This window comes from Mycobacterium sp. GA-1841 (genome assembly GCF_001954135.1).
In the GTDB taxonomy this organism is placed as follows: Bacteria; Actinomycetota; Actinomycetes; order Mycobacteriales; family Mycobacteriaceae; genus Mycobacterium.
This window is the reverse complement of record NZ_MBEQ01000009.1, coordinates 57,672-114,483: the sequence shown is the minus strand read 5'-3', so window position 1 is coordinate 114,483 and position 56,812 is coordinate 57,672. Positions and strand designations below refer to the sequence as shown.

The following is a 56,812-nucleotide window of genomic DNA, read 5'->3' as shown; positions in this document are numbered from 1 at the left end:
TGATGCTCCAGCGGCTGCCCGCGCAAATGTGCACCGAACACGGCGAGCTCGGTCAGTGGCGCACCGCCGGACTCGGGCCAGGTCTCGGTTGACGGAACGTCGAGGAACCGTGCCGCCAGATCGGCGATCACACCGTCGTGGAATGCCGGCGCCAGCAAGGTGATTCCGAACTGCGCACCGTCGGACACGGCACCCGCAGGGATGGCAATGGCGCACATGTCAAAGAGATTGCAGAAGTTGGTGTATCGGCCCATCCGGGAGTTCACCGTCACCGGATCGGCCATGACCTCGTCGATGCGCGGGTGCTCGGGAGCGGTCGGGACCATGAGACCGTGGCATTCGTCGAGGAGGGCCAGCGCCCGACTCCGCAGCTGCTCGACACCCCGCCGGTCACGCAGAATGTCGACGGCTGAATACTCCCCCGCAGCGGTGATGATCGAGGCCACAGTCGGGTCCAGCCTCGCGTCAGGGTCGGCCGCGGCGACGAACTCTCCGACCGCATCCCACCTTTCGGCGACCAATGCACCGTTGTAAAGCAGTGCAGCGGCGGCAAAGAAGTCGTCCACCGGGATCGACAGGGTTTCGAAACCGGCCTCATGTGCCCGGCCGACCGCGGCTGCGAAGGCGGCCTGCCAGTCGGCATCCAGACCCGGCAGGGCATCCGGTATCGCGACGCGCGGAGTCACCGAAGCAGCGAAGGGAACATCGGCCGGCCACTGCCGCTGTGGCGCACCGGCGCTCATCGCAGCCATCGCGGATTGCGCGGTGGCCAGGTTGGTGGCGAAGATCGTCACGCAGTCGTAGCTGGCGCACGCCGGCACCACTCCCTCGACGGAGACGACGCCCACCGTGGGCTTGATGCCGACGATGCCTTGCAGCCCGGCCGGGACACGACCCGACCCGGCCGTGTCGGTACCGATCGCGATATCGGCGAACCCGAGCGCCACCGCCACCGCAGATCCCGAACTCGACCCTCCCGAGATGTACTCCGGCCGACGCGAATCGCGCACCGCACCAAAGGGGCTGCGCGTTCCGACCAAACCCGTGGCGAATTGGTCCAGATTGGTCTTACCGATGACGACAACACCGGCAGCCTTGAGAGCGGCGACCGCCGGTGCGTCGGCATCGGGAATATAGCTGAAGTTTGGGCATCCTGCAGTGGTCGGTATCCCGGCGACGTCAACGTTGTCCTTCACCGCGAGCACCAACCCGGCCAGTGGACCGCTCGCGGCGAGGTAGTCGGCCTCGACCTCGGTTTGCGGACGCAGGTGGATGAACACCTCGTGACGTCCGCTCTCGGCGATCGAGCGGTAGATGTCGGCAATTCGGGTCACGCGGACTCCTTTCGTGCGAATTCTCCTGCGGTCGCCCATCGTTGACGCTCCTCCGCTCGGGCGATCTCCATCTTCGCGCGGGTTGCGGCGATGTCGTCGGCATTGGCGGCCAAAAACTGCTCGTGCTCGGCCAATGAGAACGTTCCGTCGGTGATGTCGACGTGGCCTCGTCCGGCCGCCATGTCGGCGCGCAGGTCGAGCAGTTCCTCAGGAGAAACCGGATACCACTGAATCCGGTCGAAAAAGCGCAGCAGCCATGGGTGTTCGGGATCGAAGCCCTGAGCGGCCAGCGGATGCCGGTGATTCCAGATCTGCGTGGTGCGGCCGACGAACTGGTAACCGCCAGGCCCCTCCATGCCATAGATGCACAGGTAGGCCCCGCCGATGCCGACGGCGTTCTCGGGGGTCCAGGTCCGCGCCGGGTTGTATTTGGTGGTCACCAGACGATGGCGTGGATCGAGCGGAGTGGCGACCGGGGCGCCCAGATACACGTCGCCGAGACCGAGTACCAGATATTCGGCGTCATAGACGATTCGGTGCACATCCTCGACCGAGTCCAGACCGTTCATCCGCCGGATGAACTCGATGTTCCACGGGCACCACGGCGCATCTGCGCGCACGCCGTGCATATAGCGTTCGATCGCCTCCCGGGTGGACGGGTCATCCCAGCTGAGCGGCAACCGCACGGTCCGGCTGGGCACCACGAGTTCCTGTGCGGCAGGCAGCGAGGCCTCGAGCTCGGCCAGCAGCGGCACCAACCTCGACTGCGGAAGACGGGCCGGATCGACCTTGACCTGCAGGGAACGGATCCCGGGTGTGAGGTCGATGAGGCCGTCGGGGCCGAGCTGTTCCAGGGCGTGATGCAGTGCATGGGCACGGGCCCGCAACGCCAGGTCCAGCCGCATCTCGCCGTACTCGACCAGGACGTTGTCGTCTCCGATCCGGCGGTAGGTGACAGCTGTGCTGCCGTCCGATGAGGTTGTGCCGGCGATGATTCCGTCGTCTTCGTCGCCGCCGGCGGAGAACACCGCCGGGATGAACGCTCGGCGCGCCGGGCCTACCGTGGCGGGCGCGGGTGCCGCGGATGTCTTCACCGGGACGAACCGGATGTTGGCCCCCGGAGCCAACTGGCCCAGCTTCCAGCGGTCGGCGGCGGTGACAGTGACCGGGCAGACGAAACCGCCGAGGCTGGGTCCATCCGGGCCGAGCAGGATCGGGGTATCGCCGGTGAAGTCAAGGGAACCGACCGAATAGGCGTTGTCGTGGATGTTCGACGGGTGCAGTCCGGCTTCCCCGCCGTCGGGGCGGGCCCATTCCGGCTTCGGTCCGATCAACCGGACCCCGGTGCGGTCGGAGTTGAAGTGCACCTCGTAGTCGTGGTGGAGCAGCGTGTCGATGTCGTTGCGGGTGAAGAACTCCGGTGCGGAGTGCGGACCCACGGTCACTGCGATGTACCAGTGGTATCCGATGGCCGGTTGCTCCTCGGACAGGATGCGCCGACGCGTACCCACCGGTGTATCCGCGGTTTCCAGCTTGTCCCCCACCGCAAGTACCCGGCCCTCGTGGCCGCCGAACCGACCGAGGGTGAATGTCGAAGCGCTGCCCAGGTATTCATCGGTGTGCAGGCCGCCGGCGATCGCGAGGTAGATTCGCAGGCCCGGACCGTCGACCATACCGATGTCGAGCACCTGACCGGCCTGCACCAGGACCGGTACCCACTGCGGTACCCGGGCGCCGTCGATGCTGACCGGTGCGGGTGCGCCGGTGACACACACCCAGGTGTCGGTGTCGAAGCGCAGCGCCGGTCCGCCCATGGTGGCTTCCAGACCGGGTGCGCCCTCAGCGTTGCCGACGGCGATGTTGGCCAGCCGGAAGGACACGTCGTCCATGGGTCCCGACGGCGGTACGCCGATCTGCCAGTACCCGCTGCGCCCCGGCCAGTCCTGGACCGTGGTGGACATTCCCGGCCGAAGGATCTCCAGTGTGGTCATGGGCGCGTCACCACCATGCGCACCGCTGTTGGGTCGAATCCGTTGCACGGGTTGTTGATCTGCGGGCAGTTCGACACCAGCACCAGGGTGTCGATCTCGGCGCGCAGCGATACGGTTTTGCCCGGTGCGGACAGGCCGTCGACGATGCCCAGCGAGCCGTCGGGGTCCACCGGGACGTTCATGAAGAAGTTGATGTTGCTGACGATGTCGGCCTTGGTCAGTCCCCACCGGGCGCCTTCGCCGATGAAGTTCTCGACGCAGGCGTGCTGGTGCTTGGTGTGGTGGCCGTAGCGCAGGGTGTTGGATTCCTGCGAGCAGGCCCCGCCCAGGGTGTCGTGGTTGCCGACCTCGTCGTCGACGATCGTGAGCATCGGCTCGCCGTCGCTGTCACGCAGTATCGATCCGGTGGTCAGGAAGATGTTGCCCTGAGCCGCGATCGTGGCGGGGGCGCTGTAGCGCACGGTGTGGTCGGTCGCCCCGTAGAACAGGGTGTCCACGGCCTGGTTTCCGTGTAGGTCGACGATGGTCAGCACATCTCCGGCGCGTACGACTTTGGACCACGGAGCGCGGGGCTCAACGGTCTCATCGACGATGGTGTGGGTGGCGGTGAGGGTCATCGGGCACTCCAGACGTCTTCGGAATTCAGGTAGGCACGTTGGTATTCGGGGTCGCGGTCAGCCATGGTGGCGCCGATCTCGGCCAGGTCGCCGGGCGCGGACCAGGCCAACACCTCCAGCGATCCGACCGTGAACTGCGGTGCCGGATCCAGGGGGTGGGCGGTGTTGGCAATTGCCACGATCAGCGGCAGATGTGTGACCAGCTCGACGGCGGTACCGGCGCCGGCCGATCCGGTGGAGACCAGTGCGCCGTCGGCTTCCACGCGTACGCCATGGAAGAAGGACACGCTCGGTGCCACGTCGCGACGGGTCAGCCCGTTCTTGAGCGCGGCCAGGGCCAGCAGCTCCCGACCGGCCGGACTGGGTGACTCCACTTCTCCGGCCCCATATTTCGAAGCATTACCGGACAGTGTGGTGGTGCCGCACAGGGCGTCGTGGTGGCCTGAAGTGTCCGACACCAGGGTGGCCAGCACCCGGCCCTGGTCACTCAGCAGCGGGTGCCCCGTCGACAGGTACGCCTGCCACGGCACTTTCACCGTGTCGGCGACGTTGAGCCGTTCCCACGGGGCGTCGGCCCGCCAGAGGAGCAGGTGGGCGCACGCGCTGCCGTCCAGGTCACGCAGGCGCAGCCGGGTACCGCGGGCCAGCACCTTACTGGTGTACCGGCCCCCGGGAACGGTTTCAGCCCAGGTCAATTGGTCAGCTGCGACGTTCTGTGGCGGGGTGGGCCAGGCTGATGCGGGCACCACCGGCATCGAGTCGGTGAGGGTGCCCGCTTGCGCGCGGGCGTGGTCACGGGCTCCGGCGGTCGTGGCAGTGGTCATCCTCAGGCTCCGATCGTGACGGGGTTGGGGTGGGTTTTGCCGCGGGGGAAGCACAGCGCGCCGAGGACGACCGCGGCCGCGATGCTCAGGGGTCCGGCCCACTGCAGAATTGGCAGTTCACCGGTGGGGTTGAAGATTTCGGCACGGGGCCAGCCCAGGTTGACGATCATCACCGCGCCGTAGAGCACGGCCAGCACGTTGACGGCGACACCGAACTTGCCGAGCGAGAACAACGGCAAACCCTCGGCGTCAACCTGATTGGGCTGAGTGGGCCAACCCTTGATGCGCCGGTACAGCAGCGGCGCGGTCACCAACAGGTAGGCCAGGTAGATCAGGATGATGCAGACGCTGGCCAGGGTGGCGAAGATGGCGGAGTTACCGACGTTGACCAGCAGCACGCCGATGCACAGCAGGCCGATGAGCACTGACGGCCAGATCGGGGTTCCGGTGTGGCTGTTGACCTTCGACAGGACCGACGAGGCCGGCAGACGCCCGTCGCGGGCCATCGAGAACATCAGCCGCGAGGCAGCGGTCTGAATTGCCAAGGTGCAGATCGTGATCGCGATGCACACGTCCACCAGCAGCACTGTGCCCCACGGCGAGGACAGCACGGTGTCGAGCACGTACGGGAGGCCTTCGGTGGCCAGGCGCCCGTCGGTCAGGCTCGGGGCGGCCATCAGGGCGCCGAGGATCATCAGTCCGCCGCCGAGCGCCGAGACCGACAGCGCCATCCGGATGGTCCGGGGCGCGACGCGACGGGGATTGCGGGTCTCCTCGGCGAGTTCACCGGCCGAGCCGAAACCGACCATCACGTAGGCCGCCATCAGGCCCGACATGATCCAGGCCCACACATAGCCGGGCTGGCCGCCGGCCTCACCGGTGTCGAACACCACCTGTGGCCCGCGCTGGGCATGGGTGAAGAAGACTCCGATGACGGCGATGACACCGACGATCTCGCAGATCACGCCGGCGCTGTTGACGCGTGACATCCATTTGACGCCAAGGCAGTTGATCGTCGTGGTGAGCACCAGCAGGACGGTGCCCAGCAACACCGCGTTGGCCGCCCCGCTCGGTGAGGTCAGGGCCGGGTCTTCGCCGATGATCTGGAATCCGGACCAGATCGTGGGCAGCACCACCTGCAGCGCGATCGCCGCGGCCGAGGCGGTGACGATCTGCGCCAGGATCATGAACCAACCGCCGAACCAGCCGATGACCTCGCCACCCATCCGGCGGGACCATTGATAGATCGCGCCCGAGATCGGATAGCGCGCGGCCAGCTCGGCGAAGCACAGCGCCACCAGGAACTGGCCGAGGAACACCGCGGGCCAGGTCCAGAAGAAGGCCGGGCCGCCGAAGCCGAACCCGAGGCCGAACAACTGGAAGATCGTCGTCAGGATAGAGACGAACGAGAAGCCCGCGGCGAAGGATTCGAACTTGCCGAGCCGGCGGTGCAACTGCTGGTCGTAACCGAACTCGGCCAGGTCGTCGTGGTCGCCAAAACGTTCGGCCACGTCTCGCTGTCTCTCGGTAGCGCTGCTGGTCATAGGCGATGTCTCTCAGGCTCGGGGCGGTGCCGCCAGATCCTTAACTGTCACTCGATAGATAAGCGCCTCGGCGTGTCCGAGCTGTCACCCGCATGTTTCGTTCGTGTAGCGAGCAGTAAGCATTGCGTTGCCGAAACCTCACCGGGCTTCAGTCCTGCCACAATCACCGACATGGCTGTGGCTGCGCTCGACGATGCCCGCCGACGAATCGCGTCGGCGGACAGCGAGCAGGCTCTGGTGGCCGCAGCCGGCGAAGCCCACGGTGCGGTGCACACGGTGGTCGACGCCCGCGCCGGAGCCGCCTCAGTCGCGGCTGCCTGGTCGGCAGTTGTGCGTGCCGCGGTGATGACCGCGGCACGACTGGTCGCTCCTGACGTCGGCGAGTGGTATGCCTCGGGCAGCGTGGGCCGCGGTGACGCCTTACCGGGATCGGACCTCGAGACGTTGATGGTCCGCAGCCGCGACATGACACCGAATTCCGCACTGGCCCAGGCGGTGGATGTCCACGACGTGTTGGCACGGTGCGGGTTCCGCGCGGACGACAACGGTGCGGTCGCCTCCCGCGCCCGGTTCAACCGCACCGCTCAGGAGTGGGCGGTCGATGTGGGTCGCTGGTCCACCGACCCCTCCGCGGACCGGGGCGTGGTGATGATCGGACTCCTGGCCGACGCCGTTGCACTTGGTGACGGACCGGATCTCCGCGATCAGGCCGGTATCGCCGCGCGAGCACAACCGGCAGCATTGTCCGCGATCCTGCAGGACTCCACCTATGCGCGCGCCCATGTCCCTTCCCGTCTGCGAGTGCTTGCCTCCGGGGACGGCGGCGTCGACATCAAACTCGCCGCCGTCGACCCCGTGGTCCGCATCGCACGCTGGGCCGCGCTCAGTTGCGGATCCGACGCGCTGCTGACCGCCGACCGGATCGGCGCCGCGGCCGGCACCCGTTACCTCGACCCCGACGACGCTCGGGTGCTCGCGAAATGCCATGCGATCGGGTCCAGCGTCCGGTGGCGGGTGCGGGCGGCACGCTGGAGCACCGATGCCGACGCGTTCGACGAGCGCGTCGACCTGGCTGTGCTCTCGCCCCAGGACCGCACGGCACTGCGCAGCATCGGCCGCGAACTCACCGGCGTGCGGCGCAAACTCGAGTATCTGGCGTCGACATCGACGTTCTCGACGTGGTAGCCACCGCCGGCGAGGCCGGCCGGCATGCCCTGGCGCAGACCATCGCCGCAGAACGCCTGGAGGGCTGGCAGCCCACACCCGAACAGCTGGAGGCCCTGACCGCCCTGCTCACCGGTGCGGTCACCTACGGCGAGTACCTGGGTCGCCATCTCCCCCACCCGGTCCCGACGCCGCGCCGACGGGTGTTCGCCCGGCGCCGGCCGTACTTTCTCCCGGGAACGTCAGTGCTGCGCAACAATTTCGGCGTACCGGATGCCGCTGCGCTGACCCAGCTGGAGTTCGTCGCGACGGCGGGCCGAATTCTGCAGGTGCATCTGCGTTGCCAGGACACGGATCTGGACATCCGATCGCTGCATCAGCATGTGTTCGGCGATGTGTACGCATGGGCGGGTGAGCCGCGAATCGTCGAGCTCCGCAAACGCGACACCGCGTTTGGCTCGTGTGCCCGGATTCCGCGCGCCCTGGAGATACTGCAGTCCGAGATCGCCAGGCTCGCCGACAACGGCAATGACATCGACGATGGCACGCTGTCCTATGGCCTGGCCCGCATCTATGCCGACTACAACCAGATCCATCCGTTCCGGGAAGGCAATGGGCGCACCGGAACACTGCTGCTGCACCTGCTCGCCGGCCGGGCCGGACGCCGGCTGTTCCTCGATGACATGACCCGTGCCGAGTGGATCAGTGCGTCGCGGGACTCGATGCCGTTCCGGCGGGACGGGCGCGCCGACCCGCGCCCGATCATGGGCGTCCTGCGCGGACGTTTGCAGCCACAACCGGCCCCGGAGGGTGTCTGAACCGGCCAGGGATGACGATTGCCGGATGGTGGTACGCGATGCCGAAGCGCGTGCCCTTCTTGCCTCACGTTTGTAACCTGGTGGCGGTGCCGCGGCCGATTTCTCGCCACCACGTTACAAACGCGAAGGCGCAGCGGCAGCTGTCCGTAGGCCCGGTCGTTGCCCGCTGGCCAGTGTTGCCCGCCGACACTGTCAGGGGTTTCGCCTCACCATGCGTCGATCTCTACCCGCAGGTCACCAGAGAGTTGGACACTTGAATCGACCTCCGAGGGGATTACTGGTGAGCCTGCACGCGTTGCCAGTGCAGACCGCGATCGAAAGTGAGAACCGTCGATGGGCACTCCTCTGCACCTTGCCGTCGCGCTCGACGGCGCCGGCTGGCATCCGGCGTCCTGGCGCGAACCGCTGGCCCGGCCTGCGGAAGTGCTGACGCCGCGGTACTGGACCGATCTGGTCACCCAGGCCGAACGCGGCCTGCTGGATTTCGTCACCATCGAAGACGGACTCACCCTGCAGTCCGATCACCCGTTCCGCGCCGACGACCGCACCGATCGGGTACGCGGGCGTCTCGACGCCGTTTTGATCGCCTCGCGCGTGGCACCACGCACGAGCCACATCGGCCTGGTGCCCACCATCATCACCACCCACACCGAACCGTTCCACGCATCCAAGGCCATCGCCACGCTGGACTACGTGAGCAACGGACGCGCTGGGGTACGGGTGCAGGTGGCCTCCCGTCGGGATGCCGCAGCGCATTTTGGCCGGCGTCACCTGCCCGAGGACCGCGCGGCGCTGACCACCGAATTGTTCGGCGAGGCTAAGGATTACGTGGAGGTGTTACGTCGGCTGTGGGACAGCTGGGAGGACGACGCCGAGATCCGCGATGTGGCCACCGGACGGTTCATCGACCGGAACAAGCTGCACTACATCGATTTCGAGGGTGCCTCATTTTCGGTCAAAGGTCCCTCGATCACCCCGAGACCGCCGCAAGGCCAACCCATCGTGGCCGCGCTCGGCCACGTCGACCCGGCCTTCCAACTGATCGCCGACAGCACCGACGTCGGCTTCATCACCCCGCACAGCGCCGACGAGGTCACCGCCCTGATCGCGACGATCGGCTCGCGACACCCCACCCGTGCTCCGCAGGTGTTCACCGATCTGGTGGTGTTCCTCGACGACACCGCCGACACCGCCAAAGCCCGACGGGGTCGCCTCGACGAGCTGGCCGAAAACGAATACCGCAGTGACGCTGAGATCTTCACCGGCACTCCCAGCGAGCTGGCCGATCTGCTGCAGGCCTGGCATACCGCCGGCGCCGCGGGTTTCCGCCTGCGCCCGGCATCCCTGCCGCACGACCTCCAACAGATCACCGACGTGCTGGTCCCCGACCTGCAGCGCGGCGGCCTGTTCCGCCAGTCCTACGAAGCCTCCACCCTCCGTGGCCTGCTGGGCCTACCTCGCCCCGCCAACCGCTACACGACCGTCTGACAGGACACTCCCATGAGCAAGCCCGTCAAGCAGATTCATCTGGCCGCGCACTTTCCCGGGGTCAACAACACCACGGTCTGGAGTGACCCGGACTCCGGAAGCCACGTCGAGTTCGACTCGTTCGTCCGCTTCGCGCAGACCGCCGAACGCGGCAAGTTCGACTTCATGTTCCTGGCCGAGGGACTCCGGTTGCGCGAACAGGGCGGCCAGATCTACGACCTCGACGTGGTCGGCCGCCCCGATACCTTCACGGTGCTCGCCGCACTCGCGGCGGTGACCGACCGGCTCGGGCTCACCGGAACGATCAACTCGACCTTCAACGAACCCTATGAGGTGGCAAGGCAATTCGCCTCGCTGGACCACCTCTCCGAAGGCCGGGCCGCGTGGAACGTCGTCACCTCCTGGGATGCCTTCACCGGGGAAAACTTCCGTCGCGGCGGCTTCCTGCCCGAGAACCAGCGCTACGAACGGGCCGAGAGTTTCCTGGCGGCCGCCCACACTCTGTTCGATTCCTGGCGGGGTGATGAGATCGTCGCCGACAAGGAAAGTGGTGTGTTCCTGTCCGATCCCGCTGCCGGCGAGTTCGCCTACCACAACGATCATTTCGACATCAGCGGTCGGTTCAACGTCCCGCGAAGCCCACAGGGCCGTCCGGTGATCTTCCAGGCCGGGGACTCCGATCACGGACGTGAATTTGCCGCCGCGGCTGCCGACGCCATCTTCTCGCGGTACGGGACGCTGGAAGACGGCCAGAAGTTCTATGCCGATGTCAAGGGTCGCCTGGCCAAATACGGCCGTCGCCATGACCAGTTGCTGATCCTGCCGGCGGCCACCTTTGTCCTCGGCGACACCGACGCCGAAGCTGCTGAGTTGGCCCACGAGGTGCGCCTGGCCCAGGTCTCCCCCGCCACCGCGATCAAGTTTCTCGAACAGCTGTGGAACCGCGACCTGTCCGATCATGACCCCGACGGGCCACTACCCACCGTCGACCCGTTGGTCGGTGAGAACACCATCGCCAAGGGCCGCGCCAGTGTGCGCATCCACCGCGATCCGATCGCGGTCGCCAACGAGTGGCGCGCCAAGGCCGAAGCCGAGAACCTGACCACCCGCGAACTCATCATCGAGGTCACCGGACGGCAGAACTTCGTCGGCTCGGCTGCAACGATCGCCGAATCCATCAACCACCTGGTGCAATCCGATGCCAGCGACGGCTTCATCCTGGTCCCCCACGTCACCCCGGGCGGGCTCGACCCGTTCGTGGACCGCGTCGTGCCGCTGTTGCAGGAGCGCGGTGTGTTCCGCACCGACTACGAAGGGACCACGCTGCGCGAGCATCTCGGCCTGAGCTTGCCTCAGCCGGTTGCAGAACGCCCCGCCGCAACGGGATAGCTACTCGGCGTCGGCGGGTTCCTCCCGGTGCTTGTATTCCCAACTCGCACCGGCGGTCAGGGTGCCCGGCTCCAACTCGGTACGGCCGGCGTCACGCACATGCACCGTCTGCGCCAGGATCTCGTCGGGCTTGCCGCCGATCACGATGACCGGATGGTCATAGTCGATGCCGTAGAGCTTGAGCGCCGCGTGCACCGCGTGCGCGGCGGCCTTGCCGCGCGTCATCTTGGCATTCGAATTGACCCGGATCACCAGCCGGCGTTCCAGCGCCTCGTCGTCTACGGCGTCCTCGCGCCCGTGCTCAGGGCTCTTCCGAAACCACCTCACGCAGAAACTCACCTCCATGAATCGCGGCCAGCAAGGAATGTTCCGACGTGCGGTTGGCGGTGAACAGCAGCTCGTCCCCGGCCTCCAACACATCATCGGGCTTGGGCAATCTGACCTTGTTTCCCCGGACGACGGTCACCAACGCCGTGTCGGCCGGAAGTTCCAATCGATCCACCCGCTGCCCGACCACCGGATTGTCCTGGGGCAGTGTGAGTTTGGTCAGCTCGACCCGACCACCGCGCAGCGTCATCAACCGCACCAGGTGCCCGACGTCGATGGCACCCTCGATTCCGGCCACCAGGGCGCCCGGGGTCGACACCGCCACATCGATACCCCAGTCCTGACCGAACAGCCATTGGTTGCGGATGTCGTTGATGCGTGCCACCACGCGCGGCACCCCGAACTCCGACTTGGCCAGCAAACCGACCACGAGATTCGACTTGTCGTCGCCGGTGGCCGCGATCAGCACATCGGCGGTCTCGATCCCGGCCTCCTCCATGGCGGAGAGCTCGCAGGCGTCGGCCAGCAACCAGTCGGCATCGGGCACGGTCTGTGGTTCGTAGCGCCGATCGAGCTGCTCGATCAGCAGCACCTTGTGGCCGTTGTCGAGCAGCTCGCGCGCCACGGAGCGGCCCACGTTGCCCGCCCCGGCGACCACGACTCGCATCTTGCGTCCCTCCACTCCGCCATCTTCGCCTATCCGCACGCCCCACTTGCGGCCCATCGTCGGTGATTAACTAACTTCCGATGAGTCTGAACCAGCTCTACCTCACCTTGCTCACCGGCGGCGTCGTACTGCTGGCCAGCATCATCGGCACGCGGGTGGCCACCAAGATCGGCTTTCCCAGCCTGCTGTTCTTCCTGGCGGTCGGCATGGTGCTGGGCGTCGACGGAATCGGGCTGGATTTCAACAACGTCGAACTGGCCCGCAATGTCTGCACCACCGCCCTGGCGATCGTGCTCGTCGAAGGCGGTCTGACCACCCGGTTCTCCGATATCCGCGGCGTACTGGCACCGGCGGGCGTGGTGGCCACCCTGGGTGTGGTGATCAGCACCGCGATCACCGCGGTCGGGGCGCACCTGTTGCTGGACATGAACTGGCAGCTCGCACTGTTGCTCGGCGCCATCGTCTCCTCCACCGATGCGGCCGCCGTGTTCTCCGTGCTTCGGATTTTGCCACTGCCCCGACGTCTGGCCGGTCTGCTGGAAGCCGAATCCGGCTTCAACGACGCGCCGGCCGTGATCCTCGTGTTGACGTTCAGCGTGGTGCCGTTCGTGTTCCATCCCGAGGGCGCCATCACCGACCTCGCCTATGAGCTGGTCACCGGCTCTCTGCTGGGCCTGGCGGTCGGGTTCGCCGGCGCCTTCGCGCTGCGTCGCATCGCACTACCGGCCTCGGGGCTGTATCCCATCGCCACCTTTGGGCTGGGGTTCATCGCATTCGCCGCCGCCGGCAGCGCCCATGCCAGCGGTTTCATCGCCGCCTACCTGTCCGCGGTCGTACTCGCCAACTCAGGGCTGCCGCACAAATCGGCCACCCGCTCGTTCGCCGAGGGCGTCGGCTGGCTGGCCCAGATCGGGCTGTTCGTGCTCCTCGGATTGCTGGTGAACCCGCACGATCTAGCCGGGGACATCATCCCGGCGATCGTTGTCGGGCTGGTGCTGCTGCTCATCGCCCGGCCGGTATCGGTGATCGCGTCCCTGGTCGGTTTCCGCATCCCGATCCGCGAACAACTCTTTCTGTCCTGGGCCGGGCTGCGTGGTGCGGTGCCGATCGTGCTGGCCACGTTTCCGATCGTGGCGGGGGTGCCCGACAGCTACCGGCTGCTCAACGTGGTGTTCGTACTCGTGGTGATCTTCACTTTGGTGCAGGCGCCCAGCATCCGCTTCGTGGCCAATGCCCTGGGACTGATCACCCGCGACGTCACCCGCGAGATCCAGGTCGAGGCGGCTCCGCTGGACGTGCTCGACGCCGAACTTCTCACCATGACCGTCCAACCACACTCCCGGCTGCACAACGTGACGATCTTGGAGTTGCGGCTGCCCGACCCGGCCGTCATCACACTGATCATCCGCAACGGCCGTACGTTCGTGCCGCTGCCAGACACCCGCATCGCCGTCGGTGACGAACTGCTCATCGTCACGACCAGCAAGATGCGCACCGCCGCCGAGGCCCGGCTACGCGCGGTGAGCCGCCGCGGCAAGCTCGCCTACTGGTTCGACGAATACGGTCTCGCCGACTGAATACCACCCGCTCGGGTCGAGCCGCGTCGGCTGTGGCATCGAGCACAACCACGCTTCCCAATTTGGAAGACAACCCTCCCCCGAGGGTAGAGTTCGTGTCCATAGTCGATATTGCCAGTTCTGGCAATGCTTTTCACGCAATGTGGCGTGGAGGCCCTCTTATCTCATCTTTGCCGCGCCGAGCTGGGCGCTGGAACGGAGCTGTGTTGAAACAATCGTCTGAGGCTCTGACGCCGCGCGAACAGCAGTCGGTGCTGGCCACCCTGCGCTCGCCGCGGCGACTGCGTACCGAGGTTTTGGCCGGGCTGGTGGTGGCGTTGGCCTTGATCCCCGAGGCGATCTCGTTCTCGATCATCGCCGGAGTGGATCCCCGCGTCGGCCTGTTCGCGGCATTCACGATGGCGGCGACCATCGCCGTCGTCGGCGGCCGACCGGCGATGATCTCGGCCGCGACCGGGGCGGTCGCCCTCGTGGTGGCCCCGCTGGTCCGCAGTCACGGCCTGGACTACCTGATCGCCACCGTCATCCTGGCCGGCATCCTGCAGTTGGTCCTCGGCGGTCTGGGCGTCGCCAAACTGATGCGGTTCGTGCCGCGCAGTGTGATGGTCGGCTTCGTCAACGCGCTGGCCATCCTGATCTTCTTGTCCCAGCTGCCACACCTGCTCGGGGTGCCGTGGTTGGTGTACCCGATGGTCGCGGTCGCCATCGTCGTCATCGTGGCGCTGCCGAAACTGACCACCGCCATCCCCGCTCCACTGGTGGCCATCGTGGTGCTCACCGCCGCGACGGTCGGATTCGGCTGGTCGATTCCCAACGTGGGCGACGAAGGTCAACTCCCGTCCAGTCTGCCGACCCTGCTGATCCCCAACGTGCCGTTCACCCTGCAGACGCTCGGGGTCATCGCACCCTACGCGCTGGCGATGGCCGTGGTGGGCCTGCTGGAGTCGCTGATGACGGCCAAGCTCGTCGACGACATCACCGACACGCACTCCGACAAGTCCCGCGAGGCGCTGGGGCAGGGCGTGGCGAATGTCGTCACCGGGTTCTTCGGCGGAATGGGCGGCTGCGCGATGATCGGGCAGACGATGATCAACGTGAAGGTGTGCGGTGCCCGCACCCGCATCTCCACCTTCTTGGCCGGCACCTTCCTGCTCGGCCTGGTGGTCGGGCTCGGCGATATCGTCGCCCTCATTCCAATGGCTGCCCTGGTCGCGGTGATGATCATGGTCTCCGTCGGCACCCTGGACTGGCACTCGATCAACCCGAAGACGTTGCGGCGCATGCCCAAGAGCGAAACGGCCGTGATGCTCGTGACCGTCGCCGTCACCGTGGCGACGAGCAACCTGGCCTACGGCGTCGCGGTCGGCACCGTGACGGCCATGGTGCTGTTCGCCCGACGCGTTGCCCACTTCACCGACGTCGTCGACATCGCCCACCCCGACCAGGACACCCGGGTCTACGCGGTCCGGGGCGAGCTGTTCTTCGCCTCCAGCAATGACCTTGTCTACCAATTCGATTACGTCGGCGACCCCGCCAACATCGTGATCGACATGAGCCAGGCCCATATCTGGGACGCCTCCACCGTCGCCACCCTGGACGCCATCACCACCAAATACGCCGCCAAGGGCAAGACCGTCACCATTGTCGGGATGAACGACAACAGCGCCGCGCGGCACGCCCGCCTCAGCGGCCAACTCACCGCGGCACACTGAACCGTCACACGGGGGCATCGTTGAACGCTCAAGAGCACCTACAGATCGGCGAGGTCGCCGCGCAAACTGAACTGTCCATCAAGACAATTCGACACTACGACGAAGTCGGTCTGGTGGCGCCCTCGGCGCGGTCCGCGGGCGGCTTCCGCCTCTACACCGCCGACGACGTCAACCGGCTGCTCGCGATCCGGCGGATGAAACCGTTAAGCTTCAGTCTCGACGAGATGCGTCATCTACTCGATGCCCTTGACACCCTCAACTCGCCTGATGCGGCCACCGCTGAGCGTGAGGCGGCCACCGCCTATGTGGCCGAATGCCACACGCGCGCCGCGGAAGCCTGCGCCAAACTGTCCCGGCAATTGGCCTACGCCCATGAACTCACCGAGCAGTTGGCCCGCTACCACGGGTGACCGTTTGACCAGCGGGGCGACGGGTATCCCGCCGGCATGCCAATGCCTGAGGCCGATCCTTTTGCCGTCCTGTTCGACGTCGACGGAACCCTGGTGGACTCGAACTATCTGCATGTGCACACCTGGGTGCAGGCTTTCCGGGAGGAAAAGATCGATGTCGCGGCCTGGCAGATACACCGCAGCATCGGCATGGACGGCAGTCACCTGGTGGCGCAACTGTCCGGCGACGCCGACGACGCTGTGCAGGAGCGCCTCAAGGACCGCCACAGCAGTCTCTACAAAGAGTCCGCCGAGCTGATCGTCCGCCTTCCCGGTGCGCGCGAACTGCTGCACCATCTCGCCGACAACGGGGTGACGGTGGTGCTCGCCAGTTCGGCGCCGGAAGACGAACTCGCCATCACCCGAAAAATTCTCGACAGCGACGATGCCATCACCGCCGCGACCTCTTCGAAGGATGTCGACATGGCCAAACCCGACCCGGGCATCGTTCAGGTGGCTCTCGATCGAGCCGGCGTCTCAGCCGATCGCGCCGCCTTCATCGGTGATGCCGTGTGGGACGGGGAGGCCGCCACCCGCGTCGGTGTGCCGTTCATCGGGCTGCGGTGTGGCGGCGTAGCCGATTCCGAACTCGAAAAGGCCGGTGCGCAGGTAGTTTTCGATGATCCGCTAGATCTACTGCGGCACTTGGACACCACTGTCATCGGCACCCGTATCGACAAGACCGGCCATCCGAAATGAGCGTCGAGGGCACGTCGACTTGACCACACGCGTCGAACGTGTGTTCTAATGTCTCTGACCGCCAGCCAGCCCAGCGCAAGCGATGTTGTGAAGGAGTCCGCCGTGACGATGACTGTAGACGCTCAGGCCCCGGAAACGATGACCACCGACTCTGACACTCCCGCCGACGTCGTTGCGCCGGCCGAGGACACGGCATCCGCCGCTGGAACTCCCGTCGAGGAGAAGCCCAGGAAGGCACCGGCCAAGAAGGCCGCGGGTAAGAAGTCCAAGACCATCGAGCTGACCTTGACCGTCACGGGCACGGCTGACGGCGAATGGCATGCCGAGCTCAAGCAAGGATCGACCTACCTGGCCCGCGATGTCGCCGTGGCGGCCGCGGCGGTCTCCCGCGCTGCAAAAGAACTACACGAGGACCTCTCCACGCCCATCGACGAAGTGATCGAAGAAGCACGCTCCCAGCAGGCCGCCAAAGTCGCCGCGCTGGAAGCGGAGCTCGAAGCCGCACGAAAGGTGTTGTCCGACTTGGAGTGACGCGAGGTCCGGAGCGTCCGGTCAAGCCGCCTACCCGTAGGCGGGATAGCGGTTCTCCCAGATCGCGAGTTGCTCCGCGCGGTGCCGGCGGACGATTCGGGCCTCCGAGCCCAGCAACATCGTGGCCCCGCTGACACCGTCGTAAGGTTCCCAAGGCTCTCCCCCACGAATGAAGTCCAGCCACAGCCGCTGAACCGCATCCGACATCTGGCGTGCCGCCTCGTCAGCGCCGGCGAGCGCAGGCGCGGCGTCCAGGGTGCCGAAGACCAAGGGCAGGCACGAATCGTGGCATGCCCCCAGGCCGGCCCGCGGAGAAGGCCACTGCAATTCGTAACGAAACACCGTGCTGCCGCGCTCGGCGCGGGCTCGGGCGAACTGCTCGGTCGGCGCGGTGAAGTGGTAGTCGGTGACCATCGCGCTGGCGGCATCGCGAAGCGTGTGCTTGTCGACGCGGTACGTCGCCACCACCGCGCCGGGGTCGTGTCCGTCCCCGGCGAGCGCCTGAGCCCTGTCGCGCACGTACTGCTCGGTGAAGACACCCTCGTCCAGTGCCGCATCGAAGATCCGCCACTCGTCGCGCGTCGTCCCGGCGAGGATAGGAATCGCCGGCGTATCGCGGCTGCGCGTAGCCACCAACGGATGCTCGGAAATGACATCGCCGTCGATGCAGGGATGGAACGGGCCCTGCGGCGGTACGAATCCGGTGTCGATCGATCGTTGCGCGACAAGGATTTCCGCGACACTCGGTTCGACGCCGCACCTGAGCGCGCCGAGCTGCTCGGCCACGGCCGCGGCGGCCGCGGTCGAGCGGACGCGCTCCAGGCCACCGCTCTGCAGGATCGCCCGATCGAAGAGATCGCAGCCCGCGGCGAGCAAGGCCGATATCGAGATCGCACCGGAGGACTGCCCCGCCACCGTGACGGCGCCCGGATCGCCGCCGAACGCGGCGATCTCATCGCGTACCCATTGCAGCGCGTGTCGCTGGTCGCGCAGTGTCAGATTGGTGGATCCCGGCCCGTGCCAATCCGGCGCGTAGAGCGAACCCAGTATGCCGAGCCGGAAGTTCACCGTCACCACCACGATGTCGCCACGCCGGGCCAGTCGCGATCCGTCCAGCAGCGGTGCGGATCCGTGTCCCAGCGCCTGCCCGCCGCCGTGCAGGAAGACCAGCACGGCACGGCGGTTGTCGTCGACCGCCGGTGTCCAGATGTTGAGCGTGAGGCAGTCCTCGCTCATGGTGAGATCGCGTTTGGCCAGCCGCTCGGGCGAGATGTCCTGCGGGGCAATCGGCCCGAATGCGGTCGCGTCGCGCACGCCCGCCCAGGTCGATACGGGTTGCGGTGGGCGCCAGCGGTACTCGCCCGTCGGCGGCGCCGCATACGGCACCCCGCGGAAGACGACGAGGTCTCCACTGGCGTCACCGCGAAGCGCCCCGTACGACGTGTGCGCGACCGCGGTCACGGGCGCTCGGTCAGCGGATATTGCGTTGCCATCTCACCGCTGAGGATCTGGGTCAGAAAGTCGCGGCCCTTGAAGCTCACCACTTCCACGCGCAGCCCGCTGCGCGGATCGCGCAGGAACGCCACGCCGGCACCGGTGCGCTCCAGCTCCCACCCGTCACCCTGCAGTCGTGCGACATCGTCGCGCCAGCGCTGTGCGTAGTAGCCGAGGTGGTGCACACCGCCGAGCTTCGGCTCGGCGAAGATCGAGTCGGCATCCGCGACGACCTCGATCAGCTCCAGGTACGGCGGACCGGACGCGGAGAACGCGATGCGCACGGTCTGGTCGTCCGCGGACCCGTCCGGACGGGCGAAGCCGCTACGCATCTCGAACGGTGGTGCCCAGTTGATTTGCAGGGCACTCCCAAGAGCGTCCATGGCGCCCAACAGATCCGGGACGAGATGGCCGATGTGGTAGACGTTGTCGAAGGCCGATACGGCGAGCGTCTCGAGTCTGGGGTCCATGTCAGATCCTGTACCTGCGTCGAATGGCGTCGAAGCGGACGTGCAGTTGCGCGGCGCGTTCGTCGTCGGTGACGCGACGGGTGTCGGCCGGCAGCACGGTGTCCAGCTCGGCCAACGGGACGACCGTGGTGTCGACCTCGGGCACCTGCCGGCTCCCGATGACCCGCATCATCAGGTAACCCTCGCTGAACCGTTGGGTGTCAATCCAGTTGTGCACACCGGGATCGTCGTGCGCCAGAACCATTCGCACGCGGCCGTCGGCGTCGATCGCCGATCGGCTCGGCGTGTAGCTCACCGGCCGGTACAGGTAGTCCATGCTGTTCCAGAACGCGCCCATGTTGGTCAGCATCCAGAACTCGTCGCCGTCGGCGAACTCGAAGAGCAGCGCCTCGTCAGGTCCCAGACGCCACGGCGTGGTGACGATGAGCCGGCCGCGGCGCGCGTCGCGTTGCTCCGCCGTGCCGGCGAAGCGCGCACCGGGGAACACGTTGGGCTCGGGCTCGCCGAACAGCGAGCCGATCTGCAGTTCGCGGTCGGGCCAGTCCGTCATCGCCCCGGTGAGGAAGTCACCGGCCCACTGCATGGACGTGATGAGGTCCCGCGGTGTCGGGACGGGACGTGGCGCGTCCATGTCGATGCGCTCGATGCTGAATTGCGCCGAGCGCTCCGCCCAGGAGTCGAACCCCTGCCGCATGAACAGCTTGCGCGAACCCGCTGTGGTGGGCAGCCAATTCTGTTCTCGCCGCTGCCCTCCGACATAGAGGACGAAGCTGCCGTCGGGTTCCGTGACCAGTTCGTCGCCGGTGATGTTCGCCTCGGGGGTATCGCCGAAAGGCTCGTGCAGGTTGGGGTGATCGGCTCCGTAGTAGACGTCCTTCTCCGGACGCGGCCCCTGCACGGTGAAGTTGATGAACCGCGCGGTACCCCGATCACCTTCGATGCGATACGTCGACGCGCCGTCGATCCACGCCTGCAGATAGACGAAGTCGGCGTTGTCGCCGCCGAGCTTGCGGCTCGGCCCGCAGAAGGGATGGATCATCGGATAGCGGGCGTTTTTGGTCTCCAGCGCGAGATCATAAGCCTGCCCGAGGTTCTGGGTGAGATAGCGGAAGGCGTCAGCGCGCTGCAGGGGATGCGCGGGCGAGGTGTCCTTGAAGGCGAGATCCCCGGCGGCCTTGAGCCGGTCACAGAAGTCGTGCCACGCCGCGCGCAGTGCCGCGTCGTCGTCGGTGTCGCCGAAGGCCATCAGCGCCTCGTCTCGATGTCGATGCCGAACCGCTCACGGTAGCCGGCGAATTCGTCGTGCAGCTGCTGCACGGGGACCGGTAGGACGTCGGTGGAGTAGGTGAACTTGCCGTACCGGTCGCTGCGGTTGGTGACGAGGTAGTCGCGCATCGCCTTTTCGGCGGCGGCAGTCAACGGAAGTCCGGCGAAGTCGTAGAAGCCGCCGATCACGGCGACCGGGTCGGCAACGAAGTCGCGGTAGCGGACGTGGTGGATACGCGGGTCGTCCACCAGCGGGTCGGTGAGGTAGGCGTGGAAGTTGGCCCGCGACCCCTCGATGGTGTCCTTGGCGTACTGCGTCCAATCCAGCGCCCCGGCAAGGCTCTCGTTGATCTGCCCGAAGGCCACGATCTGGGAGGCGAGCACCTGCACCGGGTCACGATGTACCCAGACGATTCGGGCGTCGGGGTAGGTGTCGAACAGCGCGCGCAGGCGTCGGCCGTGAAACCCCTTGAGCACCCAGCGTTTCGGCGGGCGCGAGTGTTGGATGTGTTGCAGCGTCATGCGGTGCAGCGCGTATTGCGCGCGATGGTCTTGGTCGAAGTTCTGGATCGTGAGCGGGACCCGCCACCAGGCGCTCGGGTTCGTCGCACGGAAGTCGAACGCCCAGGTGCGCTCGCACTCCGGCAGCCCGGCACCGAGCAGATCGTTGTAGGGGTGGCTGACGATCCACGGCGGTATCCGGTCGAGGATTTCGCGCCAGTCGGCATCGGCCTGCGCCCGGCGCGGGTCGCCGACGTCGGCCTGGCCAGGTGGCGGCGACGGGTACATCACCTCCCAGAACCGCAGTGAGCGCGAGGCCTCGTCCTCGGCGAGCAGCGCGTGCAGCAGCGTCGTGCCCGACCGCGGTTCGCCGGTGGCGAACAGTGGCGCCGTGATCGGTTCTGCATCCAGCGGCAGGCGCGCGTGGTCTGCGATGAATCGCAGTCGGCTCGTCAACAGTCCGTCGATTGTCAATGCGGCTGCGCACAAACCGGTTTCGTCGAGTTCGGCATTGTTCATCCGGTCGATGACCAGTGCCACGCGGGCGGGCAGGGTGTCGTCGCCGAAGTCGGTGAGCCCCGTGGCTTCCTGCGCGGCGGCGATGAGGACGTCGGTGTCCAAGGTTGTCATGGTGTGCTTCCTGTGAGCTGCAGTAATGCGTCTTCGACCTCGCGAGTTTTGCGTGCCGACTCGGCGGCGTAGGCCTGTCCGGCCATTCCGCTGTAGTCGAGCACCGAGACGACTTGGGCACCCGCCTCGCCGAATTCGGCGATCTGCGCGGCGACCTGCTTCGGCGTGCCATGCGGAACGACAGACAGGATCGCCGCCGGGTCGACCTCGTCGAACAGCCGCAGCAACCGCTCGCGGGTCAGCACGCGCGGGTCGATGTCCTGGATGCCGCGCCAGTACTCCCCCATCGGATGACGGTGACCCGTGGTTGCCAGGGCGTCGGACGTCAGTTGCAGCACCAGCGACTTCACCAGCGGGCGTTGCACAATCTCGGTCAGTTCGTCGGGCTCGCCGATGAGGCAGACCACCATCTTCGCTGGCGTGATCGCCTGCGGGTCGCGCCCGGCCTGTTCGGCCGCCTCCCTGATCCGCGCGAGTTGGCCGGCATAGATCTCCGGCCCGGCGCTGCCCGTGGGCCACCAGCCGTCGCCGAGTTCACCGACCAGTCGCAGCATGCGGGGGCCGTTGGCTCCGATCCAGATCGGTGGAGGGCCGGTGTGGTGCGACTCCGCGTCCAGCCGGGCGTGCTCAAGCGTGAAGTACTGCCCGGCGAAGTCGACCGGTCCGTCGGTGTTCCACAGCAGCCGGATCAGCCGGAGTGCCTCGGCGAACCGGCTCACCGCGCACCGGTGGTCGAAGCCGTACGGCGCCAGGTTCTCGCGCTCGCCCGCACCGAGCCCCAAGATGAACCGGCCACCCGACAGGTGGCTCAGGGTCAGTGCTGACTGGGCCAGCATCACCGGGTGGCGGCGAACGGTGTCGAGAACGCTCGTGGCAATTCGGGTGCGGGTGGTGCCAGCGGCGATGGCACCGGCGAGGGCGAGGGCGTCCAAGTAGCGGTGCGGTGACGGCGACAACGCCGCGAGGTCGGTGAACTCGGTCGTCCAGATCGAGTCCGGCCAGAAACTCACCAGGTGATCGGGCAGCCAAAGGGAGTGGTAGCGGCCATCATCGAGGGTTTCGAGCCCACTGAGGTCGAGCGGCAGAGTCGTCCGGAAGAACGAGGCCAGCTCCAAGGGCATGCAGGGCAAGCTACCGGAGGATGACGGCTACGTCACCGAATTGCTGGGCATCTGCTCAGCGGCAGCGGTTGCCGGCCGGTCACCAGGAGCTTGTTGTCCTCGGCCAGTTGCGGATGATCTGGTCCGGCGTATGTCGCCGGCGATTGTTCGATGCCATGTCGTTGCTGATTATTCCTACCCAAACACCTGGGCAACAGAGTCACACAACAACTGGACCGCTACGACGGCTCACCTCATCTGCTTGATGACCTGCTGTACATCTTCTACTCAGCTAACTCACGGGTGGTAGTCTCCGAACATTCCTGAGAGGGATGACGAATGACCCAGCGTCTTTCAGTTGACGGTCAAGGCCTGAATGCTGCGGCGGCCGACAGTGCAGAAGCCGCCGCACTACTGGACGCCTCCGGACCGGGCACGATCTCCGGAGACCAGCCGAGCCACGTTGGAGTTGTGGCCATACGCGCAGCCGTGGCCAGCGTGCGCGCCGCACAAAGCGCCCGCCTCGCCCAGAACGGCAGTGCCATGAGTACCGCCAGCGCCGTATATATCCTCACCGACGACGGCGCAGCCCATGACATCACGAGAACGGTATGAGCCGGTCCTCTGCGCTTAGTTCTGCCACGTTGCCTACGCGGAAGCAAATTGAGAACTGGCAAACCGAGCACCTCACCGATACCGCGGCATGGCTGCGCTCGACAGCCGCCAAATTCCAGAGCGTGTTCGAGCTATCCCGTCAAGACGTGAACGCGCCGGGCGGAACCGAATGGACTGGCGACGGTAAGGACGCCGCCCTGGATCGGGCGACCTCGGATATCGCGGTGGTCGGTCGAAGGATATCCGCTGGAACGCTGAACGTCTGGTGGCAGCCGATGCGCTCGCCGGTCAGCGACTGGAAGCGAAAGCGATCGAGCTCGACGGCATCGCGTTCGTCGGCGACGGTCACGACACAACCATTCATGCCGCCGGATGGGAACCGTGGAAGCGGAACCCGGAAATCCCTCCGCCTGCACCACCTCCTCCGCCCATACAGGGCCCATCGGAACGCGGGCTGCCACCACCAGGCCTCAGACCCCCGGTTGAAGGCCCGTTGAACGTTGGGCCGGCGAGCCGACCAAGCGAGCAGAAAGTCAATGGCAAGAGCCTTTGGGACGCGAAGGGTGGCGAGTGGCGGTACTTCCCGGGCGACAAGTTCCACAACCCGCACTGGGACTACAACCCACACGACAATCCACGGGCACGTAGGGTCAACGTCGAAATCAACAACCTTCCGGCACACACGCCCAACGTGGCGCCCAAAGCAACGCCCGTCGAGCCGTCGGCTCCTAAGGTGCCCGTTGAAGCATCCCCCAAGGCTCCCGCCGAAGCGCCAGCACCGAAAGCTCCCGCCGAGGTTCCGCGAATGCCGCGCGGACCCATGATCGGCGGTGCACCCGGCATATTTGGCCCGCAGCTCGTACCACCGCCCGACAGCGACAATGAGCTCCCAGTATTGGGCGGAGAACTTGACGACGATTTCTGATGCACATTCCGATGTACGAAAATCGCTGTACCCAACCACAACAACGTAGGGAAGGAGAGACTGATGAGCTTTATTCATGTCCAGTTTCTTCCTGAATTCATGCTGGGTGACGACGTTGTCATGCTGGCAATGGATACCGCAGGTGCGGCGGTCATCCATGCCACGTTGAACGATGCGGTGCAGCATGGATGGTCGCGGCTAGAACACGACGGAGTCATCCACGAGTTCCGGATTCAGTCCGGTGCAGCCGATATAGAACAGGTTGAAGGCCGCATCGGGTGGCTCCTAGATCGGGCAACTGCGGTTGAAATTCTTGATGACCTAGCGACACCCGCTGACCACCCCGGCCATCAATACGTTGATATCCACACGCCAACATCAACCCTGGTTCTGTCGTACGACGAGTACACGCCCGAATATTTCGCGCAACTTCCCGACGAATTGCGGTACGCCAAGCCGGGCGAAAGCTGACGGGAGCTGGTTCGGCTTACATCCGTGTAGAAGTCGACGGTGAGCTGAATGGACTCGTGCCCGAGCTGCCGCGACACGATCGTGATCGGCGTGCCTCCCGTCAACCAACTGCCACTAGGCATAGGTGTGGTGCAGATCGTGCGCGGTGGGCTTCCGCGCCAATTCGGCTTGCGCGACAGCGAATTTCCCCACACGTCACGCCAGAACCACTGATAACGCACCGGCCCCCATCAGTGTTGGTGAACACGAATCCCCCTGACAGGTCCAGCTTTTGCAGCAGCCTTGCGGGTACGTCGACAGCGTACCGCTCGTCGGTCTGCGATGCGTGGCGTCGCCGACTTCGAGCCCGAAAAATCCGGTGCACAAGCGGTTTCGATATCGCCGACGGTGAATGGCACTCCGCACTCAAGCAGGGCACCACCTACCTTGCGCGCAACGTCGTGGTCGCTGCTGCTGTCGTCTCGCGCGCGGCCAAGGAGCTGCACGAGGATCTCTCCACGCCCGTCGACGAGGTGATCGAGGAGGCCGGCTCACAGCAGGCCACCAAAGTTGCCGCTGTCGAAGACGAACTCGAAACTGCGCGAACGTTTCTCTCCGACTTGGAGTGAGGCCTTGGCGAATTTGCTACCTGGAATGGGGCTTCGGCCCACTCATGATCGCCTCGTGGTCGCGCCCGCCGTAGAAGACGCCGACGACTATCAGCTTCTCGCCCAACACAGCGAAGGCAATGACGATGCGTCGCCTGAAGCCAATTGTGCGTAGTCCTGGCCTTACGTCGTCGCGCGCTCGGCCCCGATGCGAAACGCCGCCAGTTCTTCGCAGAACGCCACGATGTCCTGGCTATAACGCACCGCGACGTCCGCCGATCCAGCACTGGCGATGTACCGATATAGCTCAACCAGTTGTTCTTCCGCCTCTGGCGTGAAGACAACAGTGAGAGTCACACGCCTCCGGCCTGCTCGGCGGCCAATCGTGCGCACACCCTGTCGGCACTGACAACGCGTGACTCATCAGCGGCTACCGCGTCATACGCCGCCGCGACCTCATCACGAAGCCAGGCTTCCACTGCATGGTCACGCGCGAACAACGCGCGCAATCCTTCGCGTATGACTTCACTTTCGCTGGCGTACTCCCCGGAGTTCACGCGCTGGCGCAACGCATCCGCCATATCGTTCGGGAGCGTGATACTGAGTTGCCGCGTTGTCCGCATGACCACCTCCGCGAGTAGTAGGACTGAATCCTACTCTCACGCTGGCGCGGCAACCCGGCAAAATGGGAGCCGCGAAGGCCGATGAAGGGGTTGCCAACCCAAAAAACCCGCCCCGACCGAAGTCAGAGCGGGTTTTTCAAACGTGGAGCTAAGGGGATTCGAACCCCTGACCCCCACACTGCCAGTGTGGTGCGCTACCAACTGCGCCATAGCCCCGTTTGTCGTGCCCCACGAAGTTACACCACCGCTACCCCTGTCTCAAAATCGCTGGTCAAGGCAGCTCATCCGCCGAGTCCGGCCCCAACGGGCGGGCCGGCGTGTGCTCGTGTGAAGCCGTCGGCCGGGTCTCCGGGGCGAAGAGCCAGCCGACCGCCGCGAGGAGCAGGATCGCGCCGGTGCTGACAAACGCCACCGCGAAACTGAGGTGCAGGGCGATCTGGCCGACCGCGAACGAACCGACGATCGCACCCAGGTCGGACATCATCTGGAAGGTCGCCACCGCGGTTCCGCCGCGCGCCTTGTTACCGACGACGTCGGCCACCGCGGCCTGCTGCGGTGAGACGAACATGCCGGTGGCTGCGCCGGTCACGTAGGCACACACCAAGAACAGCGGCAGCGAGCTACTGAATCCGACCGCTACTGTCGCCGCCGCCGACGCCGTCAGCCCCACGATCACCAGCATTCGGCGTCCGACCCGATCGGACAGGTAGCCACTGGGCACCACGGCCGAGACGTTGCCGATCGCGAAGGTGGCCAGCGCCAGGCCCGCGGTACCCGCGCTGCGGCCGAGCGCATCCACCACGAACAGCGGCACCAACGCGATGCGCAGTCCCACCGAGGACCAGCCGGAAGCGAAGTTGGAGAACAGCGCCGCGCGATAAGCGGGGTGGCGCAGCACTTTTCGCATCGAGACCGTGGGGACGTCCTCAACCGAGGGGACGGCCAACTCGGAATGGCGCAGGCTGAGGAACACCACCGCGGCGGCCACCAGCAGCGCCGCGCCGTAGATCAAGAACGGCGCGGAGAGTCCGAACCCTGCCGTCAGGCTGCCCAGCACCGGGCCACCGACCGAGCCGACCAGGAACCCGGAGGCGAACAGCCCGGCAACCCGGCCGCGGGCATCCGGCGGCGAGATCCGGATCATCAGGCCCAGCGAGGACACCGTGAACATCGCTGAACCAAGCCCGCCGAGGGAACGGAACAGCAGCAACTGCGCGTAGGTCTGGGCGAACGCGCACGCTCCGGTGGACAACGCGACGATCAGTAGTCCACTGATGTAGACCCGTCGCTCCCCCAGCCGTTGCACCAAGAACCCGGCCGGGGGCGCACCCACCAGGCGCATCGCGGCAAACGCGGTGATCACGAAGGTGGCTGCGGCGATACTGACCCCGAAATGCCGGGCATAGTTCGGCAGTACGGGCGCCACGACGCCGTAGCCGAGCGCGACCACCACGTTCGCGCAAACCAACAGCCAGACCTCGCGCGGCAGGCTCTGCGTGGTCTTGACGGTCACCCGATGACTGTATTGACCACCTTCTTGGCGGCCTCCTGCACCTCCGCCAGATGCTCGTGTCCGAGGAAAGACTCGGCGTAGATCTTGTAGACGTCCTCGGTGCCCGACGGCCGGGCGGCGAACCAGGCGTTCTCGGTCGTCACCTTCAGCCCGCCGAGTGCTGCGCCGTTGCCGGGTGCCGCGGTCAGCTTGGCGGTGATCGGTTCACCGGCCAGTTCGGTGGCACTGACCTGCTCTGGTGACAGCTTGGCCAGCCGCGCTTTCTGCTCGCGGTCGGCGGGCGCGTCGATGCGCGCATAGGTCGGCGCACCGTAGCGCTCGGCCAGCTCACCGTAGCGCTGCGACGGCGTCTTGCCGGTGACCGCCAGGATCTCGGAGGCCAGTAGCGCCAGGATGATGCCGTCCTTGTCGGTGGTCCACGTCGACCCGTCGGTGCGCAGGAACGAGGCGCCGGCGCTCTCTTCACCCCCGAATCCGATGCCGCCGCTGATCAGCCCGTCGACAAACCATTTGAAGCCGACCGGCACCTCCACCAGCGCGCGGTCCAGCCCGGCCACCACCCGGTCGATGATCGAACTGCTCACCGCGGTCTTGCCGACCGCCGTGCTGCCCGGCCAGTTCGGCCGATGGGTGTACAGGTAGTCGATGGCCACGGCCAGATAGTGGTTGGGGTTCATCAGCCCGCCGTCGGGGGTGACGATGCCGTGCCGGTCGGAGTCGGCGTCGTTGCCGGTCGCGATCTGGTAGGTGTCGGGGTTGTCGGTGACTTTTCGAACCAGCCCAGCCATCGCGTTGGGTGAGCTGCAGTCCATCCGGATCTTGCCGTCGGTGTCCAACGTCATGAACGACCAGGTCGGGTCGACGTAGGGGGGCACCACGGTGAGGTCGAGGTTGTAGCGCTCGGCGATCGCCCCCCAGTAGTCGACGCTGGCCCCGCCCAACGGGTCGGCGCCGATGCGGATGCGCTCGGCGCTGATGGCGTGCAGGTCGACGACGTTCGGCAGGTCCTCGACGTACGCGTTGAGGTAGTCGTGCCGTTCGACGCGGCTCATCGCCTGCACCAAGGGGATCTGCCGAACCCCATCGAGCTTGCCTTTCAGCAGTTCGTTGGCACGTTTGGCGATGGCCCCGGTGGCGTCGGTGTCGGCCGGGCCGCCGTTGGGTGGGTTGTACTTGAACCCGCCGTCGCGCGGCGGGTTGTGTGAGGGCGTGACGACGATGCCGTCAGCCAGGCCGTCCCGGCGGCCGCGGTTGTAGGTGAGGATGGCGTGGCTGACCGCCGGTGTGGGGGTGAAGCGGTCGGCGGCATCGATCATCACCACCACGTCGTTGGCGGCGAGCACCTCCAGCGCCGATTCCCACGCCGGCTCCGAGAGCGCGTGCGTGTCACGGCCGATGAACAGCGGTCCCGTGGTGCCCTGGGCGGCCCGGTACTCGACGATGGCCTGCGTGGTGGCCAGAATGTGCGCCTCGTTGAACGCCGCGTCCAGGCTCGAGCCGCGATGCCCGGACGTACCGAACACCACCTGCTGCGCGACGTTCTCGGGGTCGGGTTGGGTGGTGTAGTACGCGGTCACCACCGCCGCGACGTCGATGAGGTCCTCGGGTTGAGCCGGTTGTCCGGCACGGGGATGGGCAGCCATGCCACCGATTCTGCTCCCGAACCGATGTCGCTGCCGCCGCACGCGCACCGGACGCCATACTTTTACTTCATGTTTGGCCATGACCCCCGAGAACTGGCCGCGGTGTTCGTCGGCGGTGCACTGGGCACGCTGGCGCGCGCCGGCCTGGCGGTGCTCGTGGCGCATGATCCCGGCCATTGGCCCTGGCCCACCTTCATCGTCAACATCCTCGGCGCGTTCCTGCTCGGCTACTTCACCACCCGTCTGCTGGAGCGATTGCCGGTGTCCAGCTACCGCCGCCCGCTGTTGGGCACCGGGTTGTGCGGCGGGCTGACCACCTTCTCCACGATGCAGGTCGAGACGATCACGATGCTCGAACACGGCCACTGGGCGTTGGCGGCCGGCTACACCGCGGCCAGCGTCGCCGCCGGCCTGCTGGCCGTGGCGGTCGCGACGGCGCTCGTACGCCGCGCGGCGGTGCGCTGATGACGACCACGGTGTGGGCCGGGGTGGCGGTCCTCGGCGGCGTCGGCGCGGTCTGTCGGTTTCTGCTCGACCGCGCGGTATCCGCGCGTCACACCCGTGGATTCCCGTTCGGCACCTTGGCAGTCAACCTGAGCGGCGCCCTGCTGCTCGGCTTCCTCGGCGGCCTGGCGCTCAACCCGCACGCCGCCCTGCTGGCCGGAACCGCATTCGTCGGCTCCTACACCACCTTTTCCACCTGGATGCTGGAAACTCAGCGCCTCGGTGAGGAACGACGGGCATGGCCCGCGGTGGCCAATGTCGTCGTCAGCGTGGCGCTCGGTCTACTCGCGGCTTGGGTGGGCATGTCGTTGGGGAGCCGACTGTGACCGCCACCGACTACCTCAAGCTGACCGCCTACTTCGCCGAGCGGCTGCGCCACGAGCAGCGGTTTGTCGCCGATGCGCTCCTGGACCTCTACGGCAGCAACGACGTCGCCCTAAGCGTGATGCTGCGCGGCATCGCCGGCTTCGGCCCGCACCATCACCTTCGCACCGACCAGACGCTGACCGCCTCGGAAAACCCACCGATCGCGATTGCAGCGGTCGACACGGCCCCCACAATTGCCGCGCTGGCCGAGCAGACCGTGGCACTCATCCCGCGTGGCCTGATCACTCTGGAACGCGCCCAGTTGATCCGCCGCCAGTCGTCGCCGCCCACAGTCGCCGACATCTGCAAACTCACCGTGTACGTCGGCCGTCACCACCGGATCGGCCGCTGGCCGGCCCACCGCGCGGTGTGCGACCTGCTGCACCGGCACGGGTTCGCCGGCGCCACGGTGTTCCTCGGAGTGGACGGCACCACCCACGGACAACGACGACGCGCCGCGTTCTTCAGTCGCAACAGCGAGGTACCGCTGATGGTCATCGGGCTGGGAACCGGCACTCAGGTGAACGCCGCACTCGGTGAGCTCACCGAAGTACTGCACAATCCGCTGCTCACCGTGGAGCGGGCGCAGCTGTGCAAGCGGGCCGGCGAGCTGCTGGGTCGGCCGGCCGCGTTGCCAGACACCGACTCCGAGGGCCGCCCACTGTGGCAGAAGTTGATGGTGCACACCGACGAGACCGCACAACACGACGGCGTCCCGATCCACCGCGCCCTCGTGCGCACATTGCTGCAGGCCGGCGCAGCGGGCGGTGCGACCGTGCTGCGCGGCGTCTGGGGTTACAGCGGTGCCGGAAAGCCCCATGGCGACAAGGTGTTACAGCTGGGGCGGCATGTGCCGGTGACGACGATCGTCGTCGATACGCCGCGACGGATCGCCGCGGCCTTCGACATTGTCGACGAGCTCACCGGCCGACACGGCGTGGTCACCGCCGAGATGGTGCCCTCGGCCACCGTCGTCGACGCGGGCCACCGCCTGGGTGGCACCGATTTGGCCAGTTTTAGTTACTGACCTCACAGCGACCTTGGTAAGGCTAGCCTATCTTTTGCGCGGGGTGTACCGTCCCAGTCCATGCAGTCGACAACCCCCGAAGCGGTCAGCGCCGCCCTCACCGAGATCCTTCGCGACGACATGAACGTCGATGTCCGCCGGGTGACCAGGGAATCCCGTCTCGTCGACGACGCTGGACTGGATTCGGTGGCATTTGCGGTCGGCATGGTGGCGATCGAGGACAAGCTGGGGATCGCCCTGTCCGAAGAAGACCTCTTGAGCTGCGACACCGTCGGTGATCTGGAAGCGGCCATCCTGGCGAAAGTGCCTGCCGCGCAGAGCAACCAGTGAGCGTGCTGGCCGAGGCGCTCGCCGAGGCGCTGCCCGCCACGGACAAAGACCTCGTGGTGTTCGACCCCGAGGCACGGACCTGGAGCCGTCACCCGTGGGGGCAGGTGTACGCCCGCGCCGAAAACGTCGCCGAGCAGATCGGTCACGACGGCTCCACAGCTGTCGGCGTGGTGGGTGAGCCCACGATCGAGGGGATCGCCACCATCATCGGGGCGCTGCTGTCCGGTGCCGCCCTGTCGGTGCTGCCCGGTCCGATCCGCGGTGCCGATGCCCACCAGTGGGCCCAGTCCACGCTGAACCGGTTCGCCGGCATCGGGGTGGGCACCGTGTTCAGCCACGGTGACCACCTCAGACTGCTGGAGAAGGGCGAAACCTCCCTGGCCCTGCACGACGATGTCGTCGTTGCTCATCCCCAGCGCTCCACCACGCTGTCGCTCGGTTCCGGCGAATTCGCCGTCCTGCAGGGCACCGCCGGCTCCACCGGGACACCACGCACCGCCCAATTGTCGCCGTCAGCGGTCCTGGCGAACCTGCGCGGACTGTCCGACCGGATCAGCTTGTCGGCCGGCGATATCGGGTGTTCGTGGCTGCCGCTGTATCACGACATGGGACTGACCTTCCTGCTCGCCGGTGCGGTGGCCGGCATCGAGGTATGGCAGGCACCGACGACGGCGTTCGTGGCCTCTCCCTTCAGCTGGGTCCGGTGGCTCACCGAGAGCCGTTCGACGCTGACCGCCGCGCCGAACATGGCCTACGGTCTGATCGGTAAGTACTCCAAGCGGCTGACGGATCTGGACCTGTCCGCCGTCCGGTTCGCGCTCAACGGCGGCGAACCGGTCGATTGCGAGGCGACCAGCCGGTTCGGCACCGAGCTGTCGCGTTTCGGATTCAACCCGGGCGCCCTGTCCCCCTCCTATGGGATGGCCGAATCCTCCTGTGCGGTCACAGTTCCCGTCCCCGGCGCCGGTGTCGTTCTCGACGAGATCACCGTGGCCACGGATGCCGGGTCGAACCAGCAACAACTCGCGGTGCTCGGCCACGCCATCGCGGGCATGGAAGTGCGCCTACGACCGAGTGCGGACAACGCGGGCATCCTCGGCCGCGAGGTCGGCGAGATCGAGATCCGCGGGACCTCGATGATGTCGGGTTACCTCGGCCAACCACCCCTTGGCCCCGACGACTGGTTCGCCACCGGCGATCTGGGTTATTTCGTCGATGGCGGACTGGTGGTCTGCGGACGCAGCAAAGAACTGATCACCGTGGCCGGACGCAACATCTTCCCGACCGAGATCGAACGGGTTGCCGCACAGGTCAAGGGCGTTCGTGAAGGCGCAGTGGTGGCCGTCGGCGCCGGCGAGAAAGCCGTTCGTTCCGGGCTGGTGATCGTGGCGGAATTCCGGGGCGCCGATGAAGCCGGGGCCCGCAGCCAGGTGATCCAGCAGGTGGCCTCGGAGTGCGGCGTCGTGCCCGCCGACGTGGTGCTGCTGAAACCGGGCTCACTTCCCCGCACCTCCTCGGGCAAGCTGCGCCGCCTGGAGGTCAAACGAGAGATGGAGGCAGCGAAGTCATGACCGCCACAGTCCCCACGCCCGCGCCGGCCACCACCACCCTCGACGAATACCGCGACCTGTTGGATCGGGTCTTCGACGACCAGGTCAAGGCGTGGACCGCCGAAGCTGAAGAGACCGAACGCTTTCCGCGCGCGCTCATCGAGCACCTGGGCCGTAACGGGGTGTTCACCGAGAAGTGGGGCGACGGTCAGCAGCCCGATGTGGCCAAGCTGATCGAGTTGGCCTTTGCGCTGGGCCGGACCGGCTCCTCGGGCATCGGCGTGGGTGTCAGCCTGCACGATTCGGCCATCGCCGTCCTGCGCCGGTTCGGCAAATCCGATCACCTCCGCACGATCTGCGAACAAGCCGTTCGCGGCGAGGCCGTGCTGTGCATCGCTGCCTCCGAGGAATCCGGCGGTTCGGATCTGCAGATCGTGGAGACCGAAGTCCGCACGGCCCGAGACGGTTTCGAGATCAAGGGCATCAAGAAGTTCGTCTCACTGTCGCCGGTCGCCGACCACATCATGGTGGTGGCCCGCAACGTCGACCATGACCCGACGAGCCGGCACGGCAATGTCGTCGTCATCGCCGTCCCGACGTCGGCGGTCGAGGTGCAGACGCCGTACCGGAAGGTGGGCAACGGCCCGCTGGACACTGCCGCGGTGCACATCGACACCTGGGTTCCCGCCGACCACCTGGTGGCCCGGGCGGGCACCGGACTGGCGGCGATCTCCTGGGGCCTGGCCCACGAACGCATGTCGATTTCCGGTCAGGTGGCCTCCGGGTCACAACGAATTCTCGGGATCACGTTGGCGCGCATGATGAAGCGTCGTCAGTTCGGCCACACCCTGTATGAGCATCAGGCGCTGCGGATGCGGATAGCCGACCTGCAGGCCCGGGTGGACCTGCTGCGTTATGCGCTGGCCGGGGTCGCCACCCAGGGCAAGCTCGATCTGCGCGCCGCCGCCGCGTTCAAGGTGACCGCCGCACGTCTCGGCGAGGAGGTCGCCTCGGAGTGCATGCACATCTTCGGCGGTTCCGGCTATCTCGTCGACGAGACGCCGCTGGGCAAGTGGTGGCGCGACATGAAGCTGGCCCGGGTCGGCGGCGGAACCGATGAGGTGCTGTGGGAGTTGGTGGCCGCGGCCATGAAGCCCGACTACGACGGTTACGCCGAATTCGCCGGAGCCTGAACCGGTTCCGGTCCAGGCATCCGCTCACGCACGCTACCCGGCGGCGCCGAAGGCGTCGTCGGGTGTGCGCGGCAACGCGTAGAGGGCCATGCGCCGGTTGGACATCTGGTGCTCGCCGAGGAACTCGCAACCGGCCCACTCACACAGTCGGCGCGCACCTGAATTGCGGTGATCCGGATCAAACATGATCCGCCGGCACTCCGGTTCGCGGTCGAACACACTGGCCACGATGCGCGGCAACAGGATCGGGCCCATCCCGCGGTTGACGAACCGCAGATCGGCGATCGCGGCGTGCATGCCGATGTCGTGCGGATCGGCGGCGTAGCGCGGGGCGATGGAATCTTTGGCCGCTCGGTACAACTCGACGTAGCCGGCGGGCTTCCCGCGGAAGCTGGTGATCAGCGGACGCGAGTACTCGCCATCGAGTTGGGCCTGAAGATACCGACGCCAGCGGTCCACCGGCCAGGCGTACTCCCAGGCCTCTACCAGGTGCGGACGATTCATCCACTCCGACACCATCTCGGCGTCGTCGCCGGCGTCGACCAGTCGGATGTCGTAGGGATCGGCCAGCACCGGTGTCGGGGGTGCGTCGACTGCGCGCACCTCATCGGTGATGTCGGTCAGCTCGCGTTTCAGGACCGGGCCCGCCGGCACGTCCGTCACGTCGGTATCGATATCGGTCATTGAGCGCCGAGCCTACCGTAGCGGGTGAGGGTAGGTTTACCTTCCTGGCTGTCATCGACGGCGGCGGCGATACCGAACCGGACCCTGTCGGCGCGGCGTGCGATGGTAGTTCCATGGGTGTCGACCGAGTCGCGGATCTACAGCGTTGGGAAGACTCCGGTGCGCATTGGCGCGTGCTCACCCGCACTGCGGACAGTCTCACCATCGCCTTGCTTCGGTGCGACGGCGGTGAGGAAGTCGATCGGTTCACCTCCAGCGACCGACGCCTGCTCGATTTCGTCGGCCCCCGCGCCGGCAGCGACGACTGATCAGTTGCCCGGCGCGAACCGCGCCAGCCGGGCCAGATGAGTGCGATCCTCGACACCGAGCTTCGCGAAAATGCGGTACAGATGCCCGTCGACGGTGCGCACCGACAGACACAACCGGTCGGCGATCTGCCGGTTGTGCAGGCCCGCACCGACCAGACTGACGATCTCCCACTCCCGCAAGGTGAGCGGCAGCCGATCCTCGACGCACCGCAATGCCGGGGTCAGCGCGCCCGTTTGCCCGGACAGCCACAGCGCCCTGGCCGCCGATTCCCAGCTTCTACCCCGGCAGCCGGAACGCACATACTCCCCCGCGGCATGTGCGGCGGCATCGGCCGCCAGCGCCAGCGCTCCGATCGCCTCAAACCGGTCGGCCGCCGCGCTGAGCTGCTCGGGATCATGGCAAGCCAGGCCGAGGCTGTGGGCTCCGATGGCCTCGGCCAGACGGCCGGGGCACCGGCGCACCAATCGACTGACCTGTCGGTGACCGGAGGTGTCGCCGAACCGCATTGCGGTGTGCAGGGCCGTCAACTCGACCGCCGCCATACCGGACGCCTTGGCGCTGTGGGCAGCCTGCATCGCGTGCTTGCCGGCCAGTGCGCTGTCACCGGTAGCGGCCGCCACCCAGGCCCGGGCCAGATCCAGTTCCGGTCCGAAGACCCGCACCGAGCCGATGCCCACGGCCTCGGCCCGGGCCAACGCGGCCGCCGCCGCGGCCCCGTCGCCGCGCATCCCCTCGGCCTGCGACAACCAGGCCGCCGCCACCATCGACCATCCGGGTGGGAGACGCTGCGGGGTGGCCCACACGGCGGCGTGCAGCGCTTCACATGCCGATGACAGCGCGCCGCGAGCCATTTCCACGCGGCCCGACAGCGCCACGACGATGGACTCCGCCTGCGGGAAACCCGCGGCCAGCACGCCGTAGCGGTCGCACACCTGCTGCGCATCCGCCGGATTGCCGTCGGTCAAATCCGCCGATACTCGGGCGAAGGCGAGCCAATACCGTTGCAGACCCGAGTCGCACCGCTCGGCGGCGCGTTCGCCGGTCTGCGCCACCGCGGTGGCATCGTTCGACCGGCCCGCCAACGCCAACGCACCGGCGGTGGCCAGTGCGGCACATACCTGCGCATGCGGCGCCTTGTCGTTGTCCGCCATCGGTGCACCCAGGGCGATCGCGTCAGACAGCGCCCCGGCGAAGAACGCAAAGACCGCCTCCATCGCCGCCACCGGACTCACCGTGCGTGGACCGCGTTCCCGGTCTCGCAGCAGGTCGAGCACCGCCTCGGCCCGGTCGGCGCGTGCGCATCCGAAGAACAGGTTCGATGCGCGCAGGAAAACCCACCGGAACAGCATCGGCACGTCGTCGGAATCCGGCACCCAGCGCGTCAACAACTCCTCGGCCTGCTCACCGTGGCCCTGCCAACTCATCGCCTCGGCCAGCACGACCGCGGCCGCGGCCCCACCACCGTGATCCAAGGCGTATCGCGCAAGGTGTTCTCCGAGAGCCAGATTCGACATGGTGACTGCGCTGGCCGCGGCCTCGGTGATGACGTCCGGCGCCGCCGAGACATCACCCCCGACCATGAATCGGGCCAGCTGAAGACGCGCCCGCACATCGGAGGATCCGCCGTCACCGCAGGCCTCCAGCCGCTCACCGAGGAGAACGGCCAACCGCGTATTGATCTGGCGGGTGCGGGTTTCCGAACAACTGCTGCGAGCCACCTCACCGACGATCGGATGGCCGGGCTGCACCACCGTGCAGCCTGCATCGTTGAGGACCCCGACCGCCCCGCGACGTTCCACACGGGTGACCGCGTCGATGTCACAGGCCTCGACCAGCACATCCCAGTCGAGCACCTCGGCGGTCGAGACCACTTCCACCACGTCCCGTTCCTCGGCTGTCAACGTGTCCAGCCGGGTAGCGACCAGGGCGCGCAGATCGGCACTGGCACGCAGCTTTCCGCACAACCGCCACCGGCCGGCGTCGAACACCAGGGCCTGGTCGTCGCGCGCCGCGTTGACCACGCCCCGAAGGTAGAGCGGGCTGCCGGAGGAGTACCGGTGTAATTCGTCGACCGCGCGAGCGTCGACGTCACCGCGCATCACCGTCGCGATCAACTCCCGGGTCTGGTCCCGACTGAAGGGTTCCAGGTCCATTCGCAGCAGCAACTGTTCTTTCCACAAACTGCTCACCGCATCGGAGGTGCTCGCGCCGCTGCGAACCGTGAGGATCAGTTTCGGCGAGCCGTGGACCGCGAGTTGCTGGACCAACAGTGCCGACAACGGGTCGAGGTGCTGGGCGTCGTCGACCACGATGACGAGTTCGGGATCGGGTGCCAACGCCTCGTAGGCGGCGGCCAGCATCACCGTGGGGTCGAGCGCATCGGTGGACGTGAGTGCGCGGTGAAAAGCCCCGAGCGGCACCGACTGTCCCGTTTCGGTGCCCAGCGCAAACCGCACGGCGCACCCGTGGGCCTCCAGTTGCTCAGCCAGCGCCCGGGCCAACGCCGACTTGCCCACGCCGGTTGCTCCGGCCAGAACGACGCCGCGGAAACCGTCGTGCAGCGCCTGCTCGGCATCGCGCAGCTCGACATCTCGTGCGACAAAAGGCCAGTCGGACAACCGAGACCTCCAGATGCTCCGCGTCGTGCCCGGTCGACGTTACGCCGCCGGCCACGTTCGTATCGGCTATCGGCGCCCACCACAACGCGAATCATTGCCTCAGGAAGCACTTCTGGTGCGCCGCAGCCCGACTCATCCGGCGGGCTGCACCACCCACACCCCTCGGTGCAAAACCCGCGTTACCGCCAGATCCGCATCGAGCACCACCAGATCCGCTCGCGCGCCCGGCACCAGCGCACCGGCCGGTAGACCCAGTGCCCGGGCCGGATTGGCCGAGGCTTGCCGGGTGACGCGCAGCAACGCCTCGTCCCGAGACAAACCGCAATGGGCCGCGGCAAACCGGACGACGCGGTCCATCGTGGCGGTACTGCCGGCTACCGTGTCCGTTCCCGCGACGAGCGCCACTCCACCGGCCACCTCGACCGGTACCGGTCCGAGCATGTAGCGGCCATCGGGCAATCCGGCAGCCGGCATCGCATCGGTGATCAGCGAGACCCGGTCCGGTCCGACCGCGCGGACGACATGTCGATAGATGGCAGCGTCGATGTGGACGCCGTCGGCGATGAGTTCGACCGTGACATCGGGATCTTCCATGAGCGCGATCACCGGGCCCGGCTCGCGACGGTCGATGGGCCGCATGGCGTTGAACAGATGCGTGCCGACGCTCGCACCGGCGGCGATTGCGGCCCGGGTCTGCTCGTAGGTTGCGTCGGTATGGCCGACGGCCACCACCACTCCGGCATCGACGAAGCGCCGAATCGCCGGCAGCGCACCCGGCCGCTCCGGGGCGATCGTGACCATGCGGATGGTTGCGGCGGCGGCGGCGAGCACCCGGTCGATTTCTTCCGGGTCCGGGTCCCGCATGAGCGCGGGCTGATGGGCGCCACATCGGGCGGCCGACAACCATGGCCCTTCCAGATGGATGCCGTCGATCACTCCGGCCCGCACCTGCTCGGCGAGTGCGCCGACCTGGCGCACAAGCTCGTCAGGGCCCGCGGTGACCAGCGATGCGATCATCGTGGTGGTGCCGTGACCGCGGTGCAGTGCCGTCGCGGTGGCTGTCGCGGTGGGCGTCTCGGCCGGCGAGGTGACCGAGAACCCACCGCCGGCCCCGCCGTGGGTGTGAGTGTCGACGAAACCCGGGACCACCGTGGCGGCACCGAGATCGTCATCGGCGGGCCGCGGCGGAGCCCCGGCACCGACCGCCACCACCCGATCCCCCGACAGCTCGATCCATCCCGGGCGCAACAGCTCGTCGCCCGTGATCAGGGTGTCGACGGAAAGGAGCATCCCGGATTACTTCTCTGCCGTGAAAAGCTCTGCACCCGAGTCGATATCAGCACTGGCGGCGACCGCCTCGGCCACGGTCACGTGATCGGGATCGCGCTCATCCATGACCACGACAGGAACGATCGGATCGAGGCCCTTGGCCGCGACCGCGGCAACGTCGTAGGTGATCATCGGCGTTCCGGCGACGACGTCATCACCCTGGCTGACGTGCGTGGTGAAGTGCTCACCGTTCAGCGAGACGGTATCCAGACCCAGATGCACCAGGATGCCGACATTGTCGTCGGTCACGATGACGTACGCGTGCGGCATCAGTTTGAGCACCTTGCCGCTGACCGGGGCGACGGCATCGATCACGCCACGCGGCGGATCCACCGCTGCCCCGTACCCAACCAGCCCGGCAGAGAACACCGGATCGGCGACCTCCCCTAGTGGTACCGCGCGACCTGCGACCGGGGCGACTACTCGCGTCCTGCTCACTGTGATGGCTCCTTTGTGCCGCGATGGTGCTCGTGCCCATAAACAATACGAGCGCTGCACGCGGATCTTCAGTTCATCTCTTCCGCCCACGCTCTCGTCTAAGCTTCCGCTCAACTTCGGGACGGGTCGCACCAGACGGCCAGGAGGGCGACGAACATGAGCGGTACGACGGGAACCGAAGGCGCACAGCCGAAATCCGGGGTACAGGTACGCGGCTTCGGTCAGCTGCAGCGCCTCGGCAAGAGCCTGATGCTGCCGATCGCGGTTCTCCCTGCCGCCGGAATCCTGCTGCGACTGGGCCAGCCCGATCTGTTGGGCCGGATCGACTCCCCCGTCATCGGCCCGTTCTTCAAGGCGATGAGCGCCGCCGGCGATGCCCTGTTCAGCAACCTGCCGCTGCTGTTCGCTGTCGGTGTCGCGATCGGTTTCGCCCGCAAGGCCGACGGTTCGACAGCGCTGGCCGCGGTGGTCGGCTACCTGGTGATGGCGGCCGTATTCACGACGATGTCACCCATCGTGCTCGCCGGCGAGGTCGACAAGGCCGGTGATCAAGCCCAGATCAACTACAGCGTGTTCGCCGGGATCGTGGTGGGCCTGCTCAGCGCGTGGTTGTTCGACCGCTACCACACCATCCAATTACCGTCCTACCTAGGCTTTTTCGGCGGCCGACGCTTCGTCCCGATCATCGTGTCACTTGCCAGCCTGCTCCTGGCCTTCGTGATGAGCTATTTCTATCCGATCTTCGACGCCGCGCTGACGGCGTTGGGACGGTTCATCGGGGCCAGCGGGGCGGTGGGCGCATTCGTCTACGGATTCGCCAACCGCATGCTGATTCCGTTGGGCCTGCACCACATCCCCAACTCGTACGTATGGTTCATCTACGGCGACTACCAGACCCCGGACGGCACCATGGCCACCGGCGAACTCACCCGATTCGCCGCCGGCGACCCGTCCGCAGGCATCCTGACGTCCGGGTTCTATCCCGTCTTGATGTTCGGATTGCCTGCCGCGGCGTTGGCGATGATCCTGGCGGCGAACCGGAAGCAACGTAAGGTCGCCGTCGGCATCCTGTCGGCGGCAGCTCTGACCGCCTTCCTCACCGGCGTGACCGAACCGCTGGAGTTCGCGTTCATGTTCGTCGCATTCCCGCTGTATGTCATCCACGCGGTGCTGACCGGGCTGTCCCTGGCCATCGCCTACCTGCTCGACATCCATCTGGGATTCTCGTTCTCGGCCGGACTCATCGACCTGCTGCTGTACGGCGGCGCACCCGCGGCGCACAACATCGGCTTGCTGCTCGTCATGGGCGCCGGATTCTTCGTCGTCTACTTCGTGTTGTTCTACGTGGCGATCACGAAATGGAACATGCGCACGCCGGGGCGCGAACCCGCCATCGAGTTCGAGGCCGAGGAACACGCCAACCTCGACGAGGCCGCTGGTTCCGCCGCCGAGTCGGCTCAGGAGGACTCTCAGGCCGAGAAGGTCATCGCGGCGTTCGGCGGCCGCGACAACCTGCTTCGGGTCGACGCCTGCATCACCCGACTCCGGATGGAAGTGGCGGACCCGGCCAAGGTCGACCAGAGTCGGCTCAAAGGTCTGGGCGCCGCAGGCGTCGTCGAGGTCGGCAACAACGTCCAGGCGGTGTTCGGCACCGATTCCGAGGCATTGAAGAACGCCATCCTCGACGTTCTGTAAGTACGTAGACGGTTCAGACCGACAGCAACCGGTGGAAGAAGTCGCGGTAGCGCGTGAGCGCCACGCGAAGATCTTCCGTCGAGGCCTTTTCGCCCCTTGACCATTGCGCCTCAAGCCTTGAACGGGTGTCGGCGAAGCTCGCGGTGAGTTCGTCGACGACTTCGGCCACCAGGTTGTCAGCCTTCTGGACGCACTCTTTCGGGTCGTCGACGAAGGCCGCCTGAACCTCGTTCCACCGCTCGTGGAGACCGGATCGATGCTCGTCGGCGAACAACAAGGTGTTGTCCTCGGTCGGCGCCGGCGCCGCGGGCTGCGCCGAATCGGCCGCACCCGCAGGTGACGTCGTTGTCGCCTGCGCACCTTGGGTTTCCGGCATGTCCGGCAGTTCGGGTTGAGCGGTCGACGTCCGCTCGTCATGGGCGGTCATGCTCGCGCCTCCTTCGGCGAATCGGTACCCGACTCGTGCCGACCGGTGACGCCCGGCCCGGCATCACGCGGGCCGGCAACCTCGGAGCCGGCACCGTGCGGTTCGGCACCGTCGCGGCCGGCACCGTCGGGACCGGCACTGTGCGCAGCGGACTCGCCGGTGCCGGCATCGGTCTGGCCTTGGCCATCATGGCCGATGCCGAGCAGTTGCTCGAAGAGCTCGCGATAGTGGACGATCGCCTCACGTTGCGCCTCGGTGCCGATCTCTCCCTGCTGCTGGGCAAGATGCAGGATGTGTGCCGCGCGGTAATGTTCGACGACCTTCGGATGGTCCACCGAGATGTCGGCCGTGCGTTGCTCGAAATCGTCTATCGGATAACCGCGTTCACGCATCACCTCGGTCACCAGTCGATCCGCCTCGGTGACCGACCTCGCCGGATCGTCGACGAACCCGGCCTGGGTCGTCCGCCACGCCTCGACGTATCGCGACCGCGATTCCGGACTCAACTCTTTGATGTCGAGCTTGTTGTGTTTGCGTTCGCGCGCACGCAGTTCACGTTCCGCCGCGCGTTTCCCACCAGCCGTCTCGACGGCACGCTCATACTCCGGCCCAAACTGTCCCTTGAGCCGCTCGCTTCTCTTCTGACGCATCATCGACGCTGCCACGACCACCGCGAGCAACACGATGATCGCGACAACCACTGCGATGGCGATCCAACTCCATGTAGGCATTTCCTGACCTCCTGCCGCGGAGGGTTACCCACGGCATGCCTGCACAAACGTCAATTTCGCCGGGCGCCGTCTACCGGCAATAGGATCGGGTGGCGTAGTCGAGCGCCTGCCGATACAGCGGATCCAGGTCGCGAGCAGTGACCACGGCCTCGACGGCCGAGGCGAGATCACCGGGACATGACGGCGAGTGCAGGGCCGGCCATCGGTCGGCGATCTCATCGACCATCGTGCGGTTGAGCGCGTCGATGGCGGTTCTCGATGCGGCGAGATCGGGCGCACCGGTCGGCGCGATGGACGGGTCCAGCTTCCAACGCGCGAACAGGCCATACTCCACCGCCACGGTCGCGTCGATCTGGTCGCGGAACACCGCGCCCACGTAGTCCGGATCGATGTTGCGGGCGGCCGCGTCAGCGGTGGTGGCGTCGATGACCTGTTGTTCGCGTCGCGTGTCCTCGATCGGCCCACCGGTGTGGAACTTGTTGGCCGCCACCGGATCAGCAGTCTGCAGACGTTGCGCGGCGGCATCGACCAGTGGCTGCAGCGGGCTGGAATCCTCGGCCCCGGCCGGCCCGGCGCACAGCAGCGCGAGGGCGAGCAGTCCTCCCGCTGCGCTGCGCGCCGTCGTCACAGCCGGGCGAAGCACTCGTCGGCCTCGTCGTCGGGAATGGATGCGTTCTGGCTGGAGAACTTGCCGACCACGCCGGCGTCGGTCACCGCGACGCTGTCGGCACGGATGCCCAGCGGGTAAGCATCGTTCAGCTTGGTCGTCAGGCCGGTCAGGGCCGTCTGCACGGCATCTTTCGAGAAGGGACCACTGACATCGGTGACGTCGAGCTCCAGGTTTCCGTCGTTGACCACCGGTTTGGCGGTCACCTTGGTGTCCCCCACAGCCTGCAGGGTGATGGTGCCCGCGGCGGGATCGGTGCTGACCTCGGTAACCAGCGCACCCACGCCCGGCAGGTTCTCCGCCACCGTGTCCTTGATTCCGGCCGTCGTCCAGCTCAGGGTGGCGGTCAACGATCCGATGGTGCCCTTCGAATGATCAGACGCCTGCAACCGGATGTCCGACAGCGCGACGTCCGCGGTCATCCCCTGGGCGGCCTGGACCCGCTTGCCCCCGGTCTCGACCGAGATGTCGGTGTAGTGCCCGGTCATGTGCTGCCACAGGAACGGCGGTTTGACTCCGAAGGAAACTGACGCGTTGTCCTCGACGACACATTCCGCCACCGCGACGAGCACCGATCCGGCCTTGTGCCGGGCGTACAGTTCGCCTCCCGTGAGGCCGATGACCACGAGCGCGACGGCGATGACGGCAATCAGGACCATCGCCTGCGGGCTGCGCCATCGCGACCGCGCCGGCACGTCGCCCTGGTTGTCCGCGGACGGGACGGAGCGCGGTGCAGGTGGCGGCGGGCCACCACCGCGAGGCGCGGACGGTGGCGGACGCCGCATGATCTTCTCGGTGGCCGCCTCGGGTGGCTGACGGCGCGCCCGGATCTGCTCGGTGGGGGCCTCGGACCGGCCGGGACGGGGCAACCGCTGGGTGGCCGGGTCGGGCGGCGGAACGGGACCCCGGCCGTGCCTCCATTGCCGGCCGGGTTCGCCGGGGCGTTGCGGCGGATTCGGCATCTGCGCCATTCTGCCGCACATGCGGCCCGGTCAGCGGGCGGGCGCGCCTGTGGGTTCGCTCCTCATTCCGGCTTGGCCGCGAGGCCCGGTGCCGCGGTGTCGGGCTGTCGTTGCAGGCCGGCCGGATCGGAAGTGGCCGCGGCGGCAATCGACAATCCCGCGATCACCAGGCAGAGCACCGTGTAGACCAGGCTGCCGACGGGATCACCATCGGCGGTGACGCCCTCGGCCGCGCCGAAGTAAGCCGGCAGGGCCGTGGCCCACAAGATCGTCATGACGGCCAGGTACCCGACGGCGTAACGCAGGATGAGCGGGTTCGAGTAGCGCACGGTCGCCGGGTCGCGATCCTGACGCAGACTCGACCACTGACGGAACAGCACCGGAATCGCCACGAGGGCGACTACGACGAGCTCGGCGGCGTAGATCACTCCGCCGACCGTGGTGCTGCCCGAGATCGTCGCGCCGAGCGTGGCCGGCAGCGGCAGCACCGCGGTGCCGATCGAGGCCAACACTCCGACGACGATGGTGCGGCCCAGGATCTGCAGCCCGGTGAAGGTCTTGCCGTCCTGGACGTGGCGCCCGACGAACAGCTGCACGCAGAACGCCAGCGACATCGGCCACAGCGCGGCGAACACCACCACGCTGGGCAGCGGCACCGAGTCGAAGAAGGGTTGGTTCATCGGATGATCGAGCGTCCACTCCCACCACCGCAGTTGCGGACCGAGGTGGTCGAAGATCTCGTAGAACGCGTGGTGCACGAACCCGACGCATATCGCACCGACCAGCACTCCGCGACGGCGGAAGACACCGAGAATCCGCACGATCTCGTAGGCGACCGTGGCCATCATCGGGTAGATGGCCACGATGTAGAGCGGCAGCCGGCCCCACAGGAAGTCGACGGTGAACACGTTGTGCGCGAACATCGTGTCGACGTGCTCGGCGATCCCGAACGCGCCGGGGAAATACAGCGGCGGTTCGATGATCAGCAGATACGCGATGGCACCGAACCACAGGACCACGTTGGTCGGATCGTTGTGCCGGCGCAGCCGGATGATCGCGTACACCAGGGCCAGCGCTGCACCCACGATCACGGTGAGCTCCAGCACCGGCAGCGTCCAGTTCTCCAGCCCGAACGGGTTGCGGAACTCGGCCAGGCCTCCGGCGGTGTCACACGAGAAACCCAGGCGCTCGGCCAAACCCGAGAAGGTGGGGGTGCACAGGTCAGACACCGGCGGCGCTCGCTTTCGGTGCGGTGGTCTCACCGGCGGTGTACCACTGGGTGACTTCGTAGCCGTCCTCGTACCGCTGGAACCATTCGTCGGCCAATGCCGGCAGTTTCTCGTGTGCCGGATTGTGACCCGGAACCTGGCTGCGCACGACGCCGGCCAGCGCGGTCAGCATCTCGCGTACCGGCAGATGCGCGAACGCGTTCTCCACCGGTCCGTCGTACGGCGTCTTCGTGAACGGAAGTTTCTGCAGCAGAGCCTTTTTCCGCGCCTGCATGCCGAACATCGACATCGCGTCGATCTTGCGTTCCTCCAGCGGAACGTGCTCGTTGAACCCTTCGGTGGCGATCTTGAGCACCGCCCACACGTGTTTGAAGATCGACGGCGCGACCCGCATCCGGTACCACGGATCATCGGCCACCGCGTCATAGATGATCAGCGCCGAGCTGCGGTGCTCGACCTCTTCGACGAAGTGCCACAGGAACAGTGACGCCACCCGGTCGTCCCCCGGAGCGAACAGCGTGTCGTCATGGTCGAGCATCAGCTTGAACACCGGCGTGAACGTCGCCTCCAGATCGGCGGTGTACGCCAGCCGGTACTTCAGCGGAGTCTGGGCGGTCAGATCGTCGAACGCCTTGACCACCTCGTCGAGGGTCCCCTTGAGGCCTGGGTAGGTCTTGATCAGGCCCTTGGCGTGCTGACGGTGCGCCATTGCGTGCTGGCCTTCCTGCCGCACGAAGGCCTGGGCCTCCTCGGCCACCTCCGGATCGGTGATGAACGGCATGGCCTCGGTGATCATGTGGCCGATCATCTTCTCGAAGGCGATGGCCAGGAACGACACTGCGTTGGCCATCGACGAGAACGCCGGGTTGGCCTCGTTCCACAGGAACGGGACGCGATGGTCCGCGAACGCGAACCTCATCTTCCGCACGATCAGATCCGTCATCGTCTGCCACCTCGCTCGTCTCGACTACACGCACACAGCGTCTGCCTGACGATCACAACCAATCATACAAACAGCGCCTCGTTTGTATGATTACTACACGGCGACGTCACCCGTCAATGGCAGGGTGGCGATATCCTGCAGGGATGTTGCCGGCCAGAACCCCCGACCATGGCGCGTAGGCGCGGGTGGGACGGGCGGCCGCCCGGCAGCGACGAGGAGGCCTCGGCCCGCATCGTCGCTGCCGCGGTGCAGTTGATCGCCGAGACCGGCACCGGGATCAGCATCGCCGACGTCGCAGCCTCCCTCGGGGTCATCCGACAGACCGTGTACCGCTACTTCCCCACCGCCGAGGCCCTGATGCACGCCGCGGCCATCGCCACGGTCGACGGTTTACTCGATCGGCTCGCCGCGAGCGTGCAGGGCATCACCGATCCGGCCGAGGCGATGACCGAAGGCGTCATGTTCACCTTGGAAGAGGTCGCGCGGGTACCGCATCTGCGGATCATGCTGTCCGGACCGCAGGTTGCAGCCAGTTCGGTCAACGTCGCTTCCGACGAAGGACAGACCTTCGGCATGCGGATGATCACGCGCTTCGACGTCGACTGGGAAAAGTACGGCTACGACGAATCCGCGCTGCGCGAGCTCGTCGAGTTCACGCTGCGCACGATGTTGTCGTTCTTCGTCGCGCCCAATGAGCCCGGCCGCAGCCGGGACGAGCTGCGGCGTTTCCTCAGACGCTGGCTGGGTGGGGCGATTCTGGCTCAGCCGTCCGATGGGTCGCGATGACGTCACCGAACACCGCGGGGATCAACCGGTTGAAGATGTCGGCGCGTTCCCACTGCAGGAAGTGACCGGCTCCCGGAACCACCAGTGGCCCAATGCGGTTGGGGAATGCCCGCTCACATCTGGGCACGAAATCCTCACCGACCACGTGATCGTCGGGGCCGTACAGCACCAGGGTGGGCACCTCGACTGCGGCCATCAGCGGGATCTCGGACATGGCGCGGCCATAGGCCAACTGATAGGACGCCCAACCAGCGCGCAGCCGTGCCTCGTCGGCATACGGCTCGGTCATGAAATCCACGTCCGCCTGGCTGAACGCATAAGGCGCACCCCACAGCCTGTTGCTGTACATCGCCGCCACCCACTGCCGCCGTGCCTCGGGCGTCGGCAGCATCGCGGCGAGATCGTCGGGGAAGGCGCCCTGCATCCAGCGGTAGTCGCCGGTCGGATCGGCCGCAGCGCCCACCGTGGCCGGATTCTGCGAGCGGATGCCTGAATAGTCCACACCCATGGGCGGCACGGTGTTGAAAACACAGAAACCCGTGACGAATCCGGGATACCGGTGGATCAGGTCGGTGCTGACGACGGCGCCGACATCACTCGCCGCGATCAGACACGTCTGGTGCCCCAGCTCGTCATGAACCAGGGCATGGAGATCACGCGAATACGTGACGATGTCATGCTGATCGTCGGCCGGCAGCGAGCTGTCCCCCATACCACGCAGATCCGGCACGATGACCTCGAACCCGCGCGCGGTCAGGGCCTCGATGTTGCGCCACCAGATCCGCTTGGTCTCCGGATACCCGTGCACCAGGAGCAGGGGCACGCCGCCGATACCTTCGCGGACGAACGCCAACGAAACGTCTTCGGCGACAACGGCACGGTGGATGGTGAATGCGTCAGCGGGCGGCGCGGGAGGCTGAGCCGGGCGATGACGCGGATCGTAACGGAAATCCGCCATGACGAAAGACCTTACCGGTCAACGTGTCCCATGCACCAGACGACCCGGGCGGGCACCGGTGTCGGCGCCGCGGCGGCGCGTGACGGTGCCGCTGACGATCGTGGCATCGTAGCCACTGGCGCCCTGCACCAGCCGGTTTCCGCCGGCCGGCAGATCGTAGGCCATCCTCGGCGCATGCAACGTCAGGGCATCCATGTCGATCACATTCAGGTCGGCTTTCTTACCCTGGGCGATCACGCCGCGGTCGGTCATGCCGAACAGTTGCGCAGTGTCGTTGGCCTGCTTGCGGATCACATATTCCAGCGACAGCTTTTCGCCGCGGTGCCGATCACGGGCCCAGTGGGTCAACAGGAACGTCGGATACGAGGCGTCACAGATCATGCTGCAGTGTGCGCCGCCGTCGGACAGACCCAGCACGCCGGCCGGGTGGGTCAGCATCTCCCGGATCGCATCGTGATTGCCGTTGGCGTAGTTGAACATCGGGTACATCAGCATCGCACCGGCATCAGCCTCGAGCATCAGGTCATACATCGCCGCCAGCGGATCCATGCCACGCTGCGTGGCGATCGCGGCGACCGTGCGCTCGTCGGTCGGCTCGTAATCTGGTGGCTCCCCCAGGTGATACAGCCGATCAGCGACATTCTGGGCCAGCATGAACATGCCGTCGAACAACTTGTCCGGATCGATCGGCAGATCGTCCTCGGCCAGGATCGCGGCCCGTACTTTGGGGTCGGCCAGACGCTCGGCCAGCTCGTTCTGGCTGCATTCGGCCTTCAGCCGCCGGAAGGTCGGCCGATGCGTGAAGGCGTGGTGGCCCGGGAAGCCCAGCAGCATGCCGAACGGACGCGCCGCCACTTGCGGGAACAGCCGGCTGCCGGCCTGATGCGCCGCCGCCGAGAGCTCCAGCTGTTCGCGCCACAGGTTGGGGTCGGCGTCGACTTGGATCAACGCGAAGCTCAGGGCGCAGTCGATCTCCTCACCGAGCCGGCGCATCCATTCCAGCTCGGTCTTCGGCGCGACGATGTCCTCGCCGGCAGCACCCTGCGGGGCCAGTTCGAACACGGCGGCGCCACCGGCTGCGGCGGCGCGGCCCAGGGCAAAGAGCTCATCTTCGGCGGCGAACGTACCGGGCACCGGTTCCCCGTCCATCGCCCGGTGCGCCAGCGTCCGCGACGACGAAAAGCCCAGCGCCCCAGCCTCGATCGCCTCTTGCACCAGCGCGGCCATGGCCTTGATGTCCTCGGGTGTGGCCGGTTCGTTCCGGGCACCGCGCTCCCCCATCGCGTACGCGCGGACCGCGCCGTGGGCGATCTGGGTGCCCATGTCGACCGACAGCTCACGCTTGCCGATCACCTCCAGGTACTCACCGAAGGTCTCCCACCCCCAGGTGATGCCCTCGGTCAACGCGGTGCCGGGGATGTCCTCGACCCCCTCCATCAGCGAGATCAGCCACTCTTCACGTCCCGGCCGCACCGGCGCGAAGCCGACGCCGCAGTTGCCCGCCACGACCGTGGTGACACCGTGATTGCTCGACGGCTCGAGCACATCGTCCCAGCTGACCTGACCGTCGTAGTGCGTGTGGATGTCGACGAACCCGGGCGCGACGATCTTTCCTGTTGCATCAATGGTTTCGGCCGCTTCACCGGACAAACCGGGATCGTCCGGGCCGCGCCGATGCACGGCGACGATCTTGCCGTCCTTGATGCCGACGTCGGCGGTGAACCGGTCTGCGCCGGTGCCGTCGACGACCGTGCCGCCGGTGATCTTGAGATCGAACACGTTTTGCTCCCTTGAGGCGTCCGGGCCGCTACGGTGGCAATGTAACACCGTTACAGAACCGCCGTGCCGGGTTTTCGATCCTTTCAGCGGGAGGTCCCTTGATGACCGTGAGTTCCACGCACACCGGCCACGCGCGAGGGCCCGATGCCATCGGTGAGCCGCCCGCGCGCCCCACCCTGATCCCGGCCGAGCGCTACTACGCCCCGGAATTCGCCCGACGCGAAGTCGAGCGCATGTGGCCGCGAGTGTGGCAGGCCGCATGCACGGTCGATCATGTCGCCGAGCCGGGTGATTACTTCGAATACCGTTGCGGCCCCTACTCGGTGCTGATCATCCATGGCGACGACGGGGTGCTGCGCGCGTTTCAGAATGCCTGCCGACACCGCGGCAACGCGCTGTGCACGGGCAGCGGTTCATCCCTGCGGGAACTGAGATGCGGCTACCACGGCTGGACCTGGAATCTGGCCGGAACCCTTCAACGCGTCCCGAACCGCAAGGGTTTCGGAACGGTACACATGTCCGAGTTCCCGCTCGCGTCGGTGCAGGTGGACACCTGGGAGCGGTTGGTCTTCGTCAACCTCGACCCCGCAGCGATGCCGCTGGCCGAATACCTGGAGGAGGTTCCCGAGGACATCGCCTGGTGCCGGCTAGGCGACTTCCGTTGCTACGCAACGATGACCATCGACGTCGAGGCAAACTGGAAGACGATCGCCGACGGATACAGCGAGACCTACCACGTTCAGACCCTGCACCCCGAACTGCACCGGTGCATGGACGATGTCTACGCACCGCAGACCATCTGGGGCCACACCGGTAAATCCGAATCGCTCTACGGGGTGCCGAGCCCCCGCCTGTCGGAAGCCCTGAGCGATCAGGACGTCTGGGACGCCTACGTTGCGACCCAGGGCCCGCTGATGGGTGTGGCCGAAGGCACCCCGTTCCCACACGACCAGCAAGTTTCCGGTCAATCGGTGACCGATGTGATCGCCGCCAAGATCAAGGAATTCGCCGCGGGCCGCGGCGTCGACATCGACTGGGCCGACACCGACCAGGTCATGCGGCTCCACCAGTACAACGTCTTTCCCAACATGACGCTGCTCGCCAGCGCCGATCACCTCACGATGATGACCTCGCTGCCCGGAACCGATCCCGACCGTGGGCTCCTGGTGATGACGCTGATGGCCCGTATGCCACCGGAGGCGCCGCGGACTAGGCCTGCCGATATCCGGGTGGGCGCGGAGGAGGCACATCCCGGCCTGGTGATGAGCCAAGACATCGCCGTGCTGGCCGGGTTGCAACGCGGCATGCACCAACCCGGATTCACCCATCTGGTGCTCTCCAACGAGGAACGCCGAATCATCAACATGCACCGGAACCTTGAGCGTTACCTCGATCTCTCCGACACCGAGTGCATCACCGAAGCTCCCGCGCCCTCGTGACCGGCAAGCAGCGGACCATCGATGCCGAAATCATTCTCGACGCGGCCGCCTACCTCATCGAATCCAACGGCGTCGAGGCGTTCTCGATGCGCGCCCTTGCCGAGCGCATCGGCGTGGCGGTCACCTCGATCTACTGGCACGTCGGCGGTCGGGATGCCCTCTTCGACAGCCTCGTGGACCGCCTACTGGGCGAGATGGCCGGTCTGCCGATGGACGGCGACACCCCGGCGAATCGGATTGCCGCCCTGGCCCGCAACCAACGCAGCCTGCTGATCCAGCGTCAACATCTGCTGGCGATCGCCCACGAGCGGGACCGCACACCGACGTTGTTCCTGCCGGTTCAACAGCGCCTCGCGGCCGAACTGTCCGAGATCGGTGTCACCGGCACCCGCGCCGCGCTGGTGTTGCGAGCCGTGCAGATGCATGTGATTTCCTCGGCGGTGATGCAGTTCTCGGCCGTGCGTGCGCCGCGGCACCAGGAGGAAGATCCTTCACTGTGGACGGCCGCCTGGCCCGATCAGGAACTGGTCGCGGCCTTGCAGTCACCTACCGACCACGACGCGGTGTTCGAGTACGGCCTCGACGCGTTGTTGGCGCCGCTGGTGCAGTCCAACGGTCCGGCCCGGCCTCGTCGGGTCAGGGCAGCACGGTCTTCATCAACATGACGTTGTAGGCCGACCACAGCGACAGGTTGTAATAGAGCTCCCGACCCGTGGACCACGGGTGCAGATACGGCGCATAGATACCGCCGGGAATCTGCGACGAGGGCACGATCAGTTGCTCCGGCCCCCACGGACCCTGCGGAGCCGGCGCCGTTCGCATCACCACGTCGTTGGCCCCGTTGCCGTACAGCACCAGGTACTGCTTGAGATAGGTGTTGTACTGCGCGGACATTTCGCTGACCGGACCCGGAATCACCGGTGTGGCGGCCGCCGGGTTACCGGGCACCCAGGCATTGTTGTCGGCGTTGAAGTATTCGTACTTGGTGAGGTCCGGGATGAACGCCGGCGATACCCGCGCAATGTATGCCGAGCCGCCACGGCCATTGGGAGTGCCGAACGAATAGATGTAGGGGTCCCCCGGGCCGGGTTTGAGGAACGCGCCCATCTGGAACTTCTCGTTGCCACCCGCGGGTGTACGGATGGTCCCCGGGTACACACCCCAGTTCTCACCGTTGTCCGGCGACATCGCGATCGCCGAGAAATTGGTCGACCAGGCTCCCGGGCTGTCCCAGTTTCGGATCGACATGAAGTTCAGATACTGGTTGCGGCCCACGGCAATACCCGCGGTGGGGATGACGCCCGTCTCCTCCGGGGCCCGGCCGATGCTGTTGATGATCTGCTTCGAGATGCCCTGTCGCCACACCGGCGAACCCGAGTACTTGTTGGCCACCTGGCCGTCGGGCACGGCGACGGTGCGCGACAGTGACCCGTCCTGACTGCGGAACAACGCGTTGTACCGCCACTGCTTACCAGGGATACCGCAATAGCCGTTGGTATCACCGAAGGCCATCAGCACCTGGCGGTTCACCGGATCGCCGTTGTCCCACATGATTCCGAGATCCGTCCCGGTGATGGCAAAACGCTTGATCGTCTCGTTGGGACTGTCGGGGCCGGTGACCCATCCGACGATCGAGGTGCCCGGCGGCGGCCCCGGCGCCGGTACCGCCGCGGCGGGCGCCGGCTGCGGTGCCGCCGGCACCGGGGCCGGCTGGGCCGCATTCGGGACCGGTTGCGTACCACCAGGACTGGGTTTGGGGACGACGGCGGCTTTCTGCCTGACCTGGCCGGTGTTCGGGATCAGCGCCTTGAGGATCGCCAGCGGCAGTTGTCCGAGCTTGGGTGTCGGTGCCTGGTCATTGGCCCCGACCGGTTTGTGACCGATCGGCCGGTTGAACGGGGCGATCCTGGACGGCTTGGGAATCTGGAAGGCCTGGTTCGGAAGTGGTTGCGCCGCTGCGGCCGCCCCCTCACACGGTTCGGCCGACGCGGTCGGCGCGACGCCGACCGCGACCACGAGTCCGATCGCTGCCGCCGCTGCCATCGTCGAAGCACCTCGAGGACGTCGCGACATGTCACACCTTCCCAATACAGGGACGTCGACATGACGTCACAGTTGGCTGCTGTGACGTTAGTGATCAATGTTGTCGATGTGACCACTGATGCACGGATGGGTACCGTCCCGTGACCGTGTCGCAACCGAGCCGGCGTGTTGGTTGTCGGTCCGTGTGTCGAGCACGTGTTGAGCACAGTCGCTGCGCGGGCCCACGTTCGTCGCTACGGTGGGTTGTGGTGGAACTATCGAACCGAACGAGAGGGATCACCATGGCCGGAACATACGATCCGAAAAAGGGCGGCAAATTCGAGCCGACCACGAAGGCCAAGCCGCCGCCACCGCCTCGACCCGGCGGCAACAAGAAGTAGTTTTCAGCCACTGCCCACGTGCGAGCCTCCGCTCACGCGTGGGCAGTGGCATTTCCGAGCTCGGCCAGCCGCCGCTTGGATGCGGCCGACTGGATCACCTGCGGCCACCAGAACCACCGCCCGAGCAACGCCGCGATCGCCGGCGTCATGAACGACCGCACGATCAACGTGTCGAACAGCAAACCGAGCGCAATGGTGGTGCCGACCTGGGCCATCACCTTGAGATCACTGAACGCGAACGATGCCATGGTGAAGGCGAACACCAGACCCGCCGAGGTCACCACCGAGCCGGTACCGGCCATCGCTCGGATGATGCCGGTCTTCAATCCGCCGGGCAGCTCTTCTTTGAACCGGGAGACCAGCAGCAGGTTGTAATCGGAACCGACGGCCAGCAGCAGGATGACCGACATGGCCAGCACCATCCAGTGCAGTTCCAACCCGAGCAGATGCTGCCAGAGCAGCACGGACAAACCGAACGACGCACCCAGGGACAGCAGCACCGTGCCGACGATCACCGCTGCGGCCACCACACTTCGGGTGATGAGCAGCATGATGATGAAAATCAATGACACCGCGGCAATCCCGGCGATCAACAGGTCATAGAACGATCCGTCCCGCATGTCCTTATAGGTGGCGGCGGTGCCGGCCAGGTAGATTTTCGAGCCTTCCAGCGGGGTGCCCTTGAGCGCTTCCTTGGCGGCCAGCTTGATCGGGTCCACATGGTCGACGCCTTCCGGTGTCGCGGGATCACCCTCATGGCTGATGATGAACCGCACCGACTTTCCGTCCGGTGAGATGAAATTCTTCATTCCGCGTTTGAAGTCCTTGTTATCGAAGGCTTCCGGCGGAAGATAGAACGAATCGTCATTGCGGGCCTCGTCGAAGGCCTTGCCCATGGCCGTCGAATTCTCCTGCATGGCGGCCATCTGATCCTGTTGCCCCGCCTGGGTGGCCCGCTGCGTGAGCATCATCGTCTTCATCGTGCGCATGGTCTCGATCTGCTGTGGCAGCAGCGTGACCAACTGCGGCATCAGGGAATCGAGCCGCTCCAGCTCGGGTACCAACTGCTGGACGTCGTCGGTCAGCGCGTCGATCCCGTCGAGCGTGTCGAAAATCGAGCGCAGCGACCAGCACAGCGGGATGTCGGCGCAGTGCGGCTCCCAGTAGAAGTAATTGCGCAAGGGCCGTAGGAAGTCATCGAAATTGCCGATGTTCTCGCGCAATTCGGCGATATCGAGGGTCATCGTCTTGGTCTTGCCCACCATGGAGTGGGTGATGTCGGCCATCTGCTGGGTCAGCCGCGACATGGCCTCCATGGTGTCGATGGTCTTCTGCATCTCGTCGGCCTGAACCAGCATGTCGGCCATCCGGTCCTGCATGTACTTGCGGTTCATGGTGTTGGTCGTGCCCTGCCGGCTCAGCAGGAACGGGATCGAGGTGTGCTCGATCGGGCGCCCGTTGGGGCGGGTGATCGCCTGCACCCGAGACACCCCGGGCACCCGCACGATGCCCTTGGCGATCTTGTCGATGATCAGGAAGTCCGCCGGATTCCGCAGATCGCGGTCGGTCTCGACCATCAGCAGTTCCGGGTTCATCCGCGCGGCGCTGAAATGACGTTCGGCCGCGACATAGCCGACATTGGCCGGCAGATCGGCGGGAAGGTACCGGCGCGCGTCGTAATTGGTCTTGTATCCCGGCAGGGTGAGCAGGCCGACGAGTGCCAGGCCCAGCGTCGCAACGAGGATCGGACCCGGCCACCGCACCACGGCGATCCCGACGCGGCGCCAGCCGCGCGACCGAATACTGCGCTTCGGCTCGAATCGTCCGAACCGGCTGCCGATCACGATCACCGCCGGGCCCATGGTCAGGGCGGCGACGACGGCCACAAAGGTACCCACCGCACAGGGCACACCCATGGTCTGGAAATACGGCAACCGGGTGAAGCTGAGGCACAGCATTGCGCCGGCGATCGTCATGCCCGAGCCCAGCACCACATGAGAGGTACCGCCAAACATGGTGTAGTAGGCGGTCTCCCGGTCTTCACCGGCACCGCGGGCTTCTTGATACCGGCCGATCACAAAGATGGCGTAGTCGGTTCCAGCGGCGATCACCATCAAGGTCAGCAGGTTCACCGCAAACGTCGACAACCCGATGACCCCGTTGTGCGCCAAGAACGCCACGATCCCCCGGGCGGCACCGAGTTCGAGGAACACCATCAGCAGGACCAGGATCATGGTGGCGATCGACCGGTAGACGATCAGCAGCATCACGGCGATGACCACCAGCGTGATGGCGGTGACCCGCGCGACGCTCTTGTCACCGGCGTGGTGTTGATCCGACACCAGCGGCGCTCCACCGGTCACAAACACACTGACGCCGGGCGGCGGCGACGACTGCGCGACGATGTCGCGAACCGCGGCCACCGATTCGTTGGCCAGCGTCTCACCTTGGTTGCCCCGCAGGTGCACCTGGACGTAGGCGGACTTGCCGTCGTTGCTCTGCGCGCCCGACGCGGTCAGTGGATCGCCCCAGAAGTCGGCGACGTGCTGGACGTGGGCGGTGTCGGCCTCAAGTTTGTCGACGATGCCGTCGTAATAGTGGTGGGCATCGTCGCCGAGCGGTTGCTCGCCCTCCAGCACCACCATCGCACTGCTGTCGGAATCGAACTCCTGGAAGTCACTGCCGATCTTGCGCATGGCGATCATGGCTGGGGCGTCTTGGGCGCTCAGACCGACGGTGTTCTCCTCGCCGACCTTCTCCAGCGGCGGCACCAGAACGTTCGTCAGGACGGTCAGGGCCACCCAGCCGAGCAGGATGGGCACGGCCATCGCATGGACAACCCGCGCAATGCGCGTGCCTTTCGCGCCTTTGCCGTGGGCGCTCATCGGCCGCTCGACGCGGCCCGACGGGCCGCGCCTGGATTCGGTGCCGTGGTGTGCACAACTGCCCCTTCGATCAGGCCTCTGCCGCCCCGTGGGACAGGTCGCAAACGATACAAAAACACCGTCGCGCGTAATATACGTAGCCCGTCAAAGTGACGCTGTCAATCACTGATTCCGTCGTCGATTGACAGCATCTTCACAGCTTCGCCGCGATCTCTCCCACGGCCAGGTCAGCAGCGCCCACACCGCCATGACCACCGCGATCTCGACCAGCAGGTACACCGGCCAGGGGCCGAGTACGTCCAGCACCGAGGCGGTGGGCGGCTTGTGGTTGAGATAGCCGTAGTTGGTCCCGGCAATCGCGTTGAAGGCTAACGTGAAAGCCATCCACCCGAGCGTCAACGCGACGGCGAAGCGGTAGTCGCGCCAGCGCGGTCGGCTGCCACGTCCCCAGGTGAGGTAGATCGCCGCCCACACCACGAGTACATGCAGCATGAAGAACGTGATGAAGAGGTGGTGCGGAAAATCGGGGGCGCCTTCGCGCGGTGTACCGATGTCCGGGGTGAGCAGCGCC

At 66.4% G+C, this 56,812-nt stretch carries 53 protein-coding genes, 1 tRNA gene and 2 pseudogenes (2 of these 56 only partly in view); 23 read left to right on the top strand and 33 right to left on the bottom strand.

Annotated elements, in window-relative coordinates:
• The 5 genes in view from atzF to A5740_RS01730 are tightly spaced (at most 2 nt apart) and all read right to left on the bottom strand, a layout consistent with a single transcriptional unit that may run on beyond the window.
• Positions 1-1,334, bottom strand: the 5' portion of a protein-coding gene (gene atzF, locus A5740_RS01750; protein WP_076190955.1) for an allophanate hydrolase. Its footprint begins 319 nt before the window's first position; 1,334 of the gene's 1,653 nt are visible here — the first part of the coding sequence; its start codon is at positions 1,332-1,334; its stop codon lies beyond the left edge, outside the window.
• Positions 1,331-3,325 carry a 5-oxoprolinase/urea amidolyase family protein gene (locus A5740_RS01745; protein WP_076190953.1) on the bottom strand — a complete coding sequence of 665 codons (1,995 nt, stop codon included), beginning with the start codon at positions 3,323-3,325 and terminating at the stop codon, positions 1,331-1,333. The genes atzF and A5740_RS01745 overlap by 4 nt, the downstream gene beginning before the upstream one ends.
• Positions 3,322-3,942, bottom strand: coding sequence for an urea amidolyase associated protein UAAP2 (locus tag A5740_RS01740; protein ID WP_076190951.1), 621 nt, complete (start codon positions 3,940-3,942; stop codon positions 3,322-3,324). The genes A5740_RS01745 and A5740_RS01740 overlap by 4 nt, the downstream gene beginning before the upstream one ends.
• A complete protein-coding gene (locus A5740_RS01735) occupies positions 3,939-4,766 on the bottom strand; it encodes an urea amidolyase associated protein UAAP1 (protein WP_076190949.1) in 828 nt (275 codons plus the stop codon). The genes A5740_RS01740 and A5740_RS01735 overlap by 4 nt, the downstream gene beginning before the upstream one ends.
• A 2-nt stretch (positions 4,767-4,768) precedes the next feature.
• Complete coding sequence (locus A5740_RS01730) at positions 4,769-6,310, bottom strand: amino acid permease (RefSeq protein WP_076190948.1); 1,542 nt, start codon at positions 6,308-6,310, stop codon at positions 4,769-4,771.
• Between the two features lie 171 nt (positions 6,311-6,481).
• Here A5740_RS01730 and A5740_RS01725 point away from each other — a divergent pair, with 171 nt between their 5' ends.
• From A5740_RS01725 to A5740_RS01710, 4 genes are all read left to right on the top strand, one after another.
• A complete protein-coding gene (locus tag A5740_RS01725; RefSeq protein WP_076190946.1) occupies positions 6,482-7,495 on the top strand; it encodes a putative nucleotidyltransferase substrate binding domain-containing protein in 1,014 nt (337 codons plus the stop codon).
• On the top strand, positions 7,489-8,292 hold the full coding sequence (locus tag A5740_RS01720) for a Fic family protein (RefSeq protein WP_076190945.1): 804 nt from the start codon (positions 7,489-7,491) through the stop codon (positions 8,290-8,292). Before A5740_RS01725 ends, A5740_RS01720 begins: the two co-directional genes overlap by 7 nt.
• Before the next feature lie 333 nt (positions 8,293-8,625).
• On the top strand, positions 8,626-9,780 hold the full coding sequence (locus A5740_RS01715; RefSeq protein WP_076190943.1) for an LLM class flavin-dependent oxidoreductase: 1,155 nt from the start codon (positions 8,626-8,628) through the stop codon (positions 9,778-9,780).
• A gap of 12 nt (positions 9,781-9,792) precedes the next feature.
• Entirely contained in the window at positions 9,793-11,169 is a 1,377-nt protein-coding gene (locus A5740_RS01710) for an NtaA/DmoA family FMN-dependent monooxygenase (RefSeq protein ID WP_076190942.1), read from the top strand.
• On the opposite strand, the gene A5740_RS01705 is transcribed toward A5740_RS01710, so the two are convergent.
• Positions 11,170-11,496, bottom strand: a complete 327-nt coding sequence (locus A5740_RS01705; RefSeq protein ID WP_254849045.1) for a hypothetical protein — start codon at positions 11,494-11,496, stop codon at positions 11,170-11,172. It lies immediately after the preceding gene.
• A complete protein-coding gene (locus A5740_RS01700) occupies positions 11,471-12,163 on the bottom strand; it encodes a TrkA family potassium uptake protein (RefSeq protein WP_076191226.1) in 693 nt (230 codons plus the stop codon). The genes A5740_RS01705 and A5740_RS01700 overlap by 26 nt, the downstream gene beginning before the upstream one ends.
• Positions 12,164-12,243: 80 nt before the next feature.
• Here A5740_RS01700 and A5740_RS01695 point away from each other — a divergent pair, with 80 nt between their 5' ends.
• From A5740_RS01695 to A5740_RS01675, 5 genes are all read left to right on the top strand, one after another.
• A complete protein-coding gene (locus A5740_RS01695) occupies positions 12,244-13,740 on the top strand; it encodes a potassium/proton antiporter (RefSeq protein ID WP_076190939.1) in 1,497 nt (498 codons plus the stop codon).
• A 140-nt stretch (positions 13,741-13,880) separates the two neighbouring features.
• Positions 13,881-15,452: a SulP family inorganic anion transporter gene (locus A5740_RS01690; RefSeq protein ID WP_083653900.1), complete on the top strand. Its 1,572-nt coding sequence runs from the start codon at positions 13,881-13,883 to the stop codon at positions 15,450-15,452.
• A 20-nt stretch (positions 15,453-15,472) separates the two neighbouring features.
• Complete coding sequence (locus tag A5740_RS01685; RefSeq protein ID WP_076190937.1) at positions 15,473-15,862, top strand: MerR family transcriptional regulator; 390 nt, start codon at positions 15,473-15,475, stop codon at positions 15,860-15,862.
• A gap of 36 nt (positions 15,863-15,898) precedes the next feature.
• Positions 15,899-16,600, top strand: coding sequence for an HAD family hydrolase (locus A5740_RS01680; protein ID WP_076190935.1), 702 nt, complete (start codon positions 15,899-15,901; stop codon positions 16,598-16,600).
• Positions 16,601-16,738: 138 nt separating this feature from the next.
• Positions 16,739-17,131, top strand: a complete 393-nt coding sequence (locus A5740_RS01675) for a DUF6319 family protein (RefSeq protein ID WP_217696678.1) — start codon at positions 16,739-16,741, stop codon at positions 17,129-17,131.
• 30 nt (positions 17,132-17,161) lie between these two features.
• On the opposite strand, the gene A5740_RS01670 is transcribed toward A5740_RS01675, so the two are convergent.
• From A5740_RS01670 to A5740_RS01650, 5 genes are read right to left on the bottom strand one after another with little or no spacing between them, the layout of a single operon-like run.
• On the bottom strand, positions 17,162-18,592 hold the full coding sequence (locus A5740_RS01670; RefSeq protein ID WP_076190934.1) for a carboxylesterase/lipase family protein: 1,431 nt from the start codon (positions 18,590-18,592) through the stop codon (positions 17,162-17,164).
• Positions 18,589-19,095: a VOC family protein gene (locus A5740_RS01665; RefSeq protein ID WP_076190932.1), complete on the bottom strand. Its 507-nt coding sequence runs from the start codon at positions 19,093-19,095 to the stop codon at positions 18,589-18,591. The genes A5740_RS01670 and A5740_RS01665 overlap by 4 nt, the downstream gene beginning before the upstream one ends.
• A gap of 1 nt (position 19,096) precedes the next feature.
• Entirely contained in the window at positions 19,097-20,341 is a 1,245-nt protein-coding gene (locus A5740_RS01660) for a DUF1214 domain-containing protein (RefSeq protein ID WP_076190931.1), read from the bottom strand.
• Positions 20,341-21,492, bottom strand: a complete 1,152-nt coding sequence (locus A5740_RS01655) for a sulfotransferase (protein ID WP_076190929.1) — start codon at positions 21,490-21,492, stop codon at positions 20,341-20,343. The genes A5740_RS01660 and A5740_RS01655 overlap by 1 nt, the downstream gene beginning before the upstream one ends.
• Positions 21,489-22,613: an LLM class flavin-dependent oxidoreductase gene (locus tag A5740_RS01650; RefSeq protein WP_076190928.1), complete on the bottom strand. Its 1,125-nt coding sequence runs from the start codon at positions 22,611-22,613 to the stop codon at positions 21,489-21,491. Before A5740_RS01650 ends, A5740_RS01655 begins: the two co-directional genes overlap by 4 nt.
• Positions 22,614-22,931: 318 nt before the next feature.
• Here A5740_RS01650 and A5740_RS01645 point away from each other — a divergent pair, with 318 nt between their 5' ends.
• The gene (locus tag A5740_RS01645) at positions 22,932-23,207 is read left to right on the top strand and encodes a hypothetical protein (RefSeq protein ID WP_076190926.1); all 276 of its coding nucleotides are present in this window, start codon (positions 22,932-22,934) and stop codon (positions 23,205-23,207) included.
• A 139-nt stretch (positions 23,208-23,346) separates the two neighbouring features.
• On the opposite strand, the gene A5740_RS28675 is transcribed toward A5740_RS01645, so the two are convergent.
• Complete coding sequence (locus tag A5740_RS28675) at positions 23,347-23,556, bottom strand: hypothetical protein (RefSeq protein WP_175616129.1); 210 nt, start codon at positions 23,554-23,556, stop codon at positions 23,347-23,349.
• A 639-nt stretch (positions 23,557-24,195) separates the two neighbouring features.
• On the opposite strand from A5740_RS28675, the gene A5740_RS28670 reads away from it, so the two are divergent.
• Together A5740_RS28670 and A5740_RS01625 are read left to right on the top strand one after the other, a co-directional pair.
• Positions 24,196-24,603, top strand: coding sequence for a hypothetical protein (locus tag A5740_RS28670; protein WP_076190923.1), 408 nt, complete (start codon positions 24,196-24,198; stop codon positions 24,601-24,603).
• Positions 24,604-24,983: 380 nt separating this feature from the next.
• Positions 24,984-25,211 (top strand): annotated as a pseudogene (locus A5740_RS01625) (DUF6319 family protein); the annotation flags it as partial.
• 162 nt (positions 25,212-25,373) lie between these two features.
• Here the strand turns inward: A5740_RS01625 and A5740_RS28910 are convergent.
• The 5 genes from A5740_RS28910 to pgm all read right to left on the bottom strand — a co-directional run bounded on the left by A5740_RS28910 (position 25,374) and on the right by pgm (position 28,969).
• Positions 25,374-25,547, bottom strand: coding sequence for a type II toxin-antitoxin system RelE/ParE family toxin (locus A5740_RS28910; RefSeq protein WP_217696673.1), 174 nt, complete (start codon positions 25,545-25,547; stop codon positions 25,374-25,376).
• Positions 25,544-25,813, bottom strand: a complete 270-nt coding sequence (locus A5740_RS01615) for a type II toxin-antitoxin system ParD family antitoxin (protein WP_076191222.1) — start codon at positions 25,811-25,813, stop codon at positions 25,544-25,546. The genes A5740_RS28910 and A5740_RS01615 overlap by 4 nt, the downstream gene beginning before the upstream one ends.
• A gap of 143 nt (positions 25,814-25,956) precedes the next feature.
• Positions 25,957-26,029 (bottom strand) — tRNA-Ala (locus A5740_RS01610).
• Between the two features lie 55 nt (positions 26,030-26,084).
• Complete coding sequence (locus A5740_RS01605; RefSeq protein WP_076190922.1) at positions 26,085-27,326, bottom strand: MFS transporter; 1,242 nt, start codon at positions 27,324-27,326, stop codon at positions 26,085-26,087.
• On the bottom strand, positions 27,323-28,969 hold the full coding sequence (pgm, locus tag A5740_RS01600; protein WP_076190920.1) for a phosphoglucomutase (alpha-D-glucose-1,6-bisphosphate-dependent): 1,647 nt from the start codon (positions 28,967-28,969) through the stop codon (positions 27,323-27,325). Before pgm ends, A5740_RS01605 begins: the two co-directional genes overlap by 4 nt.
• 69 nt (positions 28,970-29,038) lie before the next feature.
• Between pgm and crcB (A5740_RS01595) the strand changes: the two genes are divergently transcribed.
• The 6 genes and pseudogenes from crcB (A5740_RS01595) (at position 29,039) to mbtN (ending at position 33,939) form a co-directional block, all read left to right on the top strand.
• Positions 29,039-29,434: a fluoride efflux transporter CrcB gene (gene crcB / locus A5740_RS01595; RefSeq protein ID WP_076191220.1), complete on the top strand. Its 396-nt coding sequence runs from the start codon at positions 29,039-29,041 to the stop codon at positions 29,432-29,434.
• The gene (gene crcB / locus A5740_RS01590) at positions 29,434-29,799 is read left to right on the top strand and encodes a fluoride efflux transporter CrcB (protein ID WP_076190919.1); all 366 of its coding nucleotides are present in this window, start codon (positions 29,434-29,436) and stop codon (positions 29,797-29,799) included. The genes crcB (A5740_RS01595) and crcB (A5740_RS01590) overlap by 1 nt, the downstream gene beginning before the upstream one ends.
• Positions 29,796-30,866: a DUF190 domain-containing protein gene (locus A5740_RS01585; RefSeq protein ID WP_076190917.1), complete on the top strand. Its 1,071-nt coding sequence runs from the start codon at positions 29,796-29,798 to the stop codon at positions 30,864-30,866. The genes crcB (A5740_RS01590) and A5740_RS01585 overlap by 4 nt, the downstream gene beginning before the upstream one ends.
• A 54-nt stretch (positions 30,867-30,920) precedes the next feature.
• Positions 30,921-31,196 (top strand): annotated as a pseudogene (locus A5740_RS01580) (acyl carrier protein); the annotation flags it as partial.
• 5 nt (positions 31,197-31,201) lie between these two features.
• Positions 31,202-32,767, top strand: a complete 1,566-nt coding sequence (gene mbtM, locus A5740_RS01575) for a long-chain-fatty acid--ACP ligase MbtM (RefSeq protein ID WP_254849055.1) — start codon at positions 31,202-31,204, stop codon at positions 32,765-32,767.
• Positions 32,764-33,939 carry a mycobactin biosynthesis acyl-ACP dehydrogenase MbtN gene (gene mbtN / locus A5740_RS01570; RefSeq protein ID WP_076190914.1) on the top strand — a complete coding sequence of 392 codons (1,176 nt, stop codon included), beginning with the start codon at positions 32,764-32,766 and terminating at the stop codon, positions 33,937-33,939. The genes mbtM and mbtN overlap by 4 nt, the downstream gene beginning before the upstream one ends.
• A 33-nt stretch (positions 33,940-33,972) precedes the next feature.
• Here the strand turns inward: mbtN and A5740_RS01565 are convergent, their stop codons facing one another.
• Positions 33,973-34,623 (bottom strand): GNAT family N-acetyltransferase, encoded by a 651-nt coding sequence (locus tag A5740_RS01565; protein ID WP_076190913.1) that lies wholly within the window; start codon positions 34,621-34,623, stop codon positions 33,973-33,975.
• A gap of 113 nt (positions 34,624-34,736) precedes the next feature.
• Here A5740_RS01565 and A5740_RS01560 point away from each other — a divergent pair, with 113 nt between their 5' ends.
• Positions 34,737-34,931, top strand: a complete 195-nt coding sequence (locus tag A5740_RS01560; protein ID WP_076190911.1) for a hypothetical protein — start codon at positions 34,737-34,739, stop codon at positions 34,929-34,931.
• Here A5740_RS01560 and A5740_RS01555 read toward each other — a convergent pair whose 3' ends face one another.
• From A5740_RS01555 to A5740_RS01545, 3 genes are all read right to left on the bottom strand, one after another.
• The gene (locus tag A5740_RS01555; RefSeq protein ID WP_076190909.1) at positions 34,932-37,550 is read right to left on the bottom strand and encodes a LuxR family transcriptional regulator; all 2,619 of its coding nucleotides are present in this window, start codon (positions 37,548-37,550) and stop codon (positions 34,932-34,934) included. It lies immediately after the preceding gene.
• Between the two features lie 132 nt (positions 37,551-37,682).
• Positions 37,683-38,840 (bottom strand): N-acetylglucosamine-6-phosphate deacetylase, encoded by a 1,158-nt coding sequence (gene nagA / locus A5740_RS01550; RefSeq protein WP_076190908.1) that lies wholly within the window; start codon positions 38,838-38,840, stop codon positions 37,683-37,685.
• Between the two features lie 6 nt (positions 38,841-38,846).
• Positions 38,847-39,317 (bottom strand): PTS glucose transporter subunit IIA, encoded by a 471-nt coding sequence (locus A5740_RS01545; protein WP_076190906.1) that lies wholly within the window; start codon positions 39,315-39,317, stop codon positions 38,847-38,849.
• Between the two features lie 156 nt (positions 39,318-39,473).
• Between A5740_RS01545 and A5740_RS01540 the strand changes: the two genes are divergently transcribed.
• Positions 39,474-41,012, top strand: coding sequence for a PTS transporter subunit EIIC (locus A5740_RS01540; RefSeq protein ID WP_076190905.1), 1,539 nt, complete (start codon positions 39,474-39,476; stop codon positions 41,010-41,012).
• Between the two features lie 13 nt (positions 41,013-41,025).
• Here the strand turns inward: A5740_RS01540 and A5740_RS01535 are convergent, their stop codons facing one another.
• The 6 genes from A5740_RS01535 to A5740_RS01510 all read right to left on the bottom strand — a co-directional run bounded on the left by A5740_RS01535 (position 41,026) and on the right by A5740_RS01510 (position 45,971).
• Positions 41,026-41,439: a hypothetical protein gene (locus A5740_RS01535; protein WP_076190903.1), complete on the bottom strand. Its 414-nt coding sequence runs from the start codon at positions 41,437-41,439 to the stop codon at positions 41,026-41,028.
• Complete coding sequence (locus tag A5740_RS01530; protein WP_076190902.1) at positions 41,436-42,170, bottom strand: hypothetical protein; 735 nt, start codon at positions 42,168-42,170, stop codon at positions 41,436-41,438. The genes A5740_RS01535 and A5740_RS01530 overlap by 4 nt, the downstream gene beginning before the upstream one ends.
• Before the next feature lie 70 nt (positions 42,171-42,240).
• Positions 42,241-42,813 carry a chorismate mutase gene (locus A5740_RS01525; RefSeq protein ID WP_256386340.1) on the bottom strand — a complete coding sequence of 191 codons (573 nt, stop codon included), beginning with the start codon at positions 42,811-42,813 and terminating at the stop codon, positions 42,241-42,243.
• Positions 42,795-43,799 carry a DUF2993 domain-containing protein gene (locus A5740_RS01520; RefSeq protein WP_076191219.1) on the bottom strand — a complete coding sequence of 335 codons (1,005 nt, stop codon included), beginning with the start codon at positions 43,797-43,799 and terminating at the stop codon, positions 42,795-42,797. The genes A5740_RS01525 and A5740_RS01520 overlap by 19 nt, the downstream gene beginning before the upstream one ends.
• A 62-nt stretch (positions 43,800-43,861) precedes the next feature.
• Positions 43,862-45,028, bottom strand: coding sequence for a hypothetical protein (locus A5740_RS01515; RefSeq protein WP_139334873.1), 1,167 nt, complete (start codon positions 45,026-45,028; stop codon positions 43,862-43,864).
• Positions 45,021-45,971: a metal-dependent hydrolase gene (locus tag A5740_RS01510; RefSeq protein WP_076190899.1), complete on the bottom strand. Its 951-nt coding sequence runs from the start codon at positions 45,969-45,971 to the stop codon at positions 45,021-45,023. The genes A5740_RS01515 and A5740_RS01510 overlap by 8 nt, the downstream gene beginning before the upstream one ends.
• Before the next feature lie 168 nt (positions 45,972-46,139).
• On the opposite strand from A5740_RS01510, the gene A5740_RS01505 reads away from it, so the two are divergent.
• Positions 46,140-46,757, top strand: a complete 618-nt coding sequence (locus A5740_RS01505) for a TetR/AcrR family transcriptional regulator (protein WP_076190897.1) — start codon at positions 46,140-46,142, stop codon at positions 46,755-46,757.
• Here the strand turns inward: A5740_RS01505 and A5740_RS01500 are convergent.
• Together A5740_RS01500 and A5740_RS01495 are read right to left on the bottom strand one after the other, a co-directional pair.
• Positions 46,702-47,715, bottom strand: a complete 1,014-nt coding sequence (locus A5740_RS01500) for an alpha/beta fold hydrolase (RefSeq protein WP_076190896.1) — start codon at positions 47,713-47,715, stop codon at positions 46,702-46,704. The two genes, A5740_RS01505 and A5740_RS01500, sit on opposite strands and share 56 nt — an antisense overlap.
• An 18-nt stretch (positions 47,716-47,733) precedes the next feature.
• Positions 47,734-49,542, bottom strand: a complete 1,809-nt coding sequence (locus A5740_RS01495; protein ID WP_254849044.1) for an amidohydrolase family protein — start codon at positions 49,540-49,542, stop codon at positions 47,734-47,736.
• Between the two features lie 53 nt (positions 49,543-49,595).
• Between A5740_RS01495 and A5740_RS01490 the strand changes: the two genes are divergently transcribed.
• Together A5740_RS01490 and A5740_RS01485 are read left to right on the top strand one after the other, a co-directional pair.
• A complete protein-coding gene (locus A5740_RS01490; protein WP_076190894.1) occupies positions 49,596-50,933 on the top strand; it encodes an aromatic ring-hydroxylating dioxygenase subunit alpha in 1,338 nt (445 codons plus the stop codon).
• Positions 50,930-51,598: a TetR/AcrR family transcriptional regulator gene (locus A5740_RS01485; RefSeq protein WP_076190892.1), complete on the top strand. Its 669-nt coding sequence runs from the start codon at positions 50,930-50,932 to the stop codon at positions 51,596-51,598. Before A5740_RS01490 ends, A5740_RS01485 begins: the two co-directional genes overlap by 4 nt.
• On the opposite strand, the gene A5740_RS01480 is transcribed toward A5740_RS01485, so the two are convergent.
• The 3 genes from A5740_RS01480 to A5740_RS01470 all read right to left on the bottom strand — a co-directional run.
• Complete coding sequence (locus A5740_RS01480) at positions 51,570-52,976, bottom strand: DUF4185 domain-containing protein (RefSeq protein ID WP_076190891.1); 1,407 nt, start codon at positions 52,974-52,976, stop codon at positions 51,570-51,572. The two genes, A5740_RS01485 and A5740_RS01480, sit on opposite strands and share 29 nt — an antisense overlap.
• 412 nt (positions 52,977-53,388) lie before the next feature.
• Positions 53,389-56,241: an RND family transporter gene (locus A5740_RS01475; protein WP_076190889.1), complete on the bottom strand. Its 2,853-nt coding sequence runs from the start codon at positions 56,239-56,241 to the stop codon at positions 53,389-53,391.
• A gap of 162 nt (positions 56,242-56,403) precedes the next feature.
• Positions 56,404-56,812: the 3' portion of a TIGR02206 family membrane protein gene (locus tag A5740_RS01470; RefSeq protein ID WP_076191216.1), read on the bottom strand. It continues 371 nt past the right edge of the window; 409 of the gene's 780 nt are visible here — the last part of the coding sequence; the start codon falls outside the window, past its right edge; its stop codon occupies positions 56,404-56,406.

Bases quoted from the DNA above. Each gene is read 5' to 3' on its own strand.
- A5740_RS01745 (WP_076190953.1), bottom strand. From the start codon at position 3,325: ATGACCACACTGGAGATCCTTCGGCCGGGAATGTCCACCACGGTCCAG.
- A5740_RS01740 (WP_076190951.1), bottom strand. From the start codon at position 3,942: ATGACCCTCACCGCCACCCACACCATCGTCGATGAGACCGTTGAGCCC.
- A5740_RS01735 (WP_076190949.1), bottom strand. From the start codon at position 4,766: ATGACCACTGCCACGACCGCCGGAGCCCGTGACCACGCCCGCGCGCAA.
- A5740_RS01730 (WP_076190948.1), bottom strand. From the start codon at position 6,310: ATGACCAGCAGCGCTACCGAGAGACAGCGAGACGTGGCCGAACGTTTT.
- A5740_RS01725 (WP_076190946.1), top strand. From the start codon at position 6,482: ATGGCTGTGGCTGCGCTCGACGATGCCCGCCGACGAATCGCGTCGGCG.
- A5740_RS01715 (WP_076190943.1), top strand. From the start codon at position 8,626: ATGGGCACTCCTCTGCACCTTGCCGTCGCGCTCGACGGCGCCGGCTGG.
- A5740_RS01710 (WP_076190942.1), top strand. From the start codon at position 9,793: ATGAGCAAGCCCGTCAAGCAGATTCATCTGGCCGCGCACTTTCCCGGG.
- A5740_RS01700 (WP_076191226.1), bottom strand. From the start codon at position 12,163: ATGCGAGTCGTGGTCGCCGGGGCGGGCAACGTGGGCCGCTCCGTGGCG.
- A5740_RS01695 (WP_076190939.1), top strand. From the start codon at position 12,244: ATGAGTCTGAACCAGCTCTACCTCACCTTGCTCACCGGCGGCGTCGTA.
- A5740_RS01690 (WP_083653900.1), top strand. From the start codon at position 13,881: ATGTGGCGTGGAGGCCCTCTTATCTCATCTTTGCCGCGCCGAGCTGGG.
- A5740_RS01680 (WP_076190935.1), top strand. From the start codon at position 15,899: ATGCCAATGCCTGAGGCCGATCCTTTTGCCGTCCTGTTCGACGTCGAC.
- A5740_RS01675 (WP_217696678.1), top strand. From the start codon at position 16,739: ATGACCACCGACTCTGACACTCCCGCCGACGTCGTTGCGCCGGCCGAG.
- A5740_RS01665 (WP_076190932.1), bottom strand. From the start codon at position 19,095: ATGGACCCCAGACTCGAGACGCTCGCCGTATCGGCCTTCGACAACGTC.
- A5740_RS01660 (WP_076190931.1), bottom strand. From the start codon at position 20,341: ATGGCCTTCGGCGACACCGACGACGACGCGGCACTGCGCGCGGCGTGG.
- A5740_RS01655 (WP_076190929.1), bottom strand. From the start codon at position 21,492: ATGACAACCTTGGACACCGACGTCCTCATCGCCGCCGCGCAGGAAGCC.
- A5740_RS01650 (WP_076190928.1), bottom strand. From the start codon at position 22,613: ATGCCCTTGGAGCTGGCCTCGTTCTTCCGGACGACTCTGCCGCTCGAC.
- A5740_RS01645 (WP_076190926.1), top strand. From the start codon at position 22,932: ATGACCCAGCGTCTTTCAGTTGACGGTCAAGGCCTGAATGCTGCGGCG.
- A5740_RS28670 (WP_076190923.1), top strand. From the start codon at position 24,196: ATGAGCTTTATTCATGTCCAGTTTCTTCCTGAATTCATGCTGGGTGAC.
- A5740_RS01615 (WP_076191222.1), bottom strand. From the start codon at position 25,813: ATGCGGACAACGCGGCAACTCAGTATCACGCTCCCGAACGATATGGCG.
- pgm (WP_076190920.1), bottom strand. From the start codon at position 28,969: ATGGCTGCCCATCCCCGTGCCGGACAACCGGCTCAACCCGAGGACCTC.
- crcB (WP_076191220.1), top strand. From the start codon at position 29,039: ATGTTTGGCCATGACCCCCGAGAACTGGCCGCGGTGTTCGTCGGCGGT.
- crcB (WP_076190919.1), top strand. From the start codon at position 29,434: ATGACGACCACGGTGTGGGCCGGGGTGGCGGTCCTCGGCGGCGTCGGC.
- mbtN (WP_076190914.1), top strand. From the start codon at position 32,764: ATGACCGCCACAGTCCCCACGCCCGCGCCGGCCACCACCACCCTCGAC.
- A5740_RS01565 (WP_076190913.1), bottom strand. From the start codon at position 34,623: ATGACCGATATCGATACCGACGTGACGGACGTGCCGGCGGGCCCGGTC.
- A5740_RS01560 (WP_076190911.1), top strand. From the start codon at position 34,737: ATGGGTGTCGACCGAGTCGCGGATCTACAGCGTTGGGAAGACTCCGGT.
- nagA (WP_076190908.1), bottom strand. From the start codon at position 38,840: ATGCTCCTTTCCGTCGACACCCTGATCACGGGCGACGAGCTGTTGCGC.
- A5740_RS01540 (WP_076190905.1), top strand. From the start codon at position 39,474: ATGAGCGGTACGACGGGAACCGAAGGCGCACAGCCGAAATCCGGGGTA.
- A5740_RS01535 (WP_076190903.1), bottom strand. From the start codon at position 41,439: ATGACCGCCCATGACGAGCGGACGTCGACCGCTCAACCCGAACTGCCG.
- A5740_RS01530 (WP_076190902.1), bottom strand. From the start codon at position 42,170: ATGCCTACATGGAGTTGGATCGCCATCGCAGTGGTTGTCGCGATCATC.
- A5740_RS01520 (WP_076191219.1), bottom strand. From the start codon at position 43,799: ATGCCGAATCCGCCGCAACGCCCCGGCGAACCCGGCCGGCAATGGAGG.
- A5740_RS01510 (WP_076190899.1), bottom strand. From the start codon at position 45,971: ATGACGGATCTGATCGTGCGGAAGATGAGGTTCGCGTTCGCGGACCAT.
- A5740_RS01505 (WP_076190897.1), top strand. From the start codon at position 46,140: ATGGCGCGTAGGCGCGGGTGGGACGGGCGGCCGCCCGGCAGCGACGAG.
- A5740_RS01500 (WP_076190896.1), bottom strand. From the start codon at position 47,715: ATGGCGGATTTCCGTTACGATCCGCGTCATCGCCCGGCTCAGCCTCCC.
- A5740_RS01490 (WP_076190894.1), top strand. From the start codon at position 49,596: ATGACCGTGAGTTCCACGCACACCGGCCACGCGCGAGGGCCCGATGCC.
- A5740_RS01480 (WP_076190891.1), bottom strand. From the start codon at position 52,976: ATGGCAGCGGCGGCAGCGATCGGACTCGTGGTCGCGGTCGGCGTCGCG.
- A5740_RS01475 (WP_076190889.1), bottom strand. From the start codon at position 56,241: ATGAGCGCCCACGGCAAAGGCGCGAAAGGCACGCGCATTGCGCGGGTT.